Source organism: Paenibacillus sp. GCM10027630, assembly GCF_042676305.1.
Classification (GTDB): domain Bacteria; phylum Bacillota; class Bacilli; order Paenibacillales; family NBRC-103111; genus Paenibacillus_S.
On the sequence record NZ_JBHTGY010000001.1, the window covers coordinates 1 to 55,152 of the forward strand.

Consider the following 55,152-nt stretch of genomic DNA (forward strand, 5'->3'; position numbering starts at 1 on the left):
ACCACTTTCCAAATTATTTACTATATTATATCAAATTAACGCGGTGAATTGGTGAATTATATTAAAGAAAAAAAAGACTGCCGAGACTTTCTCGACAGCCTGAAAAACTCCTGCTAATAGAGGTGGTATAGCTGAGATCAGCCAAAATACGTAGAATTAGCATGAGAAATTCCATTTATATGGCTTGGGATGCTATGTTTGGGAGGAAATAACGTGACTTTTTCCTGATAATTGCGTGGGGTCACTGGGCTGCGATAACATGCTATAAACGAACCCGTAACCCGATACCCGCGGTTAGCATGCGTTAGAAAGCGACCTCGTCTCTGCTATTTACTAGTACCTAACCGTAAGAGTATCCCGGTCTCTTTTACAATGACAGCAACCTCTGAACATCTGTTCTCGCTCCATGACTTAAGCAACATTAGAAAGGGTATTTCAACTTTAGTACTGTAAATCACTAGAATTATCTTATGTGTATAAAAAAGAACCCTCCAATAATCGGAAGGCTCATTAAGCAGTTACTATAACAATGGGAAAGTTACACTTTATAAGGCAACTTCTTATGAGGCTGCAACTTCTTTAACGATTTGAACAACAACCTCGGTTACTTTAACCAAGTCCTTGATTGCAATCTGCTCTTGTGTCGTATGAATATGCTCATAGCCAACTGCCAAATTGACTGTCGGAATCCCCATACCATTAAACACATTCGCATCGCTCCCCCCACCAGAGTGGAAGGTTCTTGGAGTGCAGCCGACTTTTTTCAAAGCTTCTACTGCCAAATTAACAACAGGAGCTTCTAAATCGTACATGTAAGCGGGATAAATGATCTCACTCTGAAAATCGACTTGCGCACCCATCTTAGCTGCGGCATTCTCACATGCTTTGCGCATTGAGTCCAGCTGGCGCTCAAGCTTATCCTGCACAATACTGCGCGCCTCGGCTTCCAATTCAACACGATCAACTACAATATTCGTTGCACCGTTCACACCACCTGCGAATCGACCGATATTAGCCGTTGTTTCACTGTCGACCCGACCCAGCGTCATCTGTGAAATAGCTTTGCTCGCAACTGTAATCGCACTTATTCCTGATTCAGGGTTAACACCTGCATGTGCGGAACGTCCAGTGAAGGCAATATTGATCTTGGCTTGAGTCGGTGCAGCTACCGCGATATCTCCAATATTCCCATTGGAATCCAGCGCATAACCGAAATCAGCCTGCATCCACTTAGCATCCATCGCTCTTGCGCCCTTCAGTCCCGATTCCTCGCCTGCTGTAATGATAAACTGAATTTGCCCGTGCTTAATGTCTTGTTCCTTCAGAACACGGATTGCTTCCAGCATCGCAGCCAAGCCCGCTTTATCGTCACTGCCCAGAATAGTTGTGCCATCGCTTCGAATAATGCCATCATCGCCTATAATTGGCAATATTCCTTTACCGGGAGTCACCGTATCCATATGCGAGGTAAAAAAGATGCGGGATACGTTGGCATCCGTTGTAGCAGCTAGTGTGCAAATCAAATTGCCTGATCCGTGTCCGATTTTCTCGGCAACATCATCCTCTTCAACACTTAAACCAAGATCCTGAAATTTTTTCTTTAACACACGGCTAATTTCCTGCTCAAAACGGGTCTCGCTATCCACCTGCACCAATTCGATAAATTCGGTCACCAATCGTTTTTCCTGAATCATCTCTTTCCTCCTAAGCTGGTTTTAAGTTAAAATAGTATTACTAACAACTGAAATGTCAGTAAGAGGAGCTGAACTTGATGCGAAACAAGCTAGTGTTTAAAGTTATTATTTACTTAATGATCGCTTCCATGCTGTTGTCGACGGTATTATTTACCGTTAATTTATTTATGTAGCGCATTAACTTAATACAACTTGGATTCCTGATTATAAGACTCCATGTTTTCCTTGACGCGCTGCAGGAATCGCCCACAAATAACTCCGTCCAAAATACGGTGATCCAAGGACAAGCATAGGTTGGCTATAGAACGTACCGCAATCATATCTTGAATGACAACAGGCTTTTTGACAATCGATTCAAAGGTGAGAATAGCGGCCTGTGGATAGTTAATGATCGGATATGATGCGATAGAACCGAACGAGCCTGTATTATTTACCGTAAAGGTTCCGCCTTGCAAATCATTCAGGGACAGCTTGCCGGCTCTGGCCTTTCGAGATAAGTCATCCACTTCTCGTGCCAGACCGGCTATATTTTTTTGGTCTGCTTTTTTAATAACGGGAGTAATAACGGAATCCTCCGTGCCTACAGCAAGCGAAATGTTAATATCGCGCTTCACAATAATTTTATCAACAGCCCAAACAGAGTTCATTATAGGATAATCTTTAATTGCACTGACAACCGCCTTAAGCATAAAAGACAAATAGGTTAAATTAACACCTTCTTTTTGCCTGAAATCATCCTTAAGCTTGTTCCGAAGAAGAACAAGATTGGTAACATCCACCTCAATCATTGTCCAGGCATGAGGAATTTCTGTAACGCTTTGGCGCATCCGGGTAGCGATCATATTACGAATCGGGGTAACATCGATCAAATATTCACTCCGGCCCTCAAGCTCTTGACCTTCAACCTCTATGTTAGGCAATGGCGGATTATGTGACAAGTGAATACCTGTTGATCTTACAGGCCCTTTCGGCTGGCTCGGGATAAATATATCCCCTTTTTCAATTGCAGGAATGGCCGATTCCGTGCTAGCGGCACCACGATTCGCACTGCCGGAAGCCGCGAAGGCTTCAATATCTTTGCGAGTAATGCGGCCTCCTAAGCCAGTGCCGCGAACATCCTCGAGCCGTATTCCATGCTCAGCCGCCAGCTTCAATACAGATGGGGAATATCTGCTGCGCATGCTCACATCAGCTTCCGAAGAGACATGAACAGCGGCATCCCCTTCTGAATGCGTGACAGCATTCTGGTCGGATGATGTAGCTGCAGTGCTGCCAGCTGTCAGCTCGATGATACAAATCGCTTCGCCTACTGCGGCAGTAACACCTTCTTCGACTAACAGCTTAGTTAAACGGCCTGCAATCGGAGATGGCATCTCTGTTGTTACCTTGTCTGTGATCAATTCACACAATGCATCGTATTCCTCTATGTAATCACCCGGCTTTTTGAGCCATTTGCCTATAGTTGCTGAGACGAGACTTTCCGCTAGATGTGGAACCGTCACTTCCATTTCTCGTTTATTTCCGCTCATATGATTTCCTCCTTTATCCCGTTTCCCTCTAAAACTCGGCTAGCTCACGCATAGCATCCTTAATCTTATCCGGGCTTAATAAGTAAAACTTCTCCATGGGTGGATTCATCCCAACTGCGGGTACATCTGGAGCGCACAGTCTCTTAATAGGAGCATCCAGTTCAAAAAGCAGTTCCTCTGCAATAATCGCCGATACTTCTGCTCCCACTCCGCCTGTCTTATTATCCTCATGGATAATTAATACTTTACCCGTTTTGGAGGTTGCTTCCAGAATAGCTTCCTTATCTAGCGGCTGTATCGTGCGCAGATCCAAGATATGCACGCTAATACCTTCCTTGGCTAACTCCTCAGCAGCTTGCAACGCGTATTGTACGGTAATACCGTAGGAAATAACGGTAATATCCGTTCCCTGTCTTTTAACATCAGCTTTCCCGATTTCGATTACATAGTCGCCTTCAGGCACCTCGCCGGTCACTCCGAGATAGCATTTTTTATGTTCAAAATAGAGCACAGGATCAGCGTCCCGAATAGCCGCTTTCATCAAGCCTTTTGCATCGTAGGGGTTTGACGGAGCTACCATTTTCAAGCCTGGGGTTCCGAAAAAAACGGATTCCGGACATTGCGAATGATAGAGAGCACCACCACCAGTTGCACCATAAGGCGCACGAACAACAATCGGACAATTCCAATCATTGTTGGAGCGGTAACGAATACGAGCCGCTTCGCTTATAATTTGATTTGTGGCCGGAAAGATAAAATCTGCAAACTGCATTTCAGCTATAGGTTTCATTCCGTACATGGCAGCGCCAATAGCAACCCCAGCGATGGCTGACTCTGCCAACGGGGTGTCCATAACTCGATCTTCACCGAATTTATCACGCAGCCCTTTGGTTGCATTTAGAACGCCGCCTTTACCTACATCCTCACCTAGTACAAATACGGATTCATCCCGCTCCATCTCTTCAGACATGGCAGAACGGATGGCTTCCAAATAAGTAATAACCGCCATTACCGCACCTCCCCTTCTTCTGCATACACATGTCGCAGTGTGTCCTCAGGTAACGGAAAAGGAGCCTGCTCTGCATAACGTGTAGCATCCGAAATTTCCTGCTTCAGCTGTTCCATAAGCTCTTCTTCCTGTTCATCGCTCCACAAGCCACAATCAACAAGATATTTCCTGTATTTCGGAATTCCATCCTTCGCACGATTCTCTTCCACTTCTTCTTTTGTACGATACAGCATGTCGTCATCGGATGTCGAATGCGGCGATATACGGTACATTACAGCCTCGATCAATGTAGGGCCTTCGCCGCGGACTGCACGCTCACGTGCTTCCTTCATAACGCGATAAACCTCCAAAGCGTCGTTGCCGTCTACCTTAATTCCCGGAAAACCATATCCGGCCGCACGCTCTGCTATACTTCCAGAAATCTGTTTATGAAGAGGAACCGATATGGCATATTGGTTATTCTCACACATTAATATAACAGGCAGTTTATGAACACCGGCAAAATTGCAACCCTCATGGAAATCGCCTTGATTACTTGAGCCTTCTCCGAAAGTTGCGAAGGATACAAAATCCTGCTTCTTCATTTTTGCAGCCAAAGCAAATCCGACAGCATGTGGGACCTGCGTTGTCACTGGGCTTGAGCCCGTTACAATATTGAGCTTTTTATGGCTAAAATGTCCAGGCATCTGCCTTCCGCCGCTGTTCGGATCCTCTGCCTTCGCAAATACCGAAAGCATTAATTCCTTAACAGACATACCCACAGAGAGTACAAACCCATAATCACGGTAATAGGGCAGGAAATAGTCTTTGCCTTGCTCCAAAGCAAAAGCAGCTGCCACTTGAGCAACCTCTTGACCAATACCGGAAACGTGAAAACCAATTTTCCCTGAACGCTGCAGCAAAAATCCCCGCTCATCAAACTTTCTTGCTTTTTGCATAAATCTATACATCTCAACTGCGCGCTCGTCAGACAGTCCAAGCTTGCGGTGCTTTGATAATTGTCCAATAGACATGGGTGCAACCCCCTTCTAACATCCATAATTATTACTAGGTACTAATACTTACCTCTATAAGTATATTATAAACCGTTTTAAATATGAACACAATTTTTATAATGAATAAATGAACCGCCAACTTCGCTATTATATCCCAATAGCACGGCCATCCACGGCCAGCATAGCTTCTCCTAATGCTTCAGACAGCGTTGGATGTGGATGAATCGTTTGTCCGACCTCCCATGGGGTTGCATCCAATACCTGGGCAAGAGCAGCTTCGGAAATATAATCAGTTACATGGGTGCCAAGCATATGTACACCAAGGATATCATTCGTTTGCTTGTCTGCAATGACCTTAACAAACCCGTCGGAATCGCCATTAATCAGAGCTTTTCCAAGCGCAGAAAAAGGAAAACGTCCAACCTTAACCTCGTGTCCCCGCTCTATTGCTTGCTGCTGTGTCCAACCAATAGAAGCAGCTTCTGGACGCGTATAAATGCAGCGTGGCACTTGATGCGCTCCGAACGTATGAGGTTTCAGCCCGCTTGCGTGTTCCACTGCAATAATGCCTTCATGACCAGCGACATGGGCAAGCTGAAGCCCGCCATTAACATCGCCGATAGCATATATGTGTGATTCGGTAGTCTGCATGAACTCATTAACGCGAATCGCACCCTTGTCGAGCTTAATATCTGTTCCTTCCAGTCCGATTCCTTCTACATTGGCTTGACGTCCGACACTTACCAATACCTTGTCCGCATGGAGCTGCTGCTGCTCGCCCTTGCGTTCAACCTGCACGGTTACTTGACCTGCTTCGACTCTAGTGTCTTCCGCTATAACGCGGGCATCGGTCAGCACTTGAACTCCCCTCTTCTTGAGAATCCGCTCCATTTCTTTGGAAATGTCAGCATCCTCAGTTGGCAGCAGTCGTGGAGCATACTCAATAACCGTCACTTTAACACCAAAGTCACTTAACATGGAGGCCCACTCTACACCAATAACGCCGCCTCCAACTATGATTATCGAGGAAGGTAATGCTTCCAGCTCCAACGCTTCATCACTGCTAATAATGAAGCTGCCGTCCACATTTAAGCCGGGCAGCTGCCTAGGTCTCGATCCAGTTGCAATGATCAGCTTGTCAGGTGTCAGCGTAATAATCTCCCCATCGTCTTGCTCAACGGATACAACTCCGCTTCTCGGTGAAAATATCGAAGGACCGATGATGCGCCCATTGCCATAAAACACTTGTATCTTATGCTTGCTCATCAAGTACTGGACACCTTTATGTAGCTGTTCCACTATGTTGAGCTTGCGTGATTGTACTTTGGGAAAATTTAATTGTACGGAGGAAGCCTCAATACCGTATTTATCGCTAGCAAGCATGGTTGCGTACACTTCTGCACTGCGCAGCAATGCCTTACTAGGAATACAGCCGCGGTGTAAGCATGTCCCTCCGAGTTTTTCGCGTTCCACGATGGCAACCGTTTTTCCAAGTTGTGCGGCCCGGACGGCTGCTATATATCCTCCCGTTCCTCCTCCGAGGATGACGATGTCAAAAGCTTGCGTCATATATTTTCAACCTCCTATGAATTTTGCGCAGCAATAGCTACTTTGTAAGCATTAGCCGAGATTTGCGTAGCAAAAGGTACTACATAAGCATTATGCTTAATCTATGATTCTCCTATTGTAACCTTATTTCATGTGATAAATATAGTACAATTTGCGAAAGATGAATGAAATATGAACAATAATATGGTACTTTAAAACATGTAGTTTTGCACTATGCAGGAAGAAAAGGAGCCCGGCATGAAAGTTATGATTGCCCGTTTTATCGCTGTATTGATGTTAGTTATTCCCGGAATTATGGCTACTTACGGATTTTTAGCAATGAAAGATGCTTGGTTCGCCCAGTTCGGAGCAATTGAGGCGAATCCTCATATACAATGGGGAAAGCTGGTCATTGGATTGATCTTATTTTTGGCAGGGGTTTCTTACCTCGGCGGGTGGATTTTCTTCCGTGACCGCAAGCGCAACTATGTCGCTCCCCGCTTTAAAGTAAAGCGTAAAAGACAATAAAAGCCTTCACCAAAGATGGTGCGACTCTTATGTATATCTCTTGAAAAACTCCAACAAGGAGTTTTTCTTCTTTATGTTCACTTTTCAATACTAATCGGAAAAAAACTCTCATGATTCTTCACTGTAAATGTCCTTGATATCGTTACATCTTTTTGGGTTAAGCTCTTCCTTGTCGACCCAGAAGATCAAACCAATGAAGCAAACGGTTACGTTCTATAAGAGTACTCAGTGAAGTTCGCCATGTCAATAAATGTAAAAAGAGCAACAAGATCAGCAGTATTGTCTGCAACATCCACCCTGCAGAGAGAATTGCCCAACAGCCCGCTGCAAAGCCCAACATATTCGCTCCCGTGTCACCCAGCATCAGCTTTCCCCGCAAATCCGGTCCAAACAGCAGGATAGCCCCGATCATCAAAGGAAGAATAAAGGGTACAATCCACAGCCCAAAATTGTCAGCAGAAAATAGAATAATAACAGACAAGGCAAAAAAACATTTCAATGCACGCCCAGGCCGTAAATCCAATAAATTCATCCCATTAGTCATAAGCATGAGCAAAAGAGTGCAGCAGCCCCACTGTAAAAAGGATAATTCCGTTAGCTGCAGCACAAACACCATTGCAGTTATTGCTGTTCCTGCCGCTTTTAGCAGCCCAGTGCTTACCAGCCTGCGATCCTTCCACAGCCTCCAATGTTCCGCAATTCCTTTTACTTCTTTAATTCCAACAGCATCATCAATAAAGCCTAATAAGCCTATTACACTAAGACTCATTGAATATGCCAAAAACTGGTCGTAGTGCTGGGCTAAATAGGAAGCGTCTGTTTCCCATAACCTTCCTCCAGCCGATATGATTACCGTCTCCACCAATAAAAGAAGCCATAACAGCAAACCGCATGCTGTTGGAATTGCTTCCCCCAGGTAATTCTTGTCGAATAATCCATGCGCGTCCATAAACCTTGTCACCAAAGGCAGCAAAGCTAAGCCTACCAATGCCAGTACTCCGCATTGAAGCATTATTCCCACTATCAGCATATCGGCTCAGTCCAACGCCGCCATAAGGTTTCTCCGACTGCACACAGTTGTTTTCCACGATGCAGCCAGCCCTGCATATCCCGTCCCGTTTCCCTATGTGCAAATGGAATCATCAGCTCCTGCACCTTGTAGCCCAACTTCACCGCATCTATGGTCAGTCCAACCTCTACGCCAAAGCCACCGGAGACTCGGCCGATTCGCTCCATCACTTCCCGTTGAATAGCCCTTTGTCCAGATAATGGTGCCATAGCTTCAAATCCAGACAATCGGTATACTCCGTGCTTCGCCAGCATTTTGACAAAGCCCAGACCTCCCCGTTTTTTTGCTGCAGGCAGTCGTGCAATGACCATATCCGCCTGTTTAGCACGAATAGGTGCAATAAGATTATGAAATTGATTCGCAGTTGCTCCCAAGTCAGCATCCAGAAACACTAGTACACTCCCTCGTGATGCGATTCTTCCAGTATTCATTGCCGCCCCTTTACCACAACGATAAGGATGGCGAACAATTAGATCCGCCCAAGGCACTGCTCTCGAATAGGTTTCATCTGTACTTCCATCATCAACAACAATCAATTCGCAATAATAGTCTTTTGCTTCTTCGTCGGCAGACTTATAGATAGCTTTCAACGTTTCAGCGATATACATTTCCTCATTCCAAGCAGGGATAATAATCGATACATGCGGCTTTATTTTCATATATGAATCCCCTTTCCCCATTAAAACGAGTCCTTTGCAGCTCTGAACTAATTGGAATCCCTTGGAGCTTCAGTTAATCTCGCTATTCCTTTGGCATCAGTCAGCTTATCACCAACTTTCATACGGACAAGAATAGTGCTGCCCATTCCTTGTCTGCCTTTTTCCAGGAAATCATACATACTGCTATGTAAGCCAACTGTCACAATTTGTTCGCATTGATGGTCGTAGGATAGCAGCAAGGCCATATCCTCACTAGTCCCATATGAAGACAATGACACTGCATGGAGACCCATTGCTTCCAGCCGTTCCATACCAGGCGCTTCGCCATTGCTGAAGGCATGTACGATAAGCTCAGCGCCGCAATGCAAAGCTGAATCTGATACGCTATCCATATCGCCAATAATAATATCGGGTACATAACCTTGCTCCAACAGTGCGTCAGCTCCGCCATCCACACCAATGAGAACGGGATGTTGCCGTCTTATGTATCCGCTAAGTGCTGCCAGGTCTTCTTTATACTCCCGACCTCGTACGACGATAAGAACGTGCCTGCCTGCCAATACGGTGCTCATTTCCAGACATTGCAGCGGCTTAAGAACAACTTCTTTTTCAAGCTGAGCATAGGTTAATGTATTATCAATAAACTCACGCAACTGTTCATGCAGTAAATTTTGGGCAGAAGTATTTAAATGCAGCCACTTTTCTATTGTAAAAACATTACACGGAATAATTAAATCATCGCCCACTACGATTTCATCATTGTTTATCATGAGCTCTTTATGATTTAAAATCATAGGAAACCAAATGGGCTCTATCTCAACAATCGGGATACCACTTTTCAATAATAGTAAGGGACCGTATCCGGGAGTTTTACCTGACATCGTTTGACCAGCATTAATAACTGCCCTAACACCGGCTTGGATTAATCCATCCGCAGCCAATTCATCCAGATCGTCATGGTGTATGACAGCGACGCTTCCTGGCGATATATGCATAAGCAGTCTTTTGGTTAACCGATCCGCTTGTGCTATCCCTTTGGTGACCTTGGAATGCTGAAGTGAATGCCTTTTGCTTACTGCCATCGATCAGCACTTCGCTTTCTCCTGCCACCTCCGTTTTGCAAAGTAATTCCGATTCTGCATTTGAGGTGCTGGCATTAATATGACTCCATTTCTATTTTCTGTCTAAAGAATCATTCTCATGCATGAAACAAAATCTATTTAAGAAATTTGAATACATAAAAAAACAAACCTAGGCTTGTTTCACCTGGTTTGCCCTTGTCAATCTACTATTCATTCAAAGCTTCAAATCTCCCTGGAACCAGTTCGCATATTCGGTAGCAGCTAATTTTTCTAAAACGTAGTCCTTTATGAGTGCGCGTTCTTCTTGCTTGAAGCTATACTTGCAGTCATTTCCGTTAAAATACAATCCAAGCTCCTGAACAGTCCCATCCTGCAATGTGTCCAATTGAACCACATAAAGCTCGTCAGGCTCATCTGCAAAACGACAGCCCGCAATTATAGTCAATTGATCACTCTGTATGGATTCTAACTCGCAATAGTCGAAAATCATAATTAAACCTCCATTTTTTGTAAATTAAACCGATTGATCAACAATATTCTACAATTTATGCATTTTTACTATGCTATAATAAGGTCAATCTTAGCGTAAGGAGTAGGGACAATGCAAAATATATGTCAAAAAATTGTTCGGGTTCAGAATGGTCTGATAACGGAAATTTATGATGGACTAATGTATCGCGACTTCACTGATAACGATACCGCATTGAAGGAACTTTTGATGGATGACATTGGATTGGATTTCGATTTCATATTAAACACTTACGAGAAGCTTATCCATGATTTATCCGTCTCCTTTCCCCAGCTTCAAGGCTTTATTAATGAACAGCTTCCCGACGGTTGGTTAGTTAGGGCCGAACAACGCTATTCGGATACTCAGTCCCTTCTCTCCCCTCTCCTTGTGTCAGACAAGCATGCAAAAACCTCTCAATAAATTGAATGAATTCAATCCATTACATTAAGAACATAACTTCTTATAGGTCAAGAGCTTGCTTCTTCGAAGTTCAGGAAAGTCCGACGGTTCCTTAAAGCCGGCGGGCTTTTTCTATGTGCTTTTTATTTCTTTTCCACAAACATTCCTTGACAGGAATATTCCCGATAAAGTATATTGAAAATATGAATTTCACTCTTTGGCGCTCTTGCCGTGCCCATCGATTACACATTGTCGAACACTTGCGTAACGGTCCCCTTTGAGTGGCGGAAGTTGTCAATCAGCTTGGCCTCAACCGACCTCAAAACTCCAAGTATTTTCGGGTGCTTCGTGAGGCCGGACTCGTTGAGTGCATGCAGCCACTAATCGACGGATCTACAAATTGCGGCCTAATCCTTTCAAGGAGCTTGACACCTGGCTGGAATCCTACCGACGAATTTGGGACGAAAGATTCGATCGATAGGACAATTATCTGCACAAGTTGCAAGGAAAGGAAGTGAATAATGAAGATTTGAAACATGCATCTCAACAGAAAAGGTAATACTGAATCTATGGATTTACTTACCCATGGGAGGGAATGATAATTAAGATGAAAAAATTAACAATTGGCTATTGGATCTGTACAATACTTACAGTAGCATTAATGGGTGTGGGAGCTATTCCAAATTTAATGTCTGTTCCCGATGCAGTTACATTATTTGTTCATTTAGGTTACCCCGCTTACCTGCTTCCTTTTCTAGGGGCTGCCAAAATACTAGGGGTTGTAGCGATTCTTGTTCCAGGCTTTCCTCGAATTAAGGAGTGGGCTTATGCCGGCTTGGTTTTCGATCTAGCCGGTGCCGCATATTCGACCTTGGCTGTGGGCGACCCTCCGATAGGACTTGTGTTTTTCCTGATAGGATTCCTTGTCATATTTGGATCTTACTTTTTATACCACAAAAGACTTAAATCAGCTCACCTGAATAATACCAAATAAACTTAACCATTATAGAGTTTCATTTTAAAAAAACAAGCAAAATTTGGAGGGATTAACTATGTCGGCAACAAATAATGATAGTGAATTGGTAATAACACGCATCTTCAATGCTCCTCGTGAGCTAGTGTTCAAAGTCTGGACTGAGGCAGAGCATCTAAAGCACTGGTGGGGACCGACTGGTTTTTCAATTCATGTTTCCAAGTTCGATATTCGCCCAGGAGGTATATTTCATTACAGTATGAAATCCTCCGATGGCCATGAAATGTGGGGTAAGTTTGTATTTCACGAGATTATCTCGCCGGAGAAGCTCGTTTTCGTCAACTCTTTCTCCGATCCAGAAGGCAATACAGTCCGTCCACCCTTCAGTGAAACCTTTCCAATAGAAATCCTGAACGTCCTGACCTTTACTGAGAATGAAGGCCAAACAACATTAACTATGCACGGAGGACCTGTAAACGCTACGGAAGAGGAACTCCAATTCTTCAACTCCATGCGCGGCTCCATGCAACAAGGATTTGCAGGCACCTTCAGTCAGCTCGATGAATACCTTGCGAAGCTTTGAGCCAATACTTGTTATGTTCAACGTCGGGATACTGATATCCCGACGTTTTTATTTTACTTTTTCAAGATATAAATAAAATAGCTACAGGTTTTTATTGATATGTACATCACTTTGTGGCCTTTACCCCACGTAAAAATACCCAATAAATCAATAGATTTATTGGGTGAGATGACAAGAATGGATTAAACAAACTATTATCAATTTACAAGAATCTTAACCTTTGTCCCATCCTTATACTTATCAAGTTGATTGCTAACCCAAGACCCAGCACCCCGATTATCAGAAGGGTTTATGTACTTAATGTCTGCACCTTTTCCACCTTCAGCACACATTGCCATAGGAAACTCATCTCGATCTAAATTTGGTTTTGTAGGAATGCCTTTAAGCGACTCTTTTCGATTCGCTTCTGCACCCTTTCGATCAATTGTACAAATTGGGGACTCTCCATGGCTTATTGCTTCTTTTATATGTGCCGCTGTTTCAGGAAATCGCTCCGATGGGAAGATGATAATATTCGTTACTTCAGTATCGTTGTTTGAACTACTCGTTGGAACCGCAAATAGTTCGGGTTTATAAATATAGAGCAATACAATAATACTTAAAAGAACTAGAGTAAGGAGTTTTGATTTATTTTTCATTTTGATTATCCCTTGAAGTCATTTTTTATGTATGTAACTGATAATTCCATATCATTAAACTCAGTTTATTGAATATGCAGACCTGATCTTTGTTTAATCATCAAAATTTTTTCTTTCTGTACTTTAATAGCCATTCTGTAATGTTCCAATTGTTTTAAAAATACTGCATACTCTTCTTCAGCTTCCTTAAGAACGGCTTCTGCTTCAATCAGCTTTAATCTCAAGTCTTCTCTTGCTGCTATATCATCCAATAGGGCTCCTCCTCATACATTCACCGCAAAGCTTATATCGAGTTTATCTTAATTTTCATCCAGCCTAGACATTGCCCTGGACCTTACCTTCTTGGCGAGTTTTGCACCTAATAAGATCACTGGAATTTCGGCCAAAAAAGAAACCAATGTATACCAAAAGGGCGAATTATCCATCGACAATAAATCATTAAAAGCAATTGCCAACCCTATTACACCAATGATCGATGCATTGAAAGATTCTGCTTTCTTTGCAATTCGAGCGGACATATAACCTACAAGGAATGACCAGAACAAACCAACAATCACTATTCCACATAATATTAAATCATTAGAAAATACTACTTTATACTCTTCTGCGCTGAGACCCATACTATTAAAGCAAATCAAAAGTAATATTCCGATAGAAATGTACGACCCAGCAAAATTAATAATTACGCCAAGCAAAATTGCGCCAATATGCAAATCTTTATAGTTCATAAAAACTCTCCAATTTCTCTATTATCAGACAACATTTTATAAAACCTACAAGTAATCTCCGTAAGTCATCATAATAACAACTATTGATTGAAATTTCTATAACCGTCTTTATTATTTGACTTTAACCGCCATCAATTAAGAAGGTTTAGAACACTTCATAAATACTTTTAGTGATACATTGGACCAAATTGATAGAGAAATTCTCAATGGCCTTCCTTCTCCAAGTACTCAATAACACACTTCCTTATAAAATCGTGTTAATATTGGATTTCTTTTAGTTTCTCTACATAAATTTTATAGCTATCTTCATCGTAGCAGATGAAAAAAACTTTAGATATTGTTTCATTTTCATTCAAAAACATTAAAACTTCATCTACTGCGATTTTACATGCCCTATCTTTTGGGAATTTGAATATACCAGTACTAATATTGGGAAATGCAATACTATCTGCATTATTTTTCACAGCAAGTCTCAATGAGTTTCTATAGCAGCTTCTTAACAAGACTTCCTCTCCACTACTACCTCCATTCCACACTGGCCCAACAGTATGGATTACATTATTAGCAGAAAGTTTGCCTGCAGTTGTAATAACTGCCTCTCCTGTTTTGCATCCACCTTGCTTATCACGAATTCTCTTGCATTCATCCAGTATTTCTTTACCTCCTGCTTTATGGATAGCACCATCAACGCCCCCACCACCAAGTAAACTTGAATTAGCAGCATTTACAATTACATCCACTGATATTGTGGTTATATCGCCTTTTAAAACCTCAATTCTTTTGATTATACTATCCATCATTGTCTCCTATAAAATCGTCATTTTTTTCCTATAATCATACGGACCTAACAACTACGGCAACTATTGAAGCCAAAAGTATGAATATAGTTCGATGCCTTTGAGGAACTATTCTATTAATAAAGTACAGTGCTACAAGTAATAACCCTAACGTTAATCTTGTTTTATTGTCTTTGCCTAAAGCTAATAGGACAATAACAATAGACAAATAAAAAAATAATCTGTAGGCCTTGTTCGACAAGAACTGCCCTCCCCAATGCAACTTAAAATCACTTCAATCGTCATTACTTGAAGATTTGGGCTAATATTCACTCTGTACTTTGTCATAAACATTTGTATTTGCGATTTTATCATGAAGCGTCTGTTTATAAGGACCAAAAGCAATTAAGTATCCAATTAATAGAGTTAATGTAGTTACTATTTTCCCTAAAAATCTTTTAGATGCTTTACCAAATGTTAGTTTATTCCCTTCTAAATCCATGACCACAATTGACAAAATTATCTTCCCTACAGTTCCTTTGTACTTAGACGATTCAAAAATAGCTGAGTAAACCCAATAGAATAAAAAAACAAATATAATAACTAACGGAGTTCTGTATCCATCTTGAATCGGTAACCTCATACTAAGAATATGTACAATTCCAAACTGCAATAAAAAAGCAGTTATGAATAAATCAATAACATCAAGTATCCTTGAAAACAAATTTGAACGCTTCAACATATCACCTCATGTATAATAAACTCCATGTTTTATTTATCAATGGCACAAGAACCTAGGAGGAAGAATATTCCTACTGTTACAAATAGCCCTCCTTTTATTCTTCTCAACACTAATTCGGCTTCGCTACGGGTTTCATACTTATTTTCAACTTTTTTAGTATTAAAATTATAGCTATAAAAGAACGTAGAATATTTGGGAAAGAAAATAGCAAATAAACCTGCGGCAATTACTATGATGCTGACGATTTTCATACGTACCTCCAACCTGGATATTCATTCATATGTGTGTATATTTTCCAAGGTTTGATTTCCCATCTTTTGATTCAGTAAAGGGGAATTTTCTAAATAATCTTTCTTTATCCATCACGGGACTCTTTCTAAAAGAAATAAAAATGCTCTCATTGAAGCAATTTAATTCTGTCTAATTTAGTATTATCCCATTCAAATGCTATTGGTGAGCCTTTTTCACTTGTTTTCCATCCTAGTTCAATTGCTTACTCCCCAAACAACAACAGTTAGCCAAATAAGTGTTAGAAAAAAGGCTACTTCCATTTAGTATTTCTCCTTAAATCTCATTAAGAAAAGATAAATAGCTATAAAAACCATTATTTCGATGAATACTTGTAAAGAAAATTTATAGGAAATACAGAGGATAATAAACCCAAAAAGGTTATAGATAATTGCCAACCAAAAAATAGTTCTTTTCTTGTATCCAACAATATAACACCGTAACAAATACATAAGATTTATTACTGGTATACCAAACAATATTACGTAATTCATTATTTCACCTTCATCAACACAATACTATTAGTACAACGGTTTTATAGGGTATGGTAGACTATTACTTACCATCAATAGTTCCCTTTTGAAGTAATTCTTTATGGTCTGTAAATGTTTGATATGCATTACTAACATCAGGAGGATATAATGATGTCGCTCCAATTGTTTTAGCCAGTCACACTGCACCTACCTTAGATAAATCAAACATTTTTGTAAAATCCCAGTTTCGCTAGTTTTTTCAACGCCATTTCTTTTATTTCTAACTCCTCATCCTTAGACAAAACCAACAAAGCGCTTATGGTCGCTCTTTTATTGTTTACAATCCTTTGACGAACAGAGGGGTCTCTATCATTAGCTAATTTAATTTGGAGTTCTTCAGACAGTTTGTTTTTAGATGCAACCATATGTCTGACTTGCCAACAAAGATCGTCAGATAGTACCTCAAGAACTTCCATCTGAACCGTTGTGTTATGTGCCACCCAATACTTCAAATCTGGATACTTTCCAATAACTTCAAGCCAAATGTATATATTTGCTTCTTCCCTAGCCGCCCTTAAGTAATCGTCAACATTTTCACTTAATCTTAACCTTACAAATTCCTCTGCTGAATTAATTATAACTACCAGCTCCAAATCAATCATATGCCTTTTCATCTGCATCTTTCGATACCCTTGGTACATTTATGGACTGTCATTAAATGGTCCCCACATCTATGGTAACTCACTCCTGAAAATCCTGATGTTCCTATAAACCCCATTTTCGCATAAAGTTAACAAAAAAAGCTACCTGATTTTCAGCAGCTACTGGGTGTCCCGCATAATTCCTGTCAGCGAGAAAAAAGTTATGGATTTCGAAAATAATATGGTATAGAGTAGAACTCATTCGCTGAGTTAACAGGCAGTTTTAATTTGCTGTCGTTTACCAGGCTGTAGAACAGAACAATGAAAATCAGAAATAGTCGTAATTGCGCTCAGAATTAAATCCTCACCATAATTCGGTCCATGGTACCAGATTTATTAGAATTGATAATAGCAACAAACCATTGCCAATAAAAATACATTAGTTCATGCTATTTCACGATGTTAGTCGGGATGGGAAAACCATTATTAATTGAAGAGGAGGAGGGTTTGGTGACGCACAAAGATTTTAAGTGAACAGGAATTTTCGTGTCTCTAGACTCACATTTCGTAAGACGAGTGAACCAGCAGCCAAATATGCAGAAAAGCATTTCGCTCTTTCGAGCTTTGGGCTTGACTAGAGGAAGTTGCGTGGGATTAACAGACTCTTAAAAGGGATTCAAGGCTGTTTCAAGAATTCTAAATGAAAGGACAGTTTTAACCTGATACCTTCATATTCTCCCCCATCCTAACAAAATAAACACCCAATAAATCGTTAAGATTTATCGGGTGAGATAGGAAAAGTTTATCGGTTCAAAAACGAGTTTATCGACTTTCATTAATTATAAGGAATACAGTCCAAATCCCAATATGCCCTTACCCCACAAAGCTCCTAACCCTTTCAACTAACCTTATGCTCGATCCGCAGCTTATCCGCCACCATCGCAATAAACTCAGAATTAGTTGGCTTAGCTTTAGAGATATTAATCGTATAGCCGAACAAGTGGCTGATACTGTCGATGTTGCCGCGCGTCCATGCGTGGTAAAGGCGGAAGGTGTTCGGTACCTCTACGAACAGTGGGCGATAAACTTTCGGGAACGAAACGTTTGAAAAACGCAATTGCGATAAACTTTATCGGAACATATAGCGCTCAATTTATCGATATGGAGGATGCGGTTAAATATGACGCTATCTAATAGAAGAAACCCGAAATTTTCATTCGTAAGTAAACGTGAAAAGCCACTCGTTTTTGACCTTGAGCGCGCTATCTCTGAGTTCCTTTACAATAAAAGAATCGAGAAGCGGTCGCCTAAAACTTTAGAGGCGTATGAACAAACGTTAAATCAATTCCGCAAATGGTACGGAGCTTCAGCACATGAATCTATTACGCTGGAAGTTGTACGTGATTACATCCACTATCTAACGTTTGAAAAAACACGCTGGGACGATCACCCTACGAGCCCGGACGGAGTTGTCGGATTATCTGCTCGAACTGTAAATAATATTGTTCGTAATATGAAAATATTCTTCAACCAACTTGTTAGAGAGCGTATTATATCTTATTCGCCTATGGATGCGATTAATTATCAAACGGAGAAGAAAGATACTTTCGAGGTATTTACGGATGACGAAGTAAAACAACTATTAGAGGCTCCGAATAAGCGGATTTACACCGGTATACGAGATACTACTATGATGCTCGTACTTGCGGATTGCGGGCTGCGCATCGGAGAATTAACGCAGTTTAAAATTTCAGACGTGGATTTACGGCTTCGGCAGATCACAGTTCGCGCAGAAATAGCCAAAACTAATAGTACGCGTATAATCCCGATATCCAAGCATACTGCTAAGGAACTCGAAAAGTTGATATCGTACATGAACGTTAATGAAGAAGATTATCTATGGTTAACGCAGTTTGGCGAACGCTATTACGCGGATTCCTTCGCTAAGATGCTTAAAAAGTACGGTAAAAAGGCCGGCATCACGTCCGCTCGGGTATCTCCTCACACTTGGCGTCATTACTTCGCGGTAAAGTTCCTACGTTCTGGCGGAGATCCGATTGCACTGGCGCGATTACTTGGGCATACATCGCTAAACATGACGCAAGTTTACGTTAAATATTCTAAGGCGGATTTACACGAACAGCATGAAAAAGCGAGTCCCGTCGCCAATTTAATCGATAGCGGAAATGAACGGAAGCGCGGTCGCACACGGTTTAAGTAAAACATAACGCCTTGAAGACGGGGATATAAACCGTCATTCTTGGCGTTTTTTTTACAATTACTTTCGTTTAAACATGTTTCGCATCGACACACTTTCTAGAAATTCTCTCTCATCTTCTTGCTCCTGCGTTAACGTGAAGTCACGGCCGGCACAGATCGGACACTCGCGTTTTTTAAAGAACACATAATAGCCCGCATAACCGATTAGTAGCGGAACTCCGACTAGCGGAAAGAATATCGCTATGAGGACGTTAACAACAACCACAAGCCATGACGCTTTCTTAACGGGACGGACCGGTCGATCACAGTGAACACAATGACGCATAAGTTACGCCGCCTTTCCAAATGTTTCCTCTAGTTTATAACGTTTAATACGAATTGGACAGCGTAAAGATGCAGCGAAGTAGATCCGACCGACTCAAAGCGTTTTTCCGACACGCCGATTTGTCCGGGACATGAACGAGCCATATACGCGTGTGGCCTTGGGGGGTCACTTATAAATCGTGCATAAACGGTGCATAATCGATGTATAAGCGTTGACTTCTGCTCTTTAGTCGAATGTTACAACATGAAAACCGCGTAGTGGTGCGGTTTATTGGCGTTTAGACTTATGTGCAAAATACGCATTTTACGAAGTAGTACCTCTGTTTCCGAAAGTTTTCGAAGGGGCACACGTCAGACGACCGCTGCCGAAAAATTCGATAAATGCGTAGTATTGGGACATATGGTTTACCCCAATAAACCCACGCCACTATGCACAGCAACCGCATTTTCCCGTAATTGTGATTTATCCGACTGCGAATCCGTTGGCCTGGAGTATTCGTATGAGCTCCGCAATGTCACCGGAATTTGCGATGTCCATTACGCTCGGCCTATGTCCTGCGAATCGCTCCGAAATAGTACGACGAATCTCAACCGTTAGAGCATTATCGAAGTCTCTCCGCTGCCTCCAACGGTATAGAGTACGCCTGTTAACGCCAATCAACTCCGCAATTTCTTCGCAGCTCTTACGGCCATATTTACCGGCCAATAGTTCGACAGCTGCGTAATGAATCGGACTAAGAGGCGGCCGACCACGCTTATAGTTTCCTTTCCTTTTTCTACGGCTCATTAACGATTCCCCTTCCGTTATTTCGGTAATAAGAAAAAGAATACAAACAATACATATGTGCTTCACTTTTGAACGAAAAAAAGGAACCCCGACGCTATCCCAGCGGTAGGATGATCCGTTATTACTGAGCGGTGGATCCTTGTAGACGCATAAGCGCGTTAGCTATTCCGTGTGAAATTCGGTCAATATCTGCTTCCTCACGAATTACGATTGTCTCGGCAAGTTTAGGGATAGTGACGCTCACGGCTCCGCCACTTCTACGGTACTCACCGGCTTGAGGCGCAGGCAATACTTCTTCTCCGCGATGGAGTATCGCCTTGTATCCGTTATAGGGCACCTCCGATAAACCAGTCGCTTTCCGCGGTGCATTATCGAACTGACGGCCGATCTGCCGTTGCTCTTCCTGGTACTGCATATCCGGAGTATTTGAGAAGTTCGCTACCGCCCGCTGCCACATCCGATCAGCAAGTCCGCTGAATCCGTCCTTATTGAACGTATCGGCGAATGTTGATACTCCGGTTCCGAAGTCTGAGCCGGCTTGAAGGACGCTCCCCACTATCGGAATATTCTTCGTTCCCTTAACGAGTCCGGAAGCGATTCCAGTCGCAATACCACCGCCTAGTTTGACGCCGATTTCCGTTAGTGGGACAGTCGCCTCCGATATCGAGGTAACTAATGTGTCTGTTACTGAGTCGGCTACGCTCTTAACTGTAGCTTTACCCGTTGAATTGAACCACTTATTAAACGTGGCCAGAACGTCATCGAAAACGAATGATACCTTAGCGTCATAGGTTGTCAGCTTATTGAAAGCATCGTTATTGATGAAATGATCGTTAATATATTTCATTCCGCCCTCGGCTGCACTAATTAACGCATCGGTTCCGCCTTTTGCTACGGCTGCTAAGTTGTTTCCCCATGCATCAATCGTCGAATCGTTTTCGTCAATCCACTTCGTAAGCTGTTGGAATCGCGGATAGAGAGCGCTGCCGATACCGTCGCCCCAGCGTTTAAGGAGGTCATTATCGAAGGTGTCTTGCAGCTTGTTGTACATGCCTGTTAGAGTTTTGGACTGTTTATCGCTAAGTCCGCCGTATCTCTTTTCTAGGCCATCGAGAATTACCCGGATCGCCTTATCCGCAGGCACCAAGCCTTTACTTGTGAGATCTAAGACCGCATCCTGCGTAATCTTCATCTTATCGGCAAGTATTTGGACCGCAGGTATCCCCATTTCCGCAAGCTGGAGGATCTCTCCACCCTGTACCTTTCCTTTAGCCTGCATTTGCCCGATAGCTAAAGTCATCCGCTGTATACCGTCGCTACCGAGACCTAAGCCCGCTGAAGCATCCGAAAAGTTACGTAGCATGGGAATTACTCTTTCCGATGCAAACCCAAACCCGAGCATTTGTCGTGAGCTGTCACGTAGTCCAGCGAGGTCAAAAGGCGAGTCAGCAGCGTATTTCTTCAAGTCCGCTAGAAACTTCTGCGACTTCTCCGCGCTGCCTAACATGGTTTCGTAGGCAATCGAGGCCATTTCGGCATCCCCCGCTAATTTAAGCGCGGATTTAGAGCCGGCAAAAGCCGCAAACCCCGCAGCTGCAACAACCGCCGCCGCACCCATACTTGCTATGGCGGTCCCCGTCATTACTACTTTGCTACCGACGCTTGTTAACGCAGATCCTGCCGTCGCACTAAACCGTTGAAAGGACGATCCTGTAGTGGTTGCTGAGCGCCCCATACGGCTTATTGCGGAATCGGACTGTCCGGCAACTAACTGCAGCTTCTTCGTCTCACCCGCCGCTAGCCGCATCTTACTCGTAAAGTTATCATCACGAACCCGTAATCGCGCAGTTAAGTCGTATGGCAATTTCGAACACTCCTTCCATCTACGGTCGCGACGTCGTGTAACGCTTCGGTCGCTTCAACCAACTTAATAAAACACCCCGCAAGTAGATCTCGCTGTTTACGTGCTTGCCGGCTATCAAGTCGATTATCTTGATGAACGCGCCATGTTTCATCCATTTCGTCGATAATCCTGGCTAGGCGAAAAGAAAGCCGTCCAAACTCCGGACCGTAGGCGCGGATATCAGCTGCTACATTCCTTAACTCCGCGCATTCTGCCGGCCAGCGTGAAGCAAACCGGACTTGATGAACCTGTCCGGCTGCCTTCGATACTACACTTACCAATTCGTCGATACGTTCGAGCTTGGCGACCATGTCCTCCGTAAGTTCAACGGAATTATTCATAGCGCTCACCTAACCGGTCCCGTTTATCAAATAGCACCAGAATCCGGCTTTTCATCGAAATATACGCCGCTGCTACTTCTGGACGCTTAGTTACTTCAGCCTGACGATACAGCCCCGATAAAACGTCAAGATTCGGACGATGTGCGCTAATATCGATCGTTACCGTCTGTCCACTGCGATCTACGTATGACCAGACGGTCGTGTCCGTGTCGATGCCGGCGGCCAGTGCGACTACCGCTTCGTCCTGGTCAATTACGGTAATTCCATTGTCGTTAGTAGATACTCTCATGAATAAATTCCCCCTATTTTTAAATTTAAAAAGACTACGGAATTATTGCTCCGCAGCCTCTTGTATAGCGTATCTCTGCTTTAAAACGGCATAATTGGTCCTGTTAATTAAGCTTCCGTTCTTCTTTACTTCCCTTTCAGCTTCCTCAACTTGTGCGGCGGTCACTTTCTCCGGTTCTGGCTCATCCGGCTGATTCGCAGCGAAGTAACGACTTCTCGCAGCACCCCACAAAGTGAAATGTTCTGGTCGTCCTGATGCGTTCACCATTGCTTCCGCGTTTTTCAAATCTTGTGCAGATATTTCCCCGTTTGCTTTAAGCTTCTGAGTAAGTTCTGCGGCAGTGTTATGGATTTGAGCCATATTCATTATGATTTACCCTCCTTTCGCTCAATACCGTCCGGTAGTGTGCGGCGATTTTGGATATGAATGAGATCCTCATTTGTGATCGTTGACAAGTCGCCCTCATTTGCGATTTCATGAGGATACATATGGTTACCGGAATGGTTTTTGTTATCGCCATATGCCATATCATGCAGTGTGTTGTACTCGGAGAAGTAGCGATCCTTTAGATTATAAAAATCCAGTACTGCGTTATAGTACTCTGACCGTGCCGCTGAAATGCGCTCAACAACCGGTGTCAATTCCGCCTCACGCACGGCACTCCGGTATGGTCCGTTCCAATCCAAAACTAAGTCTCGGACGGTTATGCGATCCATACCGGCTGCTACACGCGTATAATCATATGCTTGGTTGCGCTCGAGTGCGGTGGACTCCTTCGCCTTCTCCGCTTCATCAATCTTAGCGCGTAGTTTCGCCTTCTGAGCGGACATATCAGCACCAGTACGAAACTCTTCGCGTAGTAATGCACCTTGCTCCGATTTCAAGTCCTCGAGCCGTGTCCCAGCTTCAATTAAAGCACGGTCGTAGCGATCTCGAATCGCTTGGTATTGTCGGTCCTGTACATCATATTTTTCGCGTAGTTCCCATTTCATTGTTTCCATCGTTTAATCAATCCCCCTATTAAATTTAAGAAGCGCCACCACAACGATACTTTCTCGTTAGGCTGCGACTTATCGATTGGTTCCGGTAAGTACAACTCACATATCATCGGATACACGATAGAATGCGGCAAAAATAAATCGTGCAATGACCGCAGATCCGACGGCAGTACAAAAGATACATTGACGCCTGGAATCGATAAAAACGATTTGAATACGGACTCGCTGTCCGTTTCGATATCAACCGTTTCGATACGGTGTATCATAATAATGTCGCTTACGGCTTCGATAATTTCGATGTTATCCGCTGGCTTAATGATTTGGTCCGCGTGCTGTCCTCGTTGATCGTAAAGGTTAAGCGCCATGAACCGGATGCCTTCGAGCTCATGCGTTGTGAGCTGGATAATCTGCCTCATCCGTCCTCCAAATTGGTACGACATTAATCGCTACAGTTCGACCGGACTTTTTATCCGTCCCGATATCAAAAGTAACCGGCTCATATTTGAATAACTGCTTTTCTCCGTCTTTGCTATTTATCATCGAAATATGAACGAAGAAGCTTTTACTGTCTTCCGTTTCTAAAAATCCGTACTTTTTTTCGGGATTGTACGATTTAACCAAACCTAACATTCTTATGCCCCCTAGTATCTTCTCTTTTTCTTTTTCTCTTTTTCTATGAGTGACGGTGCCATTAACCGGATTCTTGCCTCCGTAACGGAATCGCCGAACGTCATCGTATACTCCTCGCTGGTCCTTGTATCGATCATGTGCACAAGGCGTTTATGCCCGTAGTCGATCTGTTCAATTTTCGTTATGATGATTTCCTTCGCCACGGTACGTCGCCTCCGATATAGACTTTATCCAGTAGGTAATAGCCCACCGAATTTCCGGTTTAGTAATACCGTAATTTTTCGTAGGAGACTCCGCCTTACACAATAAAATCGCCATTTTCTCTACTAACCGGTAGTAGTGAGCGTGGTCCATCTTTTCGGCCGTATCGATATTCACGTTAGCTATCACAAACTCATAGATAACGTCGAGAAACCATTCTTTATCCTCGCTATCGATAACGTAAGTCCGGAACTTCAGCGGCCTGCTTGCGCCGTATTCGATTTCATACTCTTTAACGTCCACGGCGTCGGCCCCCGTTTAGAACAATCAGCCGTAGATAACGGCAGTCTTCCGGTGGATCTCGCCAGCACTTGCACCGCGAGTCCGTCTCGGTCACCAACGCCTGCATGAGTACGCAAGTCGTATCAGGCCGGTAGAACTCGCAATAGGTTTTTGCTTGCTCTCTCATGTGCTCCCCCTTGCGACGCTTTAGACGTCAAATAAACGTATAAGGACTTATCGCCTTAACGCCGTTTTAAACCGCCTTATATGACGCGAATTCTAAGCCACAGTAAGGTAATTCCACGCTTAAACCGTCGCTTTGTTGCTCTTATATCTGGCGTCACGCCTTCGTCTTGCTTCCGTCTCAGCACGTTCCCTACAACCGATACAGTAACGTTGCCGATTCGAAGTCCGAACGTACTCTTTGTGGCACATTGCACAACGAATCACGTTCCTCTTACTACCGCCGTAATACCGTGCTTCGAGCGCTGTATCTGCCGGGAGTACGGACGATTCAAAGTAACGGCAGCGTGCTTCCTCCGCGTTCTCACGGAAATAGCGGCATGTTAACTGGCCGTCCGGCTCAATAAGACAGCGGTCTTTGTCTGCGAAATTGGCGCAGCTGCTACTTGCTAACTTTCTAATTTCTCTCTGTAAATCCATTGACCGGAAACCCCTTTTGTGTTACGATATATTTGGATTATTAGGCGTAAATATTAAAACATCAAAAAAAAAAATTAGAGAATAAGACGATCGACTAATCTGGCGCGCCGGACTATTTCTATTGTCTCGTCGGCATCAAATAGAGCCGATATCCGATACCTAATTCGCTCTGATACAGATCTTCTTCCGGTTTCTACGGCCTGTATTGTTTGTTGACTGACTCCGATCGCCTTTGCGAACTCTGTTTGCGACATACGTTTTTCTTCTCGAATGGCCTTCACTGCTTTACCATCCATTCACTTTACCCCCTTTTCGATTATTTCCGTTCATATTACTACACAACGGCCATAAAAATATCGACGCAAGAACTGGTGTTCTCCGTCTCACTACTATGTTTATCTGCACGGGGTATCCGACCAATCCCGTATTTCATTCGAAGATAGCGCTTGACTACTTCCGGCCGCCTCTTACGCGTAATCATCTGTCCACTCTCACCCTTTTCAGACGGATTATACGGCTTATGGTGCGAAGTTACCTCGGGACTATCCATCGTTACCCCTTGCGGCTTTTTACTGCCCCCACCACGCTTATATGATTGAACCTTGCGGTCGATGGCATCATCCGTATAGCAGCGTTCTGGATATGTATTCAGATGCTCAAGTTCATACGGACTGTAGAACGGGTTCTCATGTTGCTGTCGCTCCTTATCGCGTTTCCTCCGCTTATCGCCGTGACTTCGCATAGCTCTAAACCGAAGCATTTCCGACCATCGAGTACAACGCGGACCGCACCGCTTAGCGTTAAAACCTGGGCTCGTATCGATAAAATAGCTAAGGCACGATTCGCAGACTTTGCGCCGCTTCAAATCCGCCGTCGTCAAGAGGTTTAACTCCTTCTCTTGGTACGCACGAGCTGCGCCACCTAACGGCGGAAACTCTAGACAATTCTCGTCTGTTTCTTCACGGAACCGATCCTTCAGCAGCAAACCGGCCGCCAAATCGTCAGCGAGTAAAAAGTCAGTTAACAGTTCGATACACCGCCGCTCGTTTACAGTTGGCAAAATTAGTTTGCGCGCTGGCTTTCCGTACCCTCGCGGTACATAACCGACCGTATTCCGCTCTTCAAAGTAATAACGCATAACGTGAACGACCGAATCCTTAACGATGCGGTGACGGTGGTCGGGCGGAGTTTCAGCATGCTTATCGTATTGCGATACCTTCCGATTCGGGAATGCGGTCCGTGCTGCCTTAAATATCTCGGATGGGTGGGTATCATCGAAATGAGTGCGGAATTGAGCGTAAACTTCGTCAACAGTGATTGCTTGCGGTGTGGTTTCGATGGATATTAACGTCAAATGGTCGACCTCCTCCGTTATTAATTGAATAGAACGCACAGCGCTCGTAATTGCTCAAGCCCTTCCGCGTTGCCCGCGAAGACGACACGTGGATTGACAATGATACGCCGCTTTCGCGAGTCGTTAACGTCCTCCACGAAGGCAAACACTGGCTGGCCGCCAAGTTTAACGCTATTCATCGCTAACTTTAACTTCCGCCACTCAGCGTAATCTAGTAGTGCCGCCAGTTTATCGACCGTCATCGGTCTAAGTTGGTCGTAATAATATTCCTGCGGATTATAGCAGATGATATTCGTATTAAAATGCAGAAATGGTATTACTGTGAATACGATCGCCAACTGCTTCACATCGCGTCCTTTGCCGAACTCCTCGTACAGTTCACGCACGGTTTTCCTATAGATGCGAATATGCTGCATTTCAGTCAAACCGCTACTGACCTCTCCGCGCGTAAACACGGTAGGATTAACTAGAATGACGCCGTCGTCTTCTCTTATGACGTCATCCGCCAATAAGCGTGAAAAGAACTTAGAAAATTGCTCTCGGCTGATTCCGACTAATTTCATAAGAGAGGCACGATTTATTGTGATTCCGTTATCGTGGCGGAGGCTGCCGTCATCATAGCCGGTATACGTACCTATGAACATGAGCCGCCCAAGGTCTGACTGCGTTAGTGAAGGGAAGCGTTCGGCCATAGTCACACACGATTCGAAGAACGCCGTTACGTAGTTGCCGTTCTCTTCCGAAAACCGCCCCATTATACTCCGATTCCTCACGAACTTCTGCTGTGACAACGTCTTTCGTGGCTCCACCTTCAAACGGTGTGATACGTCTACTCCGTCCGGTGCGATAATTGCACCATCGACTATGGTTGCGTTCTGTATTGCGTCGAGCATTCGGGACTTTTGGCGGGGCTGCATACCTTTCCATTCGCGAGTCGATTCAACGTTCATTTTCGTACCTCCTCGTAAAATAGGTGCCTTTTCAGTCACAAAAAAGGCCATTTATGTGCCTTTTCGGTCACAATGAAAAACGCCGGGAAGCCGCGCCACATGTGGGATTTCAGCGTTTTTAGGCATGTCTGTCCCTCTTCTCTTATAATAATCTCCACTAAGATCAACGCATCCGATGTACGATATTGTAAAAGTACGAGGTTATATAACGGGGAGCTCGCGTTCGGTGTAAACACCGTTCGTTGAGCCTAAGTGCCTGCCGCGTCGCTACGCTCCTTACCCCATTCCGTCCCAAACCCACGGACGAAATGGAATACGTATATTAACACTGATATCTCTTAACGTTAAAGTTATCGGACGATAATATAATATAAGTCTAGACGCGGTTGGTTTTTCGCGGCTAGGTGAATTGGGCGGATGGTTTTCCCGACCAAGAGGGCACTTAGGTTCCCGCGGGCTGTCTACAGCCAACGTGAACAAAACGTTATATATCGTCTAATGGTCGTATACAATCGGTACCTGGCGCCTTCATCCGCTAGAGGTTCCTCCGTAAATTACGCCACTCCCTAACGGATTATCGCAGATTCACGCCAGGTAAATCGGTTAAAGCGTCATATGCCGTATGGATCAGCGATCGAGCGCCCCCACGGTCCAACGCTGTCATATAACGATTCTCCTTTTCGCTCGAGAATGGCTAACACTTGCTCGCTGATTTCTTTAGTGTCATGCGGTGCGTCAGCATAGCGATAAAGTGCGGGATACATATACATGATTCCTTGCTTATTATCGTTGTAAAAATTAATCCCGAAATTATTTTCCTCTCCTTCGAGGTTAAAGTGCACCATTGCCATGTTCGACCAACCTTGCGGATGTATCACCGTTGCATCTGTCACTATTGGATTTTTCGTTTTGCCCATTCGGTCATCGTCTCCTTTAAATTTGGTTTATTTGAGCGGAAGATTCCGCGGATTACCGTATATACAATCTAACAATCGACTTTTTATTTTGCACACCTTATTCAACGCACTTATTCAAATTTCGCACAAGTTTTGTCTTACATTTTAAAAAGCACAGCGAGATTGAATTTTTGGGACATTCATCGGTAATAACAAACGAGCGTGTGATTCTGCACAAGTATTATTCGGATTGACTTTGAATACGGCACAAATCCGTCATAAATTATTACGCAGCCCAACTGCCAGTTCGCGCATCTACTTAGTTAATGTACGGTGATGTTCATTTCGCATGCCCATACTATAAATACACGCTCGCTTAATTATTTTTGGTACATGTAAAAATAAATGAAACCGAAGGGAATGTACGTTCGTATAAATAGATATAATAAGACGGACGCGGTACCTAATCGCGGAGTCCATCCCGCCCGCATCCGTCGGACTCAATATACGATTAACGCGCTCAATAAAGTTAGCGTATGGGATTAGCGGTTGCCGCCGCTGATCCGTTCATTAAAGAACGCAGGAGTAAGCGTTAGAATGAGCGCCCGAGCCCGCCAAGACCCGGACGCCCCTGCACGGTGAAGGCCCGCCAAAGCCTACGCCGTAATGCCGCCAGCATCGCCAAATACTGACGCTAATAAAACCACGGTAAGTCTAGAACCTTCCGTGGACAATACAGACTTAGCGCTGCCAGACGCTGAGTACGATCGGTTCCCGCCGATCGATTACGAAATAACACGCATACGCGTCTACGGGCTATCCGCGACCATCAGCGCCATTTAGCGCTTAGGTTTCGGAACCGGAGCCACTGGTTCCATCGTCAGGCGGCTTTGAAAGCAAATCGAATTCTATTTCATAATCACTATGGACGACATAACGTATCATAAAGTCGAGTCCGCTCATACCATTTAGCTCGTTCGCGATATGTAGGATAATTTCACCGCCGTCCTGCCCTGATATCTCACCCATTTTCACATGGGCGCTCTCCTGCATAACGACATCCGGCTTGTCCGTCGGAACAACGCCCAAGAGCCATATATCACCGTTCTCCGCGACATACATTGCGTGTCCATCTGCGACCAGGTAACCCCGATAGATGTCATAAGGGTCAACCTGAAACTCATAAGGACCGGTCATAATCGTAACAAGCTTCAGCATATGGCGCTCCTCTCTTGTTCGTGGATTCGTTATTACAGAATCAACAACTTTATATTCGCGGCCATCATTCGCAATAAAAGTGCCTTGCCAATCGCCTCTAGCCATGCGGCCAATAAACTTTCCGACGATAACGGGCGGCGGTGCGTAAGTATTCGGTAAATCAGTGACGGACGTCCGTCGAAACCATCGACGCCATACGTTCGTAAGAGCTTCGCCAACGTAATCCCCATCGATATAGATCAGCGGTTCGACTTCGTTCGGGTCGTCCACATAGAACGCGGGATAGTATGCTTTCTTCACAGCGCAACGCCTTTCCCCACGTGGATTCGTCGGTACATAGCGGCTTTATACGCCAGTAAACGCAGAGGACGCGAAGCTGGCGGCTGTTTAGCGGACCGGCAACGGATAAAATCGAAGCGGGCTAAGTTATAAGCGTTGACTTTGCGGACGTAGTAAGAAATACGGGAAATTGACGTTTTCATAGCGTGGCCTCCTCAATTTGCGATCTCGCGAATCAACATCGCAAGGAAGAACGCAATTAGTTTTACTATTGTCTTAGCGGACAGACCGCGGCGCGTACGCTTTACAGTGTAAATCTCAGTTCCGTATGTCATACAGTAGCAACTCCTTCCGTTAGGGGTACGATGAATCCTATAGCAGCCGCGATAACAGGCGTTACCTCTACGGCTCCTAATACAGCATCACGGCCTGTACCGGTAATTGCCGCAAAGAAACCGCGTTGGACAGAGATCGTCTGACGGGCGTTACCGTTAAACATCGTAGCGTGGATAGTTCCGGATGAGTGCAGGATATAGCGGATATGTAGATTCATTGAAAATCCTCCTTAGTATTATTTTCAATTTTGTGACCGTTAAACGTTCATTTATATGTAAAATATACCATTTGATCGTTAAACGGTCAATAGATTAATAGAAAAATATTTTGTATAATATTCTTATTACGATTGGAGGGAAACTCGTTGGATTGGGAAAAATCCCCTGCTGATTTACACTGCACACTTGGAGAAATTCTAAAAGAAAAAGGGATATCGGCCCTCCAGTTATCAAAAGATATCGACCATCGTAGGTCTACGATTAATGATTTAATTAACAATCGTGAAATATCGAGCAAACGTATTCCTGCACAATTAATAGCAAGAATATGCGTCTATCTCGAAATAACACCTAATGAACTATTTCAAGTCATACATAAAAAGTAAAAGCCCCAGCTAATTAAGCATGGAGGCTTTTTATTTTTGTCATATTGAACGTTAAACGTTCATACACTTTAACATGACCGGCGAACATTACGCCGAATATGCGGAAGGGGTTGATTAACGTGCTTACCTACGGGATTTGTGGTGCGATCGTTATATCATCGGGTCTTATCGAAAGGAAAGCGCGCGAAAACGGAAATGTGACCGGAGCATTAGCAGCTCAACGGTTTGGTCGATTTTTCTTAATCGGAGCAGGCGGCTGGATAGCATGGGAGTGGATCAGCGGAATGTTGGCGTTAGTGTAATAAACCTCTCCCCTTAACAACTAAACGCGTTAGCCACTCGTAAAGGTGTAGGTGAGGAACAAACGCAATCCTAGATACGCACAAGCCTGGGATAATTCCTTCAATTGTGCCGATCAGTATTCCGTAGTTTGAAAAAGTGCCACGTGGCATAGTTTAGTAATCCGTTCGCTCAACCATTCGCCGACATATTCGCCAGGTGAACAATGGGCAGTCGCTTGTACTTTCGTTGTTACTGTAGGGAACCGAAGTAAGGAATGAAGATTCACCCAAGTTAAAACACCTCTAGGTTTGGATAGGAGGCATTATGTTATTAGAAATTGGATTTGGGTTAATCTGTGGGTCTGTTTGTTCTTTAATTTCTCCCCTCTCTTCTTCTTTCTCCTTACGTAAATCCTTCATCGCTGCCTGCAAAACGCTCAACCTGTCGGTCAAGGCCGGCGATACCGTCATGCTACCCGCCGTCAACGCGCAGTATAACGAGTCGTGGGGGATCCGCTTGCTCTGCGGCTTACCGGTCGGCTTATCGTCCACTAAAGTCATCGATCAAAAGCGCGCTATAGCGGAGGCCATGCGAGTAGATCCGGACGACGTTGAAATGACGTACAAAAACGACGGCCTGGTCATTGATATCGTTACACAGCCGATGCCGGAAAAAGTGTCATTTGAAATGACGGTATTCAACGATTACCGCGTACCGATCGGCGTTAACCGAAAGGGCGAAGCTCGTTATTACGATTTTGACGGGCCGTATCCACATTTACTCATTGGCGGAATCTCCGGCGGTGGCAAATCCGTCATCGTCCGAGGCATTCTCGCTTCGCTGGCGACCGGCCCGGCTCCAGATTTGTTCCTCTGCGATTTAAAAGGCGGTGTTGAGCTCGGCATATTCCGCGAACTGGCGTGCGTCAAAGGATTTGCGACGTCTCTATCGGATGTGTTACGGACAGCAACGGAAATTGAATCCGAAATGAATCGCCGATATAGCATTATGGCGGCCAATGGGTCGCAAACTTGGGAAGGTAAAAAGGCGATTCTTGTTATCGATGAACTCGCGGATTTCAAGGTCCGTCCGAACGATCCGGATAAGGTTGTTAAGTCCTCGATTAAAACGAAATTAACCGTGCTTTCAGCGAAGGGAAGGGCCGCCGGGGTACTATTAGTCCTCGCGACACAGCGTCCTTCAGCGGACGTTATAGACGGCCTAATCAAGACGAATATTGCCGCATCAATTTGCTTCCGGACACGCGACGGCACACAATCACGGATCGTACTCGACCATGACGGAGCAGCTGCGTTACCAGACGTACCAGGGCGATTGATATTCCAGACATCGAAAGACGAAACGTTACAGGCTCCATTTTTATCGGCGGAAGAAGCTAAGCGGGTGATTGCGGATTTACCGAAAAAAGAACCGATTGTCCAACGATTGGACGAACAACGAAAGGTGGCGGTGACACGTGGCACTACTAACGAAAACGCAACAAAAGCTGGACCGATGGATAGCGATTATGCAGAGCTGTGACACACTCGGATTCCTAACTACTTCGCAAATCCAGCGTCTTCACGCGCTGAGCGGCAGACGAAACACGTTACGAGTCCTTAACGATATGGGCGATTACCTTAACTCGTTCCATGAAGGTGAGCTCGTTTGGTACCTTTCCGCTAAAGGCCGTAAAGAGATCGGCAGCGAAACGGTCAGAAAACGCACACCACTCGTCCAACATACCGTCATTCGTAACGAAGTGTGCGTTACCTACCGGCCTGAGCTTTTTAAGACGGAGTATTCCGTTAAGTGGGACGGTAAGGAGCTCGTCGCTGACGCAATTATGCGTAAGAACGGCGTATATACTTTTATTGAAATTGACCTAACGCAGAGCTTCGGAGCCAACGAGCGTAAGATGGCGGCTTACCGTGAGCTCCGCGATTCAGGCAAGTGGACGGTGAAGTACGGAGCGTTTCCAACGTTGCTATTCGTAACGATGAGCGAGCATCGGCGACAGAAACTTCGTGCGATAGTAGGCGATTTGAAGTCGGAAATATTGACATTTAATGATTTAATATAAATACACGAGGGGTAATTATATGGGTCTCGGCTCCGTTAAGAAAGAGATTAGAGGTACTTGGATGTATGTCTTAGACGTAGGAAAAGACGAACAGGGAAATCGTAAACAAAAACGCAAACGAGGTTTTAGAACGAAGAAAGCGGCCCAAAAGGAGATGACTGCTGTTATGGTCGAGGTTCAAAATGGAACTTACATAATGCCATCTAAAATAACAGTAGATAGATTTCTCGATGAATGGCTTGAGGAAAAGAGGTTTAGCCTGTCACGTCTTACATTAGAATCGTACCGTTCATATATAAAAAACCACATCACACCTGGAATCGGAAGTATTATGTTATCTAGACTTAATCATTGGGATATACAAAAATTTATGAACTCATTACGTATTAAAGAGAAGAATAATGAACAGAAATTAGCAGATGCAACTATTCAGAAAATTTATAACACATTAGTAACAGCACTTAATTACGCGGTAAAGATCAGACTTATTAAGAAAAATGTCTCTAAGCTAGTTGATAAGCCGAGAGTTAGACGAAGGAAACTACAAGTATGGAACGTGAGAAACACTCAAGAATTTTTAGATAAACTATATGACTCTAGGTATTACATTTGCTTTCATCTAGCATTAATGACAGGTATGCGTATGGGTGAAATTCTCGGGTTACCGTGGAAAAACATTAATTTTGACAATAGTTGCATTTATGTTACACAGACTTTAAGTCGTGACCGCAAAGAAATTAATCATGGTACTAAGTCGCGCTCTGGAATGCGGTCAATTTCTATATCAAGTTTCGATAAGATCGAACTAGAACGTCATTTTAGGAGAATAGCGCACGAAAGAGAGACCTCATCAAACAACAACTATAAGGACAGTGGGCTAGTCGTTTGCACAAAACATGGTGAGCCAGTGCTTGCAGTGACGATCGGATACTTGCATCGAAAGGTCATAGCAGAATTACTTCTCCGTCCAATAAGATTCCATGACTTACGTCATACGCATGCAAGTTTGCTTTTACTAATGGAGGTACATCCAAAAATCGTTCAAATGCGATTAGGTCACAAGAGCATACAGACAACACTAGATACGTACTCTCATTTATTCCCGAATATGCAAAAAGAGGCGGTAAAGAAACTTGAGGACCTTCTGTTCAAACCAAAGTAAACGCAATACTAAGGTTATTCTATAGCATCCCCTATTCGCAAAATTAAAAACGCCGAATCCGAAGATCCGACGTTGCTTAGAACGTTTGTTTGCAGTTTAGGCAGCGTGCATGCTAAGATTAGCATATCGCTTGTGTACCGATAAACTACGTTAAGAAACGGAGGTGAACTTGTCCAACTTTATCGCAATTACGCTATAAAAGTTTATCGGAATCTCATCGCACAGTGACCGATAAATTACGCGAACAAACGTTTCACTCACCGTCTATAAACGTAGAGCCCTAACCCTTTCAACTAACCTTATGCTCGATCCGCAGCTTATCCGCCACCATCGCAATAAACTCAGAATTAGTTGGCTTAGCTTTAGAGATATTAATCGTATAGCCGAACAAGTGGCTGATACTGTCGATGTTGCCGCGCGTCCATGCGACTTCAATCGCGTGACGGATAGCACGTTCTACGCGGCTCGGGGTTGTTTTGTATTTTTCGGCAATGGCCGGATATAACGTTTTGGTAATAGCACCTAAGATTTCGATGTTGTTATACACCATAGTGATGGCTTCACGCAAATATTGATACCCTTTGATATGTGCCGGCACACCTATTTCGTGAATGATTGTAGTAATATTCGCATCCAGGTTTTTACCTTTGGGCATTTGTACAATATTGGCTCTCATGCTGCTTGAGGAAGACGACATGATTGAATTGCTTTGGTTGCTTGTTACCAGCTGCCGAATTCTATTAGTCAAAATTTCCATATCAAACGGTTTTAAAATATAGTAAGAGGCGCCTAACTGAACTGCTTTTTGTGTGATGTTCTCTTGGCCGAATGCAGTTAACATAATTATCTTTGGTTGAGGATTAAGGTCCATTTCGCGAAGCCTCTCCAACACACCCAAACCGTCCAAATGAGGCATAATGATATCAAGAATCAAAACATCTGGCACACGGTTACTTTGTTCGATCAATCTCAGAACGTCGTTCCCGTTATATGCAACACCAGCTACATGCATATCCTCTTGTTCATCGATAAATTCAGATAGAAGGTTCGTAAATTCTCGGTTGTCATCGGCTAATAAAACTTCAATCATTTGCAACGGTTTTTCCTCCTTCAAATGGCGACAAAATTATGTTTACATGTTTTTCCTATTGTATACTTTCGACAGGCTATATAAAAATCCTTCTGTCGAAAATTATTCTTGTGGATTTTTTTTCAATTTTATTTTATAATGATTAATTTGCATCATGGTTATACATTTTTCGACAAATGCAGTGATAAACTAACAAAACAAAAAGCTGAGGGCAATTTAACTTGCCTTCAGCTCTGTTATTGTTGTTGGCGCCGGTCTAAGCATGATTCCTGCATCCTGTAGCATCCACTCAATAAAGCAGCCATAACCGCTTGAAGGATCGTTTACGAATACATGTGTCACTGCACCAATTACTTTTCCGTTTTGGATAATCGGACTTCCACTCATTCCTTGTACGATACCACCTGTTTTTTCAAGCAGGCGAGGATCCGTAATCTTGATAACCATTCCTTTGGTCGCAGGGAAATCTTGTTTTGCAACATGAATGACTTCGATATCGAATTTTTCAACCTTTTGGCCATTCACTACTGTGTAAATTTGGGCGGGGCCTTCCTTAACTTCCTCAGCAAAAGCAACAGGAAGCGCTTCTTTAGTCAGACCATGATCAGGCAATTCACCCATTTTACCAAAAATCCCGAATGATGTGTTTTTCTCAATATTCCCTAGAACTTTACTTTCCTTTGAAAACTGGGCTCTTTTTTCTCCTGGCTCCCCGTTCTGGCTTTTGGAGATTGAAGTAACATTAGAATGTACAATTTCTCCTGACCCAACTGTTATAGGAGTCTGTGTATCCATATCCGTTATAACGTGTCCCAGAGCCCCATACACGCCTTGATCCGGCGCATAAAAGGTTAACGTACCCACTCCTGCGGCAGAGTCCCGAATATACAATCCTAGACGGTAGGTCTTGTCCACAACATCGTAGGACGGCTGCACCTGAAGCTCAATTATTTCATTATTTCGTGTGATGGTTAGCGTCAGAGGCTTCTTATTTTCACCCGCCGCTGCAACTAGCTCAGAAACTTTTGACACATCGGTCAATGGCTTCCCGTTAATTTTTACAATTAAATCGCCTAACTGAATTTTGGCATCCTCGCCCGGTGAAATCTTTTTATCGTCTGCAATCGTTACTAAATGATGACCGACCACTAAAACGCCTGCAGATTTTAATTTAACGCCAATAGTATGCCCCCCTGGAATAACTTTTAGATCGGGGACAACATTAACTTTAACCGTTTTGAGAGGAATTTTGCCAAAAAGCTTAAGTTTCATTTCAGCTTGACCCGCTTTGTAGGATTCCAAAGAAATTGGATTATGGAGATCTACTTGAAATGAGTGCTTGGTTGAACCATTAACCTTGACTATTTCCGGATTATTCACTGTAACCTGTGCACTGACGGGCATTGTCAGCTGGAGACTTGCTTGTTGGCCAGTGAAAAGCCGAAGCTCCTCAGGAAAGGAGGCAAAACTCTGGAAAGGTGTGGAGAGGCTCCCCAGACAAACGAAGAAGACGAGCAGCAAGCCAATCAATTTCTTTCTTTGGTTGGAACTCATGGTGTCACGCTCCCTTGCTTCCTCTGCTACAGCGGCAAATGCTCACCGCCGTTTTGCGTACCTTTAAGGTATCCCCACACCTTTCGTTTTATAACAGAAAATGATGCCTCACTTAACTTTACATCCTTGATTTCTTGTCATTTGCCAAATCGAGCATTTCTTGAGCATGCTGTAATGTGGTCCCTGTAACCTCAACACCGCCCAGCATACGCGCAAGCTCATCCATCCGGCCATCAGTATCCAGATCGTCAACATGGGTAAATGTTCTTTCACCGTCCGTTGTTTTGTGAATGCGGTAATGAGCATCTGCCATGCAGGCAACCTGAGGGAGATGAGTTATTGAAAAGACTTGACAACTGCGGGATAAACGAGACATTTTTTCAGCAATAGCCTGCGCTGCTCTTCCACTTACCCCAGTATCCACTTCATCAAAAACAAGCACTGGAATACGGTCAACTCTTGCAAAAATGGATTTTAAAGCAAGCATAACCCTGGATATTTCGCCACCGGAAGCAATCCTGCTTAAAGATCGGAGCGGCTCCCCTGGATTGGCTGAGATCAGAAACTCCACACCGTCCGCACCATCAGCTGAAAGAGCATTTTCATTGAATGAGACTTGTACTTTGAATTGAGTTTTTTCCATATGTAAATCGCGCAACTCTGAAACAATTTCTCCTGCTAATCTTTCAGCAGTCAGTTGTCTCTGATCGGATAATTCACGCGCTAAGTTTCTTACAACGGTTAGAATCTGCTGTTCTTGCTTCTGAAGCTCCTGCAGCTTTTCATCTTTATTCTCGATTAAATCTAATTCTTCTTTAATTTTAATTAAATACTGCAAAATATCCGCTACATTTTCCCCATACTTTCTTCGTAAGGACGAAATGGTGTCCAGCCTTTGTTCAATAAAATCAAGGCGAGCAGGATTGAACTCTATATCATCCCGGTAGTCCCGAATTTGATAAGCAGCATCCTCCAGCTGGTAATAAGCATTCTGCGCCTGTTCCATTATAGGCTGAAGCTTCACTGGGTCAAGCGAGGTAATATCTTGAAGCTTTTGTACGGCTTTGCTTATAGATTCCAATCCTTTTTTGCTGCCGTAAACAAGTTCGTATGCATCAGAAGCATGTTGAAATAATTTTTCCGCATTGGCTAGTTTGCGCTTTTCTTCGGCTAATGATTCATCTTCACCCTTTTTTAATTTGGCAGAAGTTATTTCTTCCACTTGAAAACGATATAAATCCAGCATTTGAAGGGACTGCTTGCTTGTTTCCTCAAGGTCTCTCAAGCTTTTTCGAACTTGTATGTATTTATGATAAGCTTCCTGGTAATCTCGTTTGTAAGGGCCTATCTCTGTTTCGCCAAACAAATCAAGCCAGCGAATATGCTCGTCCACATGAAACAACGATTGATGCTCGTGTTGTCCATGTATATTAACAAGCCATTCCCCAACTGACTTTAGCCCTGATAAATTAACCAACTGTCCATTAATTCGGCTTGTGCTTTTTCCTTGAGATGTTATCTCGCGGCGAATAATCAAATGTTCTTCCGCATCGGCTTCGATTCCCAGCTCTTCGAGCGTCTGCCAAACCGGATGCCCCGCCTCAATGTGAAACAATGCTTCTATATAAGCTTTATCGCTGCCGTAACGAACTAAATCTGCCGAGCTTCTACCGCCTGCTACAAGGGTTAAAGCATCGATGATAATTGATTTGCCGGCACCTGTCTCTCCGGTAATGACATGAAAACCTTTGCGAAAATTCAAATGGACAGACTCAATTACGGCTAAATTTCGTATGGATATTTCAAGCAGCATCGTTATCTCTCCCGTTAACTTAACATGGATAAAATCTGATTGACCACTACCGAGCTTTGGTCTTTGTTTCGGCAAATGATCAGAATCGTGTCGTCACCACAAATCGTCCCCATAATTTCGTTCCACTCCAGGCTGTCGATTAATGCCCCGATAGCGTTTGCAGTGCCCGGCAAGCTTTTCAGCACAACTAAATTTTCCGTATAGTCAATATGGACAAAATGATCGTTTAGAGCTCGTTTAAGTCGATGCATCGGGTTATAGCGCTGGTCCGCGGGAACCGAGTATTTATACCGTCCATCATCCAAAGGTACCTTTATCAGATGCAGTTCTTTTATATCACGTGAGATGGTTGCTTGTGTTATAGGGAACCCTGACAGCCTCAGCTGATCCACCAATTCATCCTGCGTTTCGATTTCATTGTTAGTAATAATTTCTCTTATTTTAATGTGTCTTTGGCCTTTCATTGGTTACCTCCTAAGAGTTTTGCCGAAGGCAAAGCTTACAGTAAGCTTAAACTCAAACCTTCCTTTTGGAAAAGCTAAAAGCTACTTCGTTGCCTTAATTTTAATTCATCCAACGTGTTCTTCGGTATCCAATTCAAACACAATCAAGTTTAACTTTTGCTGTTCAAGCTCAACATAAATAACCCCGGAGGTCTGCGGATAAACTAGCTGATAGACCAATAACCGGTCACGAAGCATGCTGCCGCGCATTTCCAATGGCTTGCGGTCCTTCGCTATTTTTACTGCGTAATAAAATCCGTCTTTTTCGGCAAAATAATCAATAAACAAGCGACTTTCCAAAAGCTCAGCATCCTCATTTACAGATATATGGATCGGAATTCGCTGCTTGCCGCTAACGATGCTATAGCCTTCTTCAGATAACAGCTGAGTAACATCATCCTCTGACACCGGTTCATCATTCTCAGGGATCGCAGGTGCCGTCCCACTATGCACTATAGTTCTCATCCGATTTCGGGTATAAAAAAATAGCCAAATGCCCAATACCAGCAAAATAACAATAAGTATCGATCCATCCCCAGCCTTCATAAACACATCACCTCTACCTTTAATGCGAACACCCGCATCATTAGTATTCTAGAAATCGGTGTCAATATCCTCCAGTTGGCCAAAAAATCCCCCTATGCAACAAAAAAACTCATCATCCCGATGAGTTTTGAAGCTTCCCGGCATCGCTGACCGCTTGACGAATCCAATCCTCCACGACTTCTGGAGAATGAGCAGGCTCGTCCGAGTTGCATACCAAATATGCCAAAAACTCCACATTGCCTTCTCCGCCTCGAATCGGTGAATAGGTCAGACCCTTCAATACAAATCCCGCTTCCGATGCGAATCCTAGCGTTGTTTGTAAAACCTCTGTATGAATGGCGGGCTCACGTACGACCCCCGTTTTGGGCACCTTTTCTCGCCCTGCCTCAAACTGTGGCTTAATCAGGGCTACTACCTCTCCCCGTTCCGCCAATATCCCTCTCAATGGAGGGAGAATCAGCTTCAGCGATATAAACGACACATCGATTGAGGCAAAGGTCGGTCGCGGTCCTTCTAAATCTTCTGGCTGCATGAAGCGGAAATTAGTGCGTTCCTTCACATGAACCCTCGGATCGTTACGCAGCGACCAATCCAGCTGGTTATAACCCACATCTACAGCATATACATACTCCGCTCCATTTTGCAGAGCACAATCTGTAAACCCCCCTGTCGAAGCTCCTATGTCCAGCATGGTGACACCCGTAACATCAATGGAAAAATGCTTTAAAGCTTTTTCCAGCTTCAGGCCGCCGCGGCTTACATAAGGATGAAGAGCTCCCTTGACAAGTATCTTCGCTGTTCGTAATATTTTCGTACCTGCTTTGTCAACCGGTTCATTATCAACCAGAACCAATCCAGCCATAATAGATGCTTTGGCTTTCTCGCGTGTCTCAAAGAACCCTTGTTCCATTAATAATATATCCAACCGTTCCTTATCTGCTGCCATGGTTCATTCATACTCCTATTATCTTCTGCTGCAATGGGCTACGCGTGTTGACGTCTACGCGGCACAAGCGCTTTGACCTCGGATACGAGTCTCTCCGATGTAAGTCCAACTTCCTTACGCTGCTCCTGAACGGAACCATGCTCCACAAAATAATCGGGTATTCCTAGAATTTTGATTCGAAGGCCATATAGATTCTGATTCGCGTAGTATTCAAGCACGCTGCTGCCAAAGCCGCCCATTAGTGCGCCTTCCTCCATCGTGATAATAGGCAGATTATCCTTAGCCAGTTGAAGGAGCATAGCTTCGTCCATTGGCTTAATGAATCTGGCATTGATGACTCTCAACTGAACGCCTTCCTTGCTTAATTGCTCCGCAGCTTCCATTGCCAGTGAAATCATCGGACCTACGGCAAGCACTACTGCACTGTCGCCAGGTCTTAAAACTTCCCAAGTACCAATAGGAATGGTGTGATAAGGATTATCCATCGAGGTTCCAAGTCCGCTGATCCGTGGATAACGAACAGCAATTGGCCCCTCATTATATTCAACGGCCGTTTTCATCATATGCCGCAATTCATCCTCATCCTTCGGCATCATCAGTACCATATTAGGGATGCTGCGTAAAAAAGCGATGTCATACGCACCTTGATGAGTCTCTCCATCAGGTCCGACAAATCCGGCACGATCAATGGCGAATATAACATTCAAGTTCGCGCGGCAAATGTCATGCACAACCTGATCATAAGCCCTCTGCAGGAAGGTAGAATACACTGCAAAAACGGGCTTGATCCCTTCATTCGCAAGTGCCGCACACAATGTAGCTGCATGCTGCTCGGCAATACCTACATCTATCATGCGATCAGGAAACTCATCCGCAAACTTTAATAAACCAGATCCCCCGGGCATTGCCGGTGTAACGGCAACGATACGCGAGTCTTCACGGGCCAAATCAATTAACGATTTACTGAATACCTCGGTGTACATAGGTGGCCCTACAGCTTTGAGCATTTGACCCGATTCGATCTTATATGGGCTTGCCCCGTGCCATGTATGGGAATCGGCTTCGGCCGGGGAATAACCTTTCCCCTTCAAAGTAACCACATGCAGAAGAACCGGCCCTTCCACCTTCTCCGCTTGCTTAAGCGTTTCTAATAGAACAGGCAGATTATGACCATCTATCGGACCCAAGTAGGTCAAGCCCAATTCTTCGAATAAAACGCCCGGTACAACCATATATTTCAAGCTGTCCTTCAGCTTCTCAATTGTTTTGGCTAGCGTTCCGCCGATGGCAGGAATTTTTTTGATCAAATACTCGACTTCTTCTTTCACTTTCACATAATGCTTATCCGAACGTATTTTGCCTAAATAATTGTGCAGAGCTCCTACATTGGGAGCAATCGACATTTCATTATCATTCAAAACAACGATCAGGTTCTTTTTCTCATGTCCAATATGATTTAATGCTTCCAGCGCCATACCGCCAGTCAAAGCTCCGTCACCAATAACGGCTACAACCCGATTATGGTCGCCTTTGAGGTCACGAGCAATTGCCATCCCCATTGCAGCCGATAAAGAGGTACTGCTATGTCCGGCCTCCCAGACGTCATGCTCACTTTCGGATCTCTTTACAAACCCGCATAAGCCTTTATATTTACGCAGCGTGTCAAATTTGTCCATACGGCCGGTAAACATTTTATGAACATACGACTGATGACCCACATCAAAAATAAATTTATCATAGGGACTATTAAATAAATAATGAAGCGCTATAGTAAGCTCAACAACACCAAGGTTAGACGAGAGATGTCCGCCGGTGACCGAAAGCTTTTCAACAAGAAACTGCCGGGTTTCCGTAGCCAGTTGTTCCAGTTGCTCTATGGACAGTTGTTTCAAGTCTTTGGGCTGAGTTATTTGTTCGAGCAGCACGTTGTTCCCCCGCTTTCCTTGTTGGGATAAAAGAAAACTCCATCAGATGGAGTGATTGGTTCATCAGGTTCATCTTTTTTCGACATAAACCTATGTATCCCATTAAACTTGCACCCATTATAGCATAGAGAAGGATGCCACTCAATGATAGTACGATACAAAAGTTATACAAATAGCCATTTAATGGTCTCTTTTCGTCAAAAAATCAGCAAGCTGCAGCAGTCTGTCGGGATTAGGAAAATGCGCATTTTCAATGGCTTGTTTTCCTTGCTCCGTTAATTGCCGGATTTTTTCCTGTGAAGCTTCTATCCCAACAAAATAAGGGTAGGTCACTTTTTGCTGTTTCTCATCGCTTTTTACCGGCTTGCCTATTTTCTTCTCATCACCGATTAAATCAAGAATGTCGTCTTGAATTTGAAAGGCAAGTCCAATATTATATCCATACTTCTCCAAGGCTTGCAGCTGCTTCGGAGTTGCTCCGGCTAAATGACCTCCCGCCTTAAGGGAAAATACGATCAAATCGCTCGTCTTATGAATGTGGATGTACTCCAATTCCTCCAGCTTTGTGATGCCTTGCTCCCCTTGCATATCAGCAGCTTGGCCACCCACCATTCCCGAAGCACCTGCCAGCTTGGATAAATCCTCAATAATCTCGACTATTTGTTCAGCTGGTACCTCAAAAGCACGGTAGGATTGAACAATCGAATAAAACGCATGGGTCAACAGCGCATCTCCCGCTAATATCGCCATTGCGTCACCGTATATTTTATGATTGGTCAGCTTCCCGCGACGATAATCATCATTATCCATTGCTGGCAGATCATCGTGAATAAGTGAATAGGTATGAATCATCTCTATCGCGCAAGCAACGGGCATAGCCGCTTCTGTGCTTCCCCGCAGAGCTTCTACTGTTGCCAAAACCAAGGTAGGACGAAGCCGCTTGCCGCCTGCCATTAAAGAATACATCATAGATTCTCTTAGCGTGTCCGGAATGCTCCAGATTGCAGGCAGCGATTCCATAAGATCAGCTTCGATCCGCGCTGCTTTGTCTTCTATATACTGTTTGATCGTTAACTCGGTACTCATTTGACTTCACCCTTCTCGTCAGTTGCAGGGTTGAACGGCTTCTTCACAAGTCCGCCCTCTTGCTCCATTAGAATTTCAATCTTTCGTTCAACCTGTTCCAGCTTTTGACCGCATAGCTGGGAAAGCTTCATCCCTTCTTGAAACAGATCAATCGCCTGTTCCAAGGGTACGTCCCCGCTCTCCAGTTGAGCAACGATCTGCTCCAGCTTATCCATCGCCTGCTCGAAGCTAGGCGTCGTTTCCTGTTTTGTCATTTTGCTTCTCCTCCATTGACCACACATGACAATCCACATTGCCATCCATCAACCTGAGCTTCAACACATCCCCAAGCTGCACCTGTTGTATGGACTTAATTAACTGCTGTTCCTTCTCGTCATAAACGAGACTATACCCCCGCTGCATTACTTTCAATGGGCTCAATGCATCCAATTGCCGGATGGCCGCTAACAGATCCTGCTGCTTATGCTTCTTAGCCGTCTGCATCGCTTGCTGCAGCTGCCGCACTGAAGTACCCAGCCGTCGCTTGGCGAAGCCAGCTTGTTCCTTCGGATTAAACGAAGAGATCCGCCGGTCAAGCTTCATTCGCTGCTCCTGCAGCTTAGCAAGACGCCCGCGCAGCTTGTAGGCGAGCTGCTCCTTCGTCCGATCCAGCCGCTCCATCGGCTGAATAAGCAGCTGCCTGCGCGGATTGGTCAGAACCGGCGAACGCTGCAGCCTGTTTAATCGTTCACGGCTTCTGTCCAGCTGATTGGACAGCCCCCCGTACAGCTGCTGCTTGAAGTATCCAAGCTGCTGCTTCAGCTCCTGATAATGGGGAACCGCCAGCTCAGCTGCTGCTGTTGGGGTAGCTGCTCGAAGATCAGCAACGAAATCCGCTATCGTGAAGTCCGTTTCATGACCAACTGCAGAAATGACCGGAATAAGCGAGGCAAAGATAGCGCGTGCAACTGTTTCCTCGTTAAAAGCCCACAGCTCTTCTAAAGAGCCGCCGCCCCTGCCAACAATCAGCACATCCACTTCGTTCATTGCATTCATCGCTTCGATCGCCTTGACAATCGCTGGAGCTGCCTGGTTCCCTTGAACCAGCACCGGGTATAGCTGCACCGGTACATTGGGATAGCGACGCTGCAGCGTTATAATAATATCCCGGACTGCTGCTCCAGTTGGTGAGGTAATAACACCGATAGCTTTGGGGTAGCGAGGGAGCGGTCTTTTGCGCTGAGCTGCAAATAATCCCTCTCCCTCAAGCTTTTTCTTCAGCTGCTCGAAGGCCAGATACAAGCTGCCAATCCCATCGGGCTGCATTTGCGTTGCATAAAATTGGTATTGGCCATCCCGCTCATAGACGGAAATATTCCCGCAAGCCAGCACCTTGGTGCCTTCCCGCGGGATAAAGCCTAGACGCTGGTTGTGAGAAGCGAACATAATGCTTTTCAAGCGGCTGTCCGCATCCTTTAACGTAAAATACATATGTCCGCTGGAATGATGAGTGAAGTTGGATATTTCCCCGCGCACCCACACATCCTGGAGCACGTTATCGGTCTCCAGCCGCATTTTTATGTATCGATTTACATCTTTAATGGAAAATATTCGCTGATCCTTCATGGCTTACCGGTTTGCTGCAGACTGCAACGCTGCCGCACGCTTAGCCGCTTCCAGCGTATTTCTTAACAATACGGTTATCGTCATCGGACCTACACAGCCCGGAACCGGCGTTATGTAGCTAGCTACATCCAGCACATCGTCAAAATCAACGTCACCAGCCAGCTTGCCCGTATCCAGACGATTTATTCCAACATCGACAACAATTGCGCCAGGTTTTACATGCTCGCGCTTCACCATCTTGGGTTTGCCCACCGCTGCGATCAAAATATCTGCTTGACGTGTAATTTCCGCCATATTGGCTGTTCTGGAATGACATACGGTAACGGTCGCGTTCTCTCTTAACAATAATATCGCCATCGGTTTGCCAACTATGTTGCTTCGTCCGATTACTACTGCATGCTTACCTGCTATTTCAACACCGATTTTTTTTAGAATGTCGATGACACCAGCTGGCGTACAAGGCGCAGGCCCTTCTTTACCGATCATCAAATTTCCGACGTTAACCGGATGAAAACAATCCGCATCCTTGTGTACAGCGATTGCTTCTACAATTTTTTCTTCGGAAATATGCTTGGGTAGTGGGGATTGTACTAAAATGCCATGAATTTTAGGATTCTGATTTAACTGTTCAATTAATTGAAGTACATCGGATTCCTCTGTAGCTGCTTCCAAAGTATGAACCTCGGAATAAATTCCTGCTTCTTCACAGGCCTTCGCTTTGTTGCGTACATATACTTGGGAAGCTGGGTCCTCCCCGACCAGAACGACCGCCAGGCCAGGCTGAACACCTTGCTGTGTCAGAATTGCTACTTCTTCTTTAATTTGAGCGCGATACGCGCTGACAATTTCTTTCCCATTAATGACTTGTGCTGACATGATGATGCCCCCTCATCCGGATTGTTAGCTCTTGGCTTTGATTTCTTCAAGTTCCTTGATCATTTTTCCAAGTACTCCATTAACAAACTTCCCCGATTCATCTGTTCCAAAATGCTTGGCCAATTCGATGGCTTCATTTACAACAACCTTAGGCGGCACATCATTGCGGTAGACCATTTCATAGGTTGCCAATCGCAGGATTTCACGATCAACCCGGGACAGCCTGTCCATCTTCCAGCCCTTTAAATAATCCAGCAGCAGCTTGTCTATCTGTTCCTTGTTCGAGTAAGTTCCTTCAACAAGCTCACTTATTTCCTCAAGAGCGATAGTGTCCTTCGTTTGGGTTAGTTGGGCCTCGTCGTCCGTCTGTGCTTCTTCCACCACAATACCGATTGCCTCAACCATATTAACCTCGTTCATTTCCATTTGGTACAGGCTTTGAACCGCCAGTTCCCTTGCCAATCTTCTTCTCATTCTTTGTGTTTCCTCCTAAGAGTTTCGCATTAGCGAAACTTGCATCGTAAGCTTTTAACTGAGTTTTGCTTGTTCCAACAATTCTTCATAAGTTCTTCCTCATAAACATGAAAAAAATCCTTGGATTCGAACCAGGGATTTTCATTGCAACTGCTTCACACGTGCAGCCGTGTCAGTTGTCAATTCATCTTAACAATCTCCATTTGTCCAATAACCAACGCCAAAACTGTTGAATGGGAACAGGCGTATCGCCCCGTTCGATTCTTTTCCCTATATTATAACAAGTATATACGATTAGGACAAAGATTAACATATCCCACAAACCGCAAATCAAATAGATGAGTCCAAGCAGAACACCCGTGGCTGCGCCCAAGGTTTTGCCCCTGTGCCTCTCCCAAAGATGTTCCCACAGTTGAATCCACATGATGGAGCTCACCTCTATTCCACTCTACTTTTAAAAGTAGGTGCTGATTGTTGAATGTTTGCTACAAATACAGTAACGACGGCAACCGGAATGCCGGTAATTTCTTCAATATGATTTTTGACGCCTGACTGCATCTCTTCCGTTAATAGTGGAATCGAGCTTTCCCCATCAACAATAGCACGAATAATAATTTCCAACCCTGCAGGGCTCACTCGCACACGCGCCTTCAAATCCTTCACGCCGCGGGTACGTTTGGCTGCCTTCAATGAAAGGTTTTCAACCGTTTCTATGGAAATTCGAATATCGCCATAATCTGTACGCTGATCGATAGAAGGAGCATTCGCTCTGCCTCTGCGCACTGCGACATACAGAAAACGGATACTGACCACAGCTACCACGACCGTTAAGGTAATGAAGGGAAGCGCGGTATTTAAATCATAATAAACATTATAAGCAAAGGAACCTACACGCTCAAATGAAATCCAACCAAATGCGCAAACAAGAAGAGTACAAGCTGCAATGAGAACAACCAAGCTAAAAATAAATAGAAGCAATCTATCTAGAACTTTAACCACGAAACCGGACTCCTTCCAAATTAGAGGAAACCCCCTTGCAACTTGAAGGGGGTTAGCCAAACGTTTATTTAGTTGATTAGAAGGCATAAGGGTATGCTTTCAATACATCAACCTTGACAAACGTTGCGCGTCCCGTGAGGACGGCAAAGCCGTTTATCCATCCTTGTTTACTTGACTCGATTTGGTGATGCTTCTACTTCTTCTACTTTCTCCGCACCTTTGAAAATGACATCATGAATATGTACATTCACTTGAACTACACTTAGCCCTGTCATCGATTCAATCGCATGTTTAACATTTTGTTGAACGCCGGACGCTACCTCAGGGATTCTGGTTCCGAATTCAATAACGATCGACACATCAATAGCAGCCTCACGTTGTCCAACGTCTACCTTTACACCCTTGGACATGTTCTTGCGTCCCAGCAATTCCGCGATACCGCCTGCAAATCCACCGCTCATACCGGCAACACCTGGAACTTCAACTGTAGCCATCCCAGCAATGATTTCAATAACCTCGGGTGCTATCTGAATCGTGCCAATATCGGTTTTCTCATAATCCGCAGCAATGATCGTCATAATCGGAGCCTCCTTGGAAGTTTTACGAAATTATTGCATCGCAACTAATCCTAATAGATAAATCTTCTTCTCTACTTCGTTAGTAAAGCGGACTTTTAACCAACCTCTATTATGGATATGCGCGAGTCACGCAAAACTTGTCTTAGTCTATATACTATATCATTATCCTAAAAACTTGACAAATTGTCAGTTTACGATTCAGGATCGTTCACATCATGCTCTTCTAAGAACTTGATGTCAAAATCACCAGCAATAAACTTCTTATGTTCTAAAAGCTTCAGATGAAATGGAATGGTAGAATGGATGCCTTCAACAGAAAATTCGGATAGGGCGCGCTTCATTCGTTGAATAGCTTCATTACGGTCTTTGCCCCAAACGATCAGCTTAGCGATCATCGAGTCATAATGAGGCGTGATCGTGTAGCCTGGATAAGCAGCACTGTCAACCCTTACACCGAATCCACCTGGTGGCAGATAAAATTGAATTTGACCGGCTGAAGGCATGAAATTACGATTGGAATCCTCAGCGTTAATCCTGCATTCAATAGCCCACCCATCGATCTTCACTTCGTCTTGAGTAAAGGATAGAGGCTCTCCTTCTGCAACACGGATCATTTCCTTAATGATATCTATACCTGTGATGAGCTCTGTTACTGGATGCTCCACCTGGATCCGGGTGTTCATCTCCATAAAATAAAACTGTCCGTCCGCGCCAAGTAAAAACTCCAAGGTTCCTGCTCCTGAATAAGAAACAGATTTAGCAGCTCGTACAGCAGCATCGCCCATTTGTGCACGGATTTCCGGAGTCAATATCGGGCATGGCGCTTCCTCAACCAGCTTCTGACGTCTCCGCTGAACTGAGCAGTCACGCTCTCCCAAATGTACTACATTGCCATGCTTATCAGCTAATATTTGAATTTCCACATGCTTCATGCCAGTCAAATATTTTTCAAGATATACGCCAGCATTACCGAATGCGTTCTGAGCTTCCTGCTGGGCTGTTGTGATTTGCTGGATGAGCATTTCCTCATTTTCAGCAATTCGGATCCCTTTGCCACCGCCTCCGGCCGTAGCTTTAATAATGACAGGATATCCGATTTCACGGCTGATACGCACCGCTTCCTCCAAATCCTCCACAAGCCCGTCCGAGCCTGGAATGACAGGAACATTAGCTTCCTTCATCGTTTGCTTGGCAACCGCCTTATCTCCCATACGGCTTATTGCATCCGGTGATGGTCCGATAAACGTTATATTACAACTTTCACATATTTCTGCGAAGTTAGCATTCTCAGCTAAAAAACCATAACCCGGGTGAATCGCATCGGTTTCCGTTAATGTAGCTACACTCATAATGTTAGTCAAATTTAAATAGCTGTCTTTGGAAAGTACGGGGCCGATACAATAGGCTTCATCAGCAAGACGCACATGCAGCGCTTCCTTATCGGCTTCCGAATATATCGCAACGGTAGATATGCCTAATTCACGGCAAGCGCGAATGATTCTGACAGCAATTTCACCGCGATTGGCAATTAATACTTTTTGAAACTTCAATTGGATATTCCTCCTAAGAGTTTCGCTTGAGCGAACTTACTACGAAAGCATAGGCTGAACTTTCCGAAGGAAAGTTCACTTCATAAGCGTTACTTAAGTTTCACTTGAACGAAACTTATAACGTATGTACAGGCTTTATTTAATGGATTGTTTTAAATTGGTTTATGATCACCAACTATTATTCCGGTCTCACCAGGAATAACGGCTGGCCGTATTCTACCAATTGTCCATTTTCCACAAGCACTTCGACAATTTCACCTTTAATTTCAGCTTCGATTTCATTCATAAGCTTCATTGCTTCAATAATACAAACGACGGACTTCTCCTTCACCTGGCTGCCTTTGGACACAAACTCCGGAGCGCCTGGCGACGGTGATTCATAGTATGTACCTACCATTGGCGAGACGATTCTATGTAGGTTGGCTTCCATTGCAGCCGCCTTATCGGCAGCAGCTGCTGCATGGTTGGCTTCTGCAGTTTGAGGAGCTTGTCCGCCGACGAAGGAAGCAGGCTGCTGCTGGGATACAATCGGTTGAAACGATTGCTGGTACGGTGCTGCGCTTACTACAACCTGTTCGGTTTTATTAGGTTTACGAATCATAAGGCGAGAGCCTTCGCTTTCAATTTCTAACTCTTGCAAAGAGGTTTGATCCACTAGTTTGATTAGTTCTTTAATTTCGCTTAGTTTAAACACAAGATTCACTCCTTCAACAATAGGTGAAACAATAACGTTGTTATTATAACACATAGAAAAGAAATGGAAAGAGTCCAGTTTGTCCGGACTCTTTTTTTCTGTTGCCTATATTGAATTATACAGCTTAAGGAACATATTGAACGACAATTTTTTCAGCGCCGACATTCATTTCGTTCATTACCTTTTCTATGATGCTAACCGCTTGGCTTTTCTCCAGCTTATTGCTTTGAACGGTTATCTTCCACTTGCTGGATTCTTCAGTAATGACCGCTTGCGGGAATTCTTTCATCAAAGTTTCTTCGAGGCTGGTAACCTTCGCTTCATTATCCTGAATCTTTCTAAGCTCGGCTTCGGCATTGGCTGCCGCTTCCGCTGTTTGCTTAGGGTCGGAGATAATCGTTAACCACTTTTCCGTTTGCTTAGCCAAATCTTCATTTCGCTTAAGGCCAATGCTAGTGAAATAGTCTGTCCCTGATTTGGCCTGAGTCATTACTTGCTGCAATACTTTGGCGTCAGCTGCGCTTACTTGAGTATCGGTTTTGGCAGTCGGCTGTGCAGCTTTTGTGTCTGCAGCAGCAGCGGTTTTGCCACCAGTCTGAGAAGCATTGGTTTGAGTATCCTTATTGGTCTCTGTTTTAATGCTGCTCTCTTTTTGTTCAGGCTTAACCGGGGTCGCAGTCGGCTGTTTGACTTCTGGAGTTGTCGCAGCACTTGCTTTCTTATCCGTTTGAGCGCCAGATGGAGTTGGATTGACATTCAGGTCATTGGTGTTCACAACAATTTCTTTAGCGCTGGGGCTCGTTGTACTTACGGTACCGGTTGTCTTGGTCGTTTGGTTGGAACCAAATTGCAAGTTATTGACGTCCTCGGTAAATAGATAGTAAGCGGAGAGCACAACCATTAAACTCAACATAGAAACCAGCCAGATTGTTTGCCTTTTCGAATTCATATTCAAATTCCTCCTTAGAGTTTTCATAGAAAACTTACTTCGTCAACCATTCATGCTTTTTTTGTAAAATGTCTTTCAAAATTTTGTGATTGGGATTATATCGATCCCTACTGCTTTCTAGGAAGAATGGAGATGCGATTAGCCGGCACATCCAGACCGCGCTCCACAGCCTCAGTAATCATTTTTTTCACAGTCAAATTTTCAGCGCCTTTCGCTACAACCAAAACCCCCCTGATTTTCGGTTTAATGGTCTTCACAACCAACGGCTGCTTACCTCCTGACACTTCGTACAAAACCACTTCCCCGCTCCTGGAAACATCGGTAATATGGCGGGTTGCTCCGTGTTGGTCCTTCTCATTGGTTACTTGCTGCGAATCCTTCGAATTACGTTCCACCATGATCTCCTCAGTGGACTCAATAGTAACCAGCACTTCCACTTCGCCTACACCGACAATCTTGGTTAAAATCTCTTTTAACTGCAGCTGGTAAGCCTCCTCATATTCCCGGAACGTATTCCGCTCTTTGCTTACCGAACTGCCGAAAGCCGGCTTATCAGCAGCGGGAGGGGACGCCCTCCCTACACCAATGGGATCAACATCCTTCACTGTTACGTAGGAGTTGACAATCATAAACGCAGCTCCCACCAAGCCTAGCAGCAACAGCCAGCGAAACGTTGCAATTCGCTTCGTTCCACCCGGTCCGCCGCTAAACCATTGCTCCAACCATTTCATCATAGCCCCCATCAGGTCACCTCCCCGGCATAAGCTTTATTGGTTCAGTAATCGGCCTTGCCGCTTGAAGCTGCAATTTCAACCGTAATACGCTCCAATGGAACCTGCCAGTCTTTGTTCAGAAGCATTTTGATTTGTGTTTGCTCTTGAGTATTTACCGTGCTTGTGGTCTTGCCTGCAATTCCGTTAGCACTCTCGTCAACCTTGTCCTTATTGCCTCCAAAAACAGCCTCTGATTTAGGTTCAATCGTAATGTCAATTTTCTTTACCGGTTCTACAGTTATTGGTTTGACAGGAGCGGCGGTCGTTTGTTTGACCCCTGTTGGCTTGGAAGGCACACTCGCTTGCACGTATACTTTGCTGATCTGCATTTGCCCGCTCATATCTTTCGCAATCTCAACATTCAAGTTCGTTACCATCATGCCAGTGGTTTGCTCGATATTTCTTTTCATCAATTCACTGACCTGCTGCTGCGCCAAGCTTTGGGATTGTTGCTCCTGCCTCGTTTTAAGCTGCTCAGCCTGCCGCTCAATGCTGTCCAGCGTCTGCATGTCAGCCGGTCCCCCTTGCTTTGGACTGAATGCCGAAAGCACGCTTTTGTCATTTGAACCTTTAAACATGGCTTCAGCATCCGCCAGCATGCTGTCTATGGAAGCATTCTTTTGAAACAATGACAGCAGAGGCTGCAGAAGGGTCAGCAGAATAAAAAGGCTCATAACCGTTTTTACATAACGCTGCATGGTCTGATTCGGGAGAAGAATGTCCACAAACGTAGCCAGCAAAATAATCAGAATAATTGATTTGAGCCAACTGCCCAGCCAATCCAATTGCAAACCGCTCCTTTCCGTTGATCTGCAGCCTACCGCATCATTACTGACAAATTTCCTGCCGTAATTAAGATCGTAAGAGCAAGAAAGAACATTAATCCGACTATAGCGAGAGCTGCAAATACATAAATCATGCTTTTACCGATTGTTTCCAAACAGGCGATCATCGGATTATCTCCAAGCGGCTGCATAATTGCGGCTGACAAATTGTATATCAAGGCTAACGCCATTATTTTCAAAGCTGGAAAAGCGCAAAGCATAATTATGATCACCACTCCAGCCAGTCCAACCGCATTTTTCACAAGTAAGGAAGCTCCGATAACGGTCTCTGAAGCATCCGAGAACATTCTCCCTACTACGGGAACAAAATTTCCCGCAATATACTTGGCCGTCCTTATCGTAACTCCATCAACAACCGCGCTACCTACACCACGAACCGATATAACCCCCAGAAACACGGTGACGAACACACCCAGGCAAGCTACGCTAACCGTTCGAAGAAGATTGGCAAGCTGCGTTACCTTGTATTTATCCGACAAGGAGCTGACTATATGGAGCACTGCCGAGAAAAACAACAGCGGAAATACTACGAGATAAATGGCGGTTCCTACTGCGTGAATCATAAACACGATCAATGGGTGAAGCACAGAAACCGAGACGATATTCCCCATCGATGCCAGCAAGGTCAGCAGCAGCGGAATGACAGCAACCATGAAATGTATCATGTCCGATATAGCGCCATTGGCATATCCGATCGCTACGCTGAAACTATTGATGGCCATTATCATCAGCACCATAAAAGCAATTGCATAAGCAACCTTGCTCACTGTATTTTTCTCGAAGGAGCTTTGAAGCGTCTCCAGCAGCATGCTGAAAATGGTTAAAATAACTATGGAAGCAAGAAGCTTTCCGTTATATAAGAGCTCATGAAAAAAATAAAGAAATATGCCCGAAAAAATGGAACTCATTTTAAAATCCTTGGCTCCTGCAAGCAGCTCGGCGAATGTCGGGGTTTTGCTATCCGGAAAATATCCCCCATACTTCTTCATCAATTGATTCCAATACTGCTCCACCTGATCCGTCTGCAACCTGTCAGCCTGCTCCTGAATAATTTGCTCTACAGGTGTAGCAGCGTAAGCTTGCACAGTTGGACCATAACCTGCTATGAATCCAGGAGCACCGAAGGTGAAGCAGTAGACCGTAAATAATAATAGCAACAGCGTTTGCTTGAGGTAATCTGGCCGATATGGCTTAGCTTGCCAAGCACGCTCTTTCATAGAACCGGAGGGATGGAACTTTGTTAACGGGTTCAGCAGCTTGAGCGGGGTCCAATGCTTCATCTCCTGGTATCCTCCGTCTTTTTCTTCTAAAGGCTTATGCCGGCAAAAGCTTGACTACCGTTTCGATAATGACGGATACGATAGGGATGGCCATAACCATAATTAAAATTTTGCCGGAAAGCTCGATTTTGGAAGCAATGGACTCTTGTCCCGCATCCCTTACGATTTGAGCGCCAAACTCTGCAATGTAGGCTATGCCGATAATTTTGAGTATCGTTTTCAGAAAAATCATATTGATGTTGGCTTTAAGCGCCAGATCCTCGAGCACTTGAATGACAGACGAGATTTTGCCGATCAGAAATAAAAATATGGTGATACCCGTAAAGGCAGTGAGCAGGAAGGCAAACATTGGCTTCTGCTCTTTGATGATCAGGACCAGCACGGTGGCAAGAAGGCCCA

At 44.3% G+C, this 55,152-nt stretch carries 68 protein-coding genes and 1 pseudogene (1 of these 69 only partly in view); 11 read left to right on the plus strand and 58 right to left on the minus strand.

The annotated features are described in order from the left end of the window. Window positions 1–560: 560 nt before the first annotated feature. Complete coding sequence (locus tag ACFQ0C_RS00005) at window positions 561–1,694, minus strand: M20/M25/M40 family metallo-hydrolase (RefSeq protein ID WP_379362744.1); 1,134 nt, start codon at window positions 1,692–1,694, stop codon at window positions 561–563. A gap of 77 nt (window positions 1,695–1,771) precedes the next feature. On the opposite strand from ACFQ0C_RS00005, the gene prli42 reads away from it, so the two are divergent. After that, window positions 1,772–1,867, plus strand: a complete 96-nt coding sequence (prli42, locus tag ACFQ0C_RS00010) for a stressosome-associated protein Prli42 (protein ID WP_258215452.1) — start codon at window positions 1,772–1,774, stop codon at window positions 1,865–1,867. A 9-nt stretch (window positions 1,868–1,876) separates the two neighbouring features. On the opposite strand, the gene ACFQ0C_RS00015 is transcribed toward prli42, so the two are convergent. From ACFQ0C_RS00015 to lpdA, 4 genes are all read right to left on the minus strand, one after another. Next, window positions 1,877–3,223 (minus strand): dihydrolipoamide acetyltransferase family protein, encoded by a 1,347-nt coding sequence (locus ACFQ0C_RS00015; protein ID WP_379362747.1) that lies wholly within the window; start codon window positions 3,221–3,223, stop codon window positions 1,877–1,879. Between the two features lie 28 nt (window positions 3,224–3,251). Further along, window positions 3,252–4,232: an alpha-ketoacid dehydrogenase subunit beta gene (locus ACFQ0C_RS00020; protein WP_379362749.1), complete on the minus strand. Its 981-nt coding sequence runs from the start codon at window positions 4,230–4,232 to the stop codon at window positions 3,252–3,254. Next, window positions 4,232–5,245 (minus strand): thiamine pyrophosphate-dependent dehydrogenase E1 component subunit alpha, encoded by a 1,014-nt coding sequence (locus ACFQ0C_RS00025; protein WP_379362751.1) that lies wholly within the window; start codon window positions 5,243–5,245, stop codon window positions 4,232–4,234. The genes ACFQ0C_RS00020 and ACFQ0C_RS00025 overlap by 1 nt, the downstream gene beginning before the upstream one ends. Before the next feature lie 129 nt (window positions 5,246–5,374). After that, the gene (gene lpdA, locus ACFQ0C_RS00030; RefSeq protein ID WP_379362753.1) at window positions 5,375–6,796 is read right to left on the minus strand and encodes a dihydrolipoyl dehydrogenase; all 1,422 of its coding nucleotides are present in this window, start codon (window positions 6,794–6,796) and stop codon (window positions 5,375–5,377) included. Between the two features lie 237 nt (window positions 6,797–7,033). Here lpdA and ACFQ0C_RS00035 point away from each other — a divergent pair, with 237 nt between their 5' ends. Beyond that, window positions 7,034–7,303 (plus strand): DUF2627 domain-containing protein, encoded by a 270-nt coding sequence (locus ACFQ0C_RS00035; protein ID WP_258215457.1) that lies wholly within the window; start codon window positions 7,034–7,036, stop codon window positions 7,301–7,303. Window positions 7,304–7,460: 157 nt separating this feature from the next. Here ACFQ0C_RS00035 and ACFQ0C_RS00040 read toward each other — a convergent pair whose 3' ends face one another. The 4 genes from ACFQ0C_RS00040 to ACFQ0C_RS00055 all read right to left on the minus strand — a co-directional run bounded on the left by ACFQ0C_RS00040 (window position 7,461) and on the right by ACFQ0C_RS00055 (window position 10,603). Then, window positions 7,461–8,315, minus strand: a complete 855-nt coding sequence (locus ACFQ0C_RS00040; protein ID WP_379362755.1) for a hypothetical protein — start codon at window positions 8,313–8,315, stop codon at window positions 7,461–7,463. Window positions 8,316–8,326: 11 nt separating this feature from the next. Beyond that, complete coding sequence (locus ACFQ0C_RS00045; protein WP_379362757.1) at window positions 8,327–9,031, minus strand: glycosyltransferase family 2 protein; 705 nt, start codon at window positions 9,029–9,031, stop codon at window positions 8,327–8,329. A 47-nt stretch (window positions 9,032–9,078) separates the two neighbouring features. Next, complete coding sequence (steA, locus tag ACFQ0C_RS00050) at window positions 9,079–10,113, minus strand: putative cytokinetic ring protein SteA (RefSeq protein WP_379362759.1); 1,035 nt, start codon at window positions 10,111–10,113, stop codon at window positions 9,079–9,081. Between the two features lie 214 nt (window positions 10,114–10,327). Beyond that, window positions 10,328–10,603: a hypothetical protein gene (locus tag ACFQ0C_RS00055; RefSeq protein ID WP_379362761.1), complete on the minus strand. Its 276-nt coding sequence runs from the start codon at window positions 10,601–10,603 to the stop codon at window positions 10,328–10,330. A 111-nt stretch (window positions 10,604–10,714) separates the two neighbouring features. On the opposite strand from ACFQ0C_RS00055, the gene ACFQ0C_RS00060 reads away from it, so the two are divergent. From ACFQ0C_RS00060 to ACFQ0C_RS00070, 3 genes are all read left to right on the plus strand, one after another. Beyond that, on the plus strand, window positions 10,715–11,044 hold the full coding sequence (locus ACFQ0C_RS00060) for a hypothetical protein (protein WP_379362763.1): 330 nt from the start codon (window positions 10,715–10,717) through the stop codon (window positions 11,042–11,044). Window positions 11,045–11,630: 586 nt separating this feature from the next. Continuing rightward, on the plus strand, window positions 11,631–12,017 hold the full coding sequence (locus ACFQ0C_RS00065; protein ID WP_379362765.1) for a DoxX family protein: 387 nt from the start codon (window positions 11,631–11,633) through the stop codon (window positions 12,015–12,017). 58 nt (window positions 12,018–12,075) lie between these two features. Continuing rightward, window positions 12,076–12,579, plus strand: coding sequence for an SRPBCC domain-containing protein (locus ACFQ0C_RS00070; RefSeq protein WP_379362767.1), 504 nt, complete (start codon window positions 12,076–12,078; stop codon window positions 12,577–12,579). A 197-nt stretch (window positions 12,580–12,776) separates the two neighbouring features. Here the strand turns inward: ACFQ0C_RS00070 and ACFQ0C_RS00075 are convergent, their stop codons facing one another. The 8 genes and pseudogenes from ACFQ0C_RS00075 to ACFQ0C_RS00110 form a co-directional block, all read right to left on the minus strand. Continuing rightward, entirely contained in the window at window positions 12,777–13,217 is a 441-nt protein-coding gene (locus ACFQ0C_RS00075; RefSeq protein WP_379362769.1) for a NucA/NucB deoxyribonuclease domain-containing protein, read from the minus strand. Between the two features lie 65 nt (window positions 13,218–13,282). Then, the gene (locus ACFQ0C_RS00080; RefSeq protein ID WP_258215466.1) at window positions 13,283–13,468 is read right to left on the minus strand and encodes a hypothetical protein; all 186 of its coding nucleotides are present in this window, start codon (window positions 13,466–13,468) and stop codon (window positions 13,283–13,285) included. Between the two features lie 48 nt (window positions 13,469–13,516). Beyond that, window positions 13,517–13,945 carry a hypothetical protein gene (locus tag ACFQ0C_RS00085; RefSeq protein WP_379362772.1) on the minus strand — a complete coding sequence of 143 codons (429 nt, stop codon included), beginning with the start codon at window positions 13,943–13,945 and terminating at the stop codon, window positions 13,517–13,519. A gap of 257 nt (window positions 13,946–14,202) precedes the next feature. Beyond that, window positions 14,203–14,742: an O-acetyl-ADP-ribose deacetylase gene (locus tag ACFQ0C_RS00090; protein WP_379362774.1), complete on the minus strand. Its 540-nt coding sequence runs from the start codon at window positions 14,740–14,742 to the stop codon at window positions 14,203–14,205. A gap of 301 nt (window positions 14,743–15,043) precedes the next feature. Further along, the gene (locus tag ACFQ0C_RS00095) at window positions 15,044–15,463 is read right to left on the minus strand and encodes an RDD family protein (protein WP_379362776.1); all 420 of its coding nucleotides are present in this window, start codon (window positions 15,461–15,463) and stop codon (window positions 15,044–15,046) included. A gap of 29 nt (window positions 15,464–15,492) precedes the next feature. Beyond that, a complete protein-coding gene (locus tag ACFQ0C_RS00100; protein WP_379362778.1) occupies window positions 15,493–15,714 on the minus strand; it encodes a DUF6199 family natural product biosynthesis protein in 222 nt (73 codons plus the stop codon). Window positions 15,715–16,445: 731 nt separating this feature from the next. Further along, a complete protein-coding gene (locus ACFQ0C_RS00105; RefSeq protein WP_379362780.1) occupies window positions 16,446–16,904 on the minus strand; it encodes a hypothetical protein in 459 nt (152 codons plus the stop codon). 859 nt (window positions 16,905–17,763) lie between these two features. Continuing rightward, window positions 17,764–17,901: pseudogene (locus ACFQ0C_RS00110) on the minus strand (sporulation initiation factor Spo0A C-terminal domain-containing protein); the annotation flags it as partial. 144 nt (window positions 17,902–18,045) lie between these two features. On the opposite strand from ACFQ0C_RS00110, the gene ACFQ0C_RS00115 reads away from it, so the two are divergent. Next, window positions 18,046–19,086: a tyrosine-type recombinase/integrase gene (locus ACFQ0C_RS00115; protein ID WP_379362782.1), complete on the plus strand. Its 1,041-nt coding sequence runs from the start codon at window positions 18,046–18,048 to the stop codon at window positions 19,084–19,086. A 57-nt stretch (window positions 19,087–19,143) separates the two neighbouring features. On the opposite strand, the gene ACFQ0C_RS00120 is transcribed toward ACFQ0C_RS00115, so the two are convergent. The 19 genes from ACFQ0C_RS00120 to ACFQ0C_RS00210 form a co-directional block, all read right to left on the minus strand. After that, window positions 19,144–19,410 carry a hypothetical protein gene (locus tag ACFQ0C_RS00120; protein WP_379362784.1) on the minus strand — a complete coding sequence of 89 codons (267 nt, stop codon included), beginning with the start codon at window positions 19,408–19,410 and terminating at the stop codon, window positions 19,144–19,146. 462 nt (window positions 19,411–19,872) lie between these two features. Continuing rightward, window positions 19,873–20,196 (minus strand): phBC6A51 family helix-turn-helix protein, encoded by a 324-nt coding sequence (locus ACFQ0C_RS00125; RefSeq protein ID WP_379362786.1) that lies wholly within the window; start codon window positions 20,194–20,196, stop codon window positions 19,873–19,875. A gap of 121 nt (window positions 20,197–20,317) precedes the next feature. Further along, window positions 20,318–22,060: a tape measure protein gene (locus ACFQ0C_RS00130; protein ID WP_379362788.1), complete on the minus strand. Its 1,743-nt coding sequence runs from the start codon at window positions 22,058–22,060 to the stop codon at window positions 20,318–20,320. Beyond that, window positions 22,045–22,440 carry a hypothetical protein gene (locus ACFQ0C_RS00135; RefSeq protein WP_379362790.1) on the minus strand — a complete coding sequence of 132 codons (396 nt, stop codon included), beginning with the start codon at window positions 22,438–22,440 and terminating at the stop codon, window positions 22,045–22,047. The genes ACFQ0C_RS00130 and ACFQ0C_RS00135 overlap by 16 nt, the downstream gene beginning before the upstream one ends. Next, complete coding sequence (locus tag ACFQ0C_RS00140; RefSeq protein WP_379362792.1) at window positions 22,433–22,729, minus strand: hypothetical protein; 297 nt, start codon at window positions 22,727–22,729, stop codon at window positions 22,433–22,435. The genes ACFQ0C_RS00135 and ACFQ0C_RS00140 overlap by 8 nt, the downstream gene beginning before the upstream one ends. Before the next feature lie 42 nt (window positions 22,730–22,771). Then, the gene (locus ACFQ0C_RS00145) at window positions 22,772–23,095 is read right to left on the minus strand and encodes a hypothetical protein (protein ID WP_379362794.1); all 324 of its coding nucleotides are present in this window, start codon (window positions 23,093–23,095) and stop codon (window positions 22,772–22,774) included. Further along, window positions 23,095–23,721 carry a hypothetical protein gene (locus tag ACFQ0C_RS00150; RefSeq protein WP_379362796.1) on the minus strand — a complete coding sequence of 209 codons (627 nt, stop codon included), beginning with the start codon at window positions 23,719–23,721 and terminating at the stop codon, window positions 23,095–23,097. Before ACFQ0C_RS00150 ends, ACFQ0C_RS00145 begins: the two co-directional genes overlap by 1 nt. Then, window positions 23,718–24,143 (minus strand): hypothetical protein, encoded by a 426-nt coding sequence (locus tag ACFQ0C_RS00155; RefSeq protein ID WP_379362798.1) that lies wholly within the window; start codon window positions 24,141–24,143, stop codon window positions 23,718–23,720. The genes ACFQ0C_RS00150 and ACFQ0C_RS00155 overlap by 4 nt, the downstream gene beginning before the upstream one ends. Then, the gene (locus tag ACFQ0C_RS00160; RefSeq protein WP_379362800.1) at window positions 24,112–24,357 is read right to left on the minus strand and encodes a cold shock domain-containing protein; all 246 of its coding nucleotides are present in this window, start codon (window positions 24,355–24,357) and stop codon (window positions 24,112–24,114) included. Before ACFQ0C_RS00160 ends, ACFQ0C_RS00155 begins: the two co-directional genes overlap by 32 nt. An 11-nt stretch (window positions 24,358–24,368) precedes the next feature. Continuing rightward, window positions 24,369–24,560 carry a hypothetical protein gene (locus tag ACFQ0C_RS00165; protein ID WP_379362802.1) on the minus strand — a complete coding sequence of 64 codons (192 nt, stop codon included), beginning with the start codon at window positions 24,558–24,560 and terminating at the stop codon, window positions 24,369–24,371. After that, entirely contained in the window at window positions 24,529–24,861 is a 333-nt protein-coding gene (locus ACFQ0C_RS00170) for a hypothetical protein (protein ID WP_379362804.1), read from the minus strand. Before ACFQ0C_RS00170 ends, ACFQ0C_RS00165 begins: the two co-directional genes overlap by 32 nt. Window positions 24,862–25,146: 285 nt before the next feature. Further along, on the minus strand, window positions 25,147–25,503 hold the full coding sequence (locus ACFQ0C_RS00175) for a cysteine-rich VLP protein (RefSeq protein ID WP_379362806.1): 357 nt from the start codon (window positions 25,501–25,503) through the stop codon (window positions 25,147–25,149). A 74-nt stretch (window positions 25,504–25,577) separates the two neighbouring features. Then, window positions 25,578–25,799, minus strand: a complete 222-nt coding sequence (locus ACFQ0C_RS00180; protein ID WP_379362808.1) for a helix-turn-helix transcriptional regulator — start codon at window positions 25,797–25,799, stop codon at window positions 25,578–25,580. A 38-nt stretch (window positions 25,800–25,837) separates the two neighbouring features. Beyond that, window positions 25,838–26,857, minus strand: a complete 1,020-nt coding sequence (locus ACFQ0C_RS00185; RefSeq protein WP_379362810.1) for a hypothetical protein — start codon at window positions 26,855–26,857, stop codon at window positions 25,838–25,840. A 20-nt stretch (window positions 26,858–26,877) separates the two neighbouring features. Then, window positions 26,878–27,750 carry a hypothetical protein gene (locus ACFQ0C_RS00190; RefSeq protein WP_379362812.1) on the minus strand — a complete coding sequence of 291 codons (873 nt, stop codon included), beginning with the start codon at window positions 27,748–27,750 and terminating at the stop codon, window positions 26,878–26,880. Window positions 27,751–28,418: 668 nt separating this feature from the next. Then, complete coding sequence (locus tag ACFQ0C_RS00195) at window positions 28,419–28,724, minus strand: hypothetical protein (protein WP_379362814.1); 306 nt, start codon at window positions 28,722–28,724, stop codon at window positions 28,419–28,421. 825 nt (window positions 28,725–29,549) lie between these two features. Continuing rightward, window positions 29,550–30,221, minus strand: a complete 672-nt coding sequence (locus ACFQ0C_RS00200; protein WP_379362816.1) for a hypothetical protein — start codon at window positions 30,219–30,221, stop codon at window positions 29,550–29,552. Next, window positions 30,218–30,403: a hypothetical protein gene (locus ACFQ0C_RS00205; RefSeq protein ID WP_379362818.1), complete on the minus strand. Its 186-nt coding sequence runs from the start codon at window positions 30,401–30,403 to the stop codon at window positions 30,218–30,220. The genes ACFQ0C_RS00200 and ACFQ0C_RS00205 overlap by 4 nt, the downstream gene beginning before the upstream one ends. A gap of 128 nt (window positions 30,404–30,531) precedes the next feature. Continuing rightward, complete coding sequence (locus tag ACFQ0C_RS00210; protein ID WP_379362820.1) at window positions 30,532–30,753, minus strand: hypothetical protein; 222 nt, start codon at window positions 30,751–30,753, stop codon at window positions 30,532–30,534. A gap of 147 nt (window positions 30,754–30,900) precedes the next feature. Between ACFQ0C_RS00210 and ACFQ0C_RS00215 the strand changes: the two genes are divergently transcribed. From ACFQ0C_RS00215 to ACFQ0C_RS00235, 5 genes are all read left to right on the plus strand, one after another. Continuing rightward, the gene (locus ACFQ0C_RS00215) at window positions 30,901–31,140 is read left to right on the plus strand and encodes a helix-turn-helix domain-containing protein (protein ID WP_379362822.1); all 240 of its coding nucleotides are present in this window, start codon (window positions 30,901–30,903) and stop codon (window positions 31,138–31,140) included. 119 nt (window positions 31,141–31,259) lie between these two features. Further along, window positions 31,260–31,442: a hypothetical protein gene (locus tag ACFQ0C_RS00220; RefSeq protein ID WP_379362824.1), complete on the plus strand. Its 183-nt coding sequence runs from the start codon at window positions 31,260–31,262 to the stop codon at window positions 31,440–31,442. Window positions 31,443–31,746: 304 nt separating this feature from the next. Continuing rightward, window positions 31,747–32,964 (plus strand): FtsK/SpoIIIE domain-containing protein, encoded by a 1,218-nt coding sequence (locus tag ACFQ0C_RS00225; RefSeq protein ID WP_379362826.1) that lies wholly within the window; start codon window positions 31,747–31,749, stop codon window positions 32,962–32,964. After that, window positions 32,900–33,505 (plus strand): replication-relaxation family protein, encoded by a 606-nt coding sequence (locus ACFQ0C_RS00230; RefSeq protein ID WP_379362828.1) that lies wholly within the window; start codon window positions 32,900–32,902, stop codon window positions 33,503–33,505. The genes ACFQ0C_RS00225 and ACFQ0C_RS00230 overlap by 65 nt, the downstream gene beginning before the upstream one ends. Before the next feature lie 61 nt (window positions 33,506–33,566). Beyond that, window positions 33,567–34,667 carry a site-specific integrase gene (locus ACFQ0C_RS00235; protein WP_379362830.1) on the plus strand — a complete coding sequence of 367 codons (1,101 nt, stop codon included), beginning with the start codon at window positions 33,567–33,569 and terminating at the stop codon, window positions 34,665–34,667. A 289-nt stretch (window positions 34,668–34,956) separates the two neighbouring features. On the opposite strand, the gene spo0A is transcribed toward ACFQ0C_RS00235, so the two are convergent. From spo0A to spoIIIAD, 22 genes are all read right to left on the minus strand, one after another. After that, window positions 34,957–35,763, minus strand: a complete 807-nt coding sequence (spo0A, locus tag ACFQ0C_RS00240) for a sporulation transcription factor Spo0A (protein WP_258215505.1) — start codon at window positions 35,761–35,763, stop codon at window positions 34,957–34,959. A 210-nt stretch (window positions 35,764–35,973) separates the two neighbouring features. Beyond that, window positions 35,974–37,311, minus strand: a complete 1,338-nt coding sequence (gene spoIVB, locus ACFQ0C_RS00245) for a SpoIVB peptidase (RefSeq protein ID WP_379362833.1) — start codon at window positions 37,309–37,311, stop codon at window positions 35,974–35,976. A gap of 118 nt (window positions 37,312–37,429) precedes the next feature. Then, a complete protein-coding gene (gene recN, locus ACFQ0C_RS00250) occupies window positions 37,430–39,124 on the minus strand; it encodes a DNA repair protein RecN (protein WP_379362835.1) in 1,695 nt (564 codons plus the stop codon). Between the two features lie 14 nt (window positions 39,125–39,138). Next, complete coding sequence (gene ahrC, locus ACFQ0C_RS00255; RefSeq protein ID WP_258215508.1) at window positions 39,139–39,588, minus strand: transcriptional regulator AhrC/ArgR; 450 nt, start codon at window positions 39,586–39,588, stop codon at window positions 39,139–39,141. A 105-nt stretch (window positions 39,589–39,693) separates the two neighbouring features. Next, window positions 39,694–40,173, minus strand: a complete 480-nt coding sequence (locus tag ACFQ0C_RS00260; protein WP_379362838.1) for a hypothetical protein — start codon at window positions 40,171–40,173, stop codon at window positions 39,694–39,696. 112 nt (window positions 40,174–40,285) lie between these two features. Next, window positions 40,286–41,119, minus strand: coding sequence for a TlyA family RNA methyltransferase (locus tag ACFQ0C_RS00265; RefSeq protein WP_379362840.1), 834 nt, complete (start codon window positions 41,117–41,119; stop codon window positions 40,286–40,288). Between the two features lie 38 nt (window positions 41,120–41,157). Beyond that, a complete protein-coding gene (gene dxs / locus ACFQ0C_RS00270) occupies window positions 41,158–43,044 on the minus strand; it encodes a 1-deoxy-D-xylulose-5-phosphate synthase (protein WP_379362842.1) in 1,887 nt (628 codons plus the stop codon). A gap of 180 nt (window positions 43,045–43,224) precedes the next feature. Continuing rightward, window positions 43,225–44,130 (minus strand): polyprenyl synthetase family protein, encoded by a 906-nt coding sequence (locus tag ACFQ0C_RS00275; protein ID WP_258215512.1) that lies wholly within the window; start codon window positions 44,128–44,130, stop codon window positions 43,225–43,227. Continuing rightward, window positions 44,127–44,384, minus strand: a complete 258-nt coding sequence (gene xseB / locus ACFQ0C_RS00280) for an exodeoxyribonuclease VII small subunit (protein WP_258215513.1) — start codon at window positions 44,382–44,384, stop codon at window positions 44,127–44,129. Before xseB ends, ACFQ0C_RS00275 begins: the two co-directional genes overlap by 4 nt. Then, window positions 44,359–45,735 (minus strand): exodeoxyribonuclease VII large subunit, encoded by a 1,377-nt coding sequence (gene xseA / locus ACFQ0C_RS00285; RefSeq protein ID WP_258215514.1) that lies wholly within the window; start codon window positions 45,733–45,735, stop codon window positions 44,359–44,361. The genes xseB and xseA overlap by 26 nt, the downstream gene beginning before the upstream one ends. A 3-nt stretch (window positions 45,736–45,738) precedes the next feature. Continuing rightward, window positions 45,739–46,611, minus strand: coding sequence for a bifunctional methylenetetrahydrofolate dehydrogenase/methenyltetrahydrofolate cyclohydrolase FolD (gene folD / locus ACFQ0C_RS00290; protein ID WP_379362845.1), 873 nt, complete (start codon window positions 46,609–46,611; stop codon window positions 45,739–45,741). Window positions 46,612–46,635: 24 nt separating this feature from the next. Then, a complete protein-coding gene (gene nusB / locus ACFQ0C_RS00295; protein ID WP_258215516.1) occupies window positions 46,636–47,085 on the minus strand; it encodes a transcription antitermination factor NusB in 450 nt (149 codons plus the stop codon). Between the two features lie 184 nt (window positions 47,086–47,269). After that, window positions 47,270–47,509 carry a DUF2273 domain-containing protein gene (locus ACFQ0C_RS00300; RefSeq protein WP_258215517.1) on the minus strand — a complete coding sequence of 80 codons (240 nt, stop codon included), beginning with the start codon at window positions 47,507–47,509 and terminating at the stop codon, window positions 47,270–47,272. A 14-nt stretch (window positions 47,510–47,523) separates the two neighbouring features. Then, window positions 47,524–48,084 carry an alkaline shock response membrane anchor protein AmaP gene (gene amaP, locus ACFQ0C_RS00305; protein ID WP_258215518.1) on the minus strand — a complete coding sequence of 187 codons (561 nt, stop codon included), beginning with the start codon at window positions 48,082–48,084 and terminating at the stop codon, window positions 47,524–47,526. A gap of 167 nt (window positions 48,085–48,251) precedes the next feature. Continuing rightward, window positions 48,252–48,662, minus strand: a complete 411-nt coding sequence (locus tag ACFQ0C_RS00310) for an Asp23/Gls24 family envelope stress response protein (RefSeq protein WP_258215519.1) — start codon at window positions 48,660–48,662, stop codon at window positions 48,252–48,254. A 191-nt stretch (window positions 48,663–48,853) separates the two neighbouring features. Further along, window positions 48,854–50,212 carry an acetyl-CoA carboxylase biotin carboxylase subunit gene (gene accC, locus ACFQ0C_RS00315; RefSeq protein WP_379362849.1) on the minus strand — a complete coding sequence of 453 codons (1,359 nt, stop codon included), beginning with the start codon at window positions 50,210–50,212 and terminating at the stop codon, window positions 48,854–48,856. A 178-nt stretch (window positions 50,213–50,390) separates the two neighbouring features. Then, window positions 50,391–50,906: an acetyl-CoA carboxylase biotin carboxyl carrier protein gene (gene accB / locus ACFQ0C_RS00320; protein WP_379362851.1), complete on the minus strand. Its 516-nt coding sequence runs from the start codon at window positions 50,904–50,906 to the stop codon at window positions 50,391–50,393. A gap of 124 nt (window positions 50,907–51,030) precedes the next feature. Continuing rightward, entirely contained in the window at window positions 51,031–51,855 is an 825-nt protein-coding gene (locus ACFQ0C_RS00325) for a SpoIIIAH-like family protein (protein ID WP_379362853.1), read from the minus strand. Between the two features lie 107 nt (window positions 51,856–51,962). Beyond that, a complete protein-coding gene (gene spoIIIAG, locus ACFQ0C_RS00330) occupies window positions 51,963–52,598 on the minus strand; it encodes a stage III sporulation protein AG (protein WP_379362855.1) in 636 nt (211 codons plus the stop codon). Between the two features lie 32 nt (window positions 52,599–52,630). Beyond that, window positions 52,631–53,413, minus strand: a complete 783-nt coding sequence (gene spoIIIAF / locus ACFQ0C_RS00335) for a stage III sporulation protein AF (RefSeq protein WP_379362857.1) — start codon at window positions 53,411–53,413, stop codon at window positions 52,631–52,633. Window positions 53,414–53,445: 32 nt separating this feature from the next. Next, window positions 53,446–54,690 carry a stage III sporulation protein AE gene (spoIIIAE, locus tag ACFQ0C_RS00340; protein ID WP_379363259.1) on the minus strand — a complete coding sequence of 415 codons (1,245 nt, stop codon included), beginning with the start codon at window positions 54,688–54,690 and terminating at the stop codon, window positions 53,446–53,448. A gap of 97 nt (window positions 54,691–54,787) precedes the next feature. Next, window positions 54,788–55,152, minus strand: partial view of a stage III sporulation protein AD gene (gene spoIIIAD / locus ACFQ0C_RS00345; protein ID WP_258215526.1) — the 3' portion only. It continues 25 nt past the right edge of the window; 365 of the gene's 390 nt are visible here — the last part of the coding sequence; its start codon lies off the right edge, out of view; it ends in the stop codon at window positions 54,788–54,790.

Bases quoted from the DNA above. Each gene is read 5' to 3' on its own strand.
- ACFQ0C_RS00005 (WP_379362744.1), bottom strand. From the start codon at position 1,694: ATGATTCAGGAAAAACGATTGGTGACCGAATTTATCGAATTGGTGCAG.
- prli42 (WP_258215452.1), top strand. From the start codon at position 1,772: ATGCGAAACAAGCTAGTGTTTAAAGTTATTATTTACTTAATGATCGCT.
- ACFQ0C_RS00015 (WP_379362747.1), bottom strand. From the start codon at position 3,223: ATGAGCGGAAATAAACGAGAAATGGAAGTGACGGTTCCACATCTAGCG.
- ACFQ0C_RS00020 (WP_379362749.1), bottom strand. From the start codon at position 4,232: ATGGCGGTTATTACTTATTTGGAAGCCATCCGTTCTGCCATGTCTGAA.
- ACFQ0C_RS00025 (WP_379362751.1), bottom strand. From the start codon at position 5,245: ATGTCTATTGGACAATTATCAAAGCACCGCAAGCTTGGACTGTCTGAC.
- lpdA (WP_379362753.1), bottom strand. From the start codon at position 6,796: ATGACGCAAGCTTTTGACATCGTCATCCTCGGAGGAGGAACGGGAGGA.
- ACFQ0C_RS00035 (WP_258215457.1), top strand. From the start codon at position 7,034: ATGAAAGTTATGATTGCCCGTTTTATCGCTGTATTGATGTTAGTTATT.
- ACFQ0C_RS00040 (WP_379362755.1), bottom strand. From the start codon at position 8,315: ATGCTTCAATGCGGAGTACTGGCATTGGTAGGCTTAGCTTTGCTGCCT.
- ACFQ0C_RS00045 (WP_379362757.1), bottom strand. From the start codon at position 9,031: ATGAAAATAAAGCCGCATGTATCGATTATTATCCCTGCTTGGAATGAG.
- steA (WP_379362759.1), bottom strand. From the start codon at position 10,113: ATGGCAGTAAGCAAAAGGCATTCACTTCAGCATTCCAAGGTCACCAAA.
- ACFQ0C_RS00055 (WP_379362761.1), bottom strand. From the start codon at position 10,603: ATGATTTTCGACTATTGCGAGTTAGAATCCATACAGAGTGATCAATTG.
- ACFQ0C_RS00060 (WP_379362763.1), top strand. From the start codon at position 10,715: ATGCAAAATATATGTCAAAAAATTGTTCGGGTTCAGAATGGTCTGATA.
- ACFQ0C_RS00065 (WP_379362765.1), top strand. From the start codon at position 11,631: ATGAAAAAATTAACAATTGGCTATTGGATCTGTACAATACTTACAGTA.
- ACFQ0C_RS00070 (WP_379362767.1), top strand. From the start codon at position 12,076: ATGTCGGCAACAAATAATGATAGTGAATTGGTAATAACACGCATCTTC.
- ACFQ0C_RS00075 (WP_379362769.1), bottom strand. From the start codon at position 13,217: ATGAAAAATAAATCAAAACTCCTTACTCTAGTTCTTTTAAGTATTATT.
- ACFQ0C_RS00085 (WP_379362772.1), bottom strand. From the start codon at position 13,945: ATGAACTATAAAGATTTGCATATTGGCGCAATTTTGCTTGGCGTAATT.
- ACFQ0C_RS00090 (WP_379362774.1), bottom strand. From the start codon at position 14,742: ATGGATAGTATAATCAAAAGAATTGAGGTTTTAAAAGGCGATATAACC.
- ACFQ0C_RS00095 (WP_379362776.1), bottom strand. From the start codon at position 15,463: ATGTTGAAGCGTTCAAATTTGTTTTCAAGGATACTTGATGTTATTGAT.
- ACFQ0C_RS00100 (WP_379362778.1), bottom strand. From the start codon at position 15,714: ATGAAAATCGTCAGCATCATAGTAATTGCCGCAGGTTTATTTGCTATT.
- ACFQ0C_RS00105 (WP_379362780.1), bottom strand. From the start codon at position 16,904: ATGCAGATGAAAAGGCATATGATTGATTTGGAGCTGGTAGTTATAATT.
- ACFQ0C_RS00115 (WP_379362782.1), top strand. From the start codon at position 18,046: ATGACGCTATCTAATAGAAGAAACCCGAAATTTTCATTCGTAAGTAAA.
- ACFQ0C_RS00120 (WP_379362784.1), bottom strand. From the start codon at position 19,410: ATGCGTCATTGTGTTCACTGTGATCGACCGGTCCGTCCCGTTAAGAAA.
- ACFQ0C_RS00125 (WP_379362786.1), bottom strand. From the start codon at position 20,196: ATGAGCCGTAGAAAAAGGAAAGGAAACTATAAGCGTGGTCGGCCGCCT.
- ACFQ0C_RS00135 (WP_379362790.1), bottom strand. From the start codon at position 22,440: ATGAATAATTCCGTTGAACTTACGGAGGACATGGTCGCCAAGCTCGAA.
- ACFQ0C_RS00140 (WP_379362792.1), bottom strand. From the start codon at position 22,729: ATGAGAGTATCTACTAACGACAATGGAATTACCGTAATTGACCAGGAC.
- ACFQ0C_RS00145 (WP_379362794.1), bottom strand. From the start codon at position 23,095: ATGAATATGGCTCAAATCCATAACACTGCCGCAGAACTTACTCAGAAG.
- ACFQ0C_RS00150 (WP_379362796.1), bottom strand. From the start codon at position 23,721: ATGAAATGGGAACTACGCGAAAAATATGATGTACAGGACCGACAATAC.
- ACFQ0C_RS00155 (WP_379362798.1), bottom strand. From the start codon at position 24,143: ATGAGGCAGATTATCCAGCTCACAACGCATGAGCTCGAAGGCATCCGG.
- ACFQ0C_RS00160 (WP_379362800.1), bottom strand. From the start codon at position 24,357: ATGTTAGGTTTGGTTAAATCGTACAATCCCGAAAAAAAGTACGGATTT.
- ACFQ0C_RS00175 (WP_379362806.1), bottom strand. From the start codon at position 25,503: ATGGATTTACAGAGAGAAATTAGAAAGTTAGCAAGTAGCAGCTGCGCC.
- ACFQ0C_RS00180 (WP_379362808.1), bottom strand. From the start codon at position 25,799: ATGGATGGTAAAGCAGTGAAGGCCATTCGAGAAGAAAAACGTATGTCG.
- ACFQ0C_RS00190 (WP_379362812.1), bottom strand. From the start codon at position 27,750: ATGCTCGACGCAATACAGAACGCAACCATAGTCGATGGTGCAATTATC.
- ACFQ0C_RS00195 (WP_379362814.1), bottom strand. From the start codon at position 28,724: ATGGGCAAAACGAAAAATCCAATAGTGACAGATGCAACGGTGATACAT.
- ACFQ0C_RS00205 (WP_379362818.1), bottom strand. From the start codon at position 30,403: ATGAAAACGTCAATTTCCCGTATTTCTTACTACGTCCGCAAAGTCAAC.
- ACFQ0C_RS00210 (WP_379362820.1), bottom strand. From the start codon at position 30,753: ATGAATCTACATATCCGCTATATCCTGCACTCATCCGGAACTATCCAC.
- ACFQ0C_RS00225 (WP_379362826.1), top strand. From the start codon at position 31,747: ATGTTATTAGAAATTGGATTTGGGTTAATCTGTGGGTCTGTTTGTTCT.
- ACFQ0C_RS00235 (WP_379362830.1), top strand. From the start codon at position 33,567: ATGTATGTCTTAGACGTAGGAAAAGACGAACAGGGAAATCGTAAACAA.
- spoIVB (WP_379362833.1), bottom strand. From the start codon at position 37,311: ATGAGTTCCAACCAAAGAAAGAAATTGATTGGCTTGCTGCTCGTCTTC.
- recN (WP_379362835.1), bottom strand. From the start codon at position 39,124: ATGCTGCTTGAAATATCCATACGAAATTTAGCCGTAATTGAGTCTGTC.
- ahrC (WP_258215508.1), bottom strand. From the start codon at position 39,588: ATGAAAGGCCAAAGACACATTAAAATAAGAGAAATTATTACTAACAAT.
- ACFQ0C_RS00260 (WP_379362838.1), bottom strand. From the start codon at position 40,173: ATGAAGGCTGGGGATGGATCGATACTTATTGTTATTTTGCTGGTATTG.
- ACFQ0C_RS00265 (WP_379362840.1), bottom strand. From the start codon at position 41,119: ATGGCAGCAGATAAGGAACGGTTGGATATATTATTAATGGAACAAGGG.
- ACFQ0C_RS00275 (WP_258215512.1), bottom strand. From the start codon at position 44,130: ATGAGTACCGAGTTAACGATCAAACAGTATATAGAAGACAAAGCAGCG.
- xseB (WP_258215513.1), bottom strand. From the start codon at position 44,384: ATGACAAAACAGGAAACGACGCCTAGCTTCGAGCAGGCGATGGATAAG.
- xseA (WP_258215514.1), bottom strand. From the start codon at position 45,735: ATGAAGGATCAGCGAATATTTTCCATTAAAGATGTAAATCGATACATA.
- folD (WP_379362845.1), bottom strand. From the start codon at position 46,611: ATGTCAGCACAAGTCATTAATGGGAAAGAAATTGTCAGCGCGTATCGC.
- nusB (WP_258215516.1), bottom strand. From the start codon at position 47,085: ATGAGAAGAAGATTGGCAAGGGAACTGGCGGTTCAAAGCCTGTACCAA.
- ACFQ0C_RS00300 (WP_258215517.1), bottom strand. From the start codon at position 47,509: ATGTGGATTCAACTGTGGGAACATCTTTGGGAGAGGCACAGGGGCAAA.
- ACFQ0C_RS00310 (WP_258215519.1), bottom strand. From the start codon at position 48,662: ATGACGATCATTGCTGCGGATTATGAGAAAACCGATATTGGCACGATT.
- ACFQ0C_RS00325 (WP_379362853.1), bottom strand. From the start codon at position 51,855: ATGAATTCGAAAAGGCAAACAATCTGGCTGGTTTCTATGTTGAGTTTA.
- spoIIIAG (WP_379362855.1), bottom strand. From the start codon at position 52,598: ATGGGGGCTATGATGAAATGGTTGGAGCAATGGTTTAGCGGCGGACCG.
- spoIIIAE (WP_379363259.1), bottom strand. From the start codon at position 54,690: ATGAAAGAGCGTGCTTGGCAAGCTAAGCCATATCGGCCAGATTACCTC.